Raw genomic sequence first — 55,743 nt, 5'->3', positions numbered from 1 at the left:
CCTGGCCTTCATGCGCGCCTGCGGCATGGACAGCTCGCCGCAACTGCGCGAAACCAGTTTCTTCACCGCCCACGAAGCGCTGCTGCTGAACTACGAAGAAGCCTTCGTGCGTCGCGACAGCCTGACCAACGACTACTACGACTGCTCGGCCCACATGCTGTGGATCGGTGACCGTACACGTCAACTGGACGGTGCTCACGTCGAATTCCTGCGCGGGGTGCATAACCCGATCGGGGTCAAGGTCGGCCCGAGCATGAACCCTGAAGACCTGATTCGCCTGATCGATGTGCTCAACCCGGACAACGACCCGGGTCGCCTGAACCTGATTGCGCGGATGGGCGCGAACAAGGTCGGCGATCACCTGCCGCAGCTGATTCGCGCGGTGCAGCGCGAAGGCAAGCAAGTGCTTTGGAGCTCCGACCCGATGCACGGCAACACCATCAAGGCCAGCAGCGGCTACAAGACCCGCGACTTCGCGCAGATCCTTGGCGAGGTGAAGCAGTTCTTCCAGGTTCACGAAGCGGAAGGCAGTTATGCCGGCGGCATCCACATCGAAATGACCGGGCAGAACGTCACCGAATGCATCGGCGGCGCGCGGCCGATTACCGAAGATGGGTTGTCGGATCGTTATCACACCCATTGCGACCCGCGGATGAATGCCGATCAGTCGCTGGAACTGGCGTTTTTGATTGCAGAGACCCTGAAGCAAGTCCGGCGTTAAATCCGGTTGAGCCCTTTGCGGGGATCCGACTTGCCCGCAAAGGCGCCATTTCAATCACCGCCACTTTGAACCAACGCCCCCCGCAACCTCGCCGCACTCGCCCGCGGGCAATTCAGCTGAAGCCGCTCAAGCCCCAACCAGTCCGCCATCCGCCGCAGATTGACCGCCAACGCCAGCATCCCTTCATCATCCAGCCCCGGCTCTTCCTCATGCACGGCATGCACCGCCAACCGGCCCGACGCTCGTTCGGCTCGCAAGTCGACCCGCGCAGCAATCCGCTCATTGTGCAAAAACGGCAAGACGTAATAGCCGTAGACGCGTTTATGCTGCGGCGTATAAATCTCCAGCCGATAACGGAAATCGAACAATCGCTCGGTACGGCTGCGCTCCCAAATCAGCGAATCGAATGGTGAAAGCAGCGCACTGGCCTCGACCTTACGCGGCACTTTCGGCTCAGCCAGGCAATAAGCCGGTTGCCGCCAGCCTTCAACTCCACAGACCAGCAGCTTTCCGCCCTCGACCAGTTCCGCCAGACGCGGCCGGCTGTCTGCCGGGCTCAAGCGAAAATAGTCCCGCAGGTCCTTTTCCGTGCCGACGCCCAACGCCGTGGCCGCATGCAGCAATAACCCGCGCTGGGCTTCGGCTTCACTGAGCAAGGGCTGCTGCAGAAGCGCCGAAGGAATCACCCGTTCCGGCAAATCATAAAGCCGTTCGAACCCGCGCCGGCTGGCCACGGTCACTTCACCGGCGGCGAACAACCATTCAAGCGCATGCTTTTCAGCGCTCCAGTCCCACCACGGCCCTGCCCGTTCCTGACGGGTCGACAGGCTGCCCGCCCCCAGCGCACCGAGCTCCTGGACCGACGCTAAAACACGGCGAATCGTGTCCTGCTGCTCACGACCGAAACGCGCCAGTTGCTGGTAGATATCTTCGCCACGGGAAGCGCGCTGCATGCGCCAGCGCATCAAGGGGTACATCGACAACGGTAATAACGAAGCTTCGTGGCCCCAATACTCGAACAACGTGCGCCGACGGCCCTGACTCCAGGCAGCCTGATCGAGCAAGTCGGTTGAATAATTGCCAAGACGGGAAAACAAGGGAAGGTAGTGCGAACGCACCAATGCATTGACCGAATCGATCTGCAGAATGCCGAGCCGTTCGATCAGCCGGTTGAGCTGAACCGGCTTGGTCGCCGCCGGCGGCTGGCGCCCGTTGAACCCTTGGGCAGCCAGCGCCAGACGCCGAGCCTGTTTGAGGGAAAAGGACAGTGTGGCGGGCATGAGCATCTCCTTGTCTGCTCGCAACCTACCTCACCCGAAAGTGGTTTGTGTAGCGATGGCATCATCATTTGTGCATCGGATCATCCCAGAACGGTCTTACTGCCTCATGCTCCACATCTGCGCGGCTCACGCCGATATCCTTCAGTGCTTCGTCGCTCAAGCTCGCCAGTAATTCACGTTCACGGTGAAGTTCGTACCAGCGACTAAACTTGTGCAGCAGATCGGATACCGCGTGGATTGAGAATTTTTGTTCCGTTACATGCTCGTTGTGACCTTTCATCGTGTAGCCCTCCTTTAGGGATGGATCCAGTCTCGCCGCAGCGCTAAGATCAATCCAACGAATGTTTCTGATGGCATACATCTCGGAGATTGATGAATGTCCGCCTACCCCAGTATCGACACCGATGTACTGCGCACCTTCGTCGCGATCGCTGATCAGGGCGGCTTTACCCGCGCCGGGGAAATGGTCAACCGCACCCAGTCGGCGGTGAGCATGCAGATGAAACGTCTGGAAGAAGACGTGTTGCAGCGCCAGCTGTTCGAACGCGACGGGCGCCAGGTCAAGCTGACCGCCGAAGGCCAGGTGCTGCTCGGCTATGCGCGGCGCATCCTCAAACTCCACAGCGAAGTCTTCAATACCCTGCGCGAGCCGCACATGGTCGGCACGGTGCGCATCGGCACGCCCGACGATTACGTGATGCGCTTTCTGCCGGGCATCCTGTCGCGCTTCGCGCAGTTCTACCCGCTGATCCAGATTGAGGTTCATTGCGAATCGACCCGGCAACTGTTGCAGCGCCAGGACCTGGACCTGTCCATCGTCACCCGCGAGCCGGGTAACGAGATCGGCCAGTTGTTGCGCAAGGAGCGTTTTGTCTGGGCCGAGGCCCAATGCTTCAACGCCCACGAGCAGACGCCGCTGCCGCTGGCGATGTTCAATAGCGATTGTTTCTGCCGTGCCTGGGCGTGTAATGCGCTGGAAGCCATGGGTCGCGATTATCGCATTGCCTACAACAGCTCCAGCCTGTCGGCATTGATGGCAGTGGTCAGCGCGGGGCTTGCGATCACCGCGCAACTGGAAAGCCTGATCACGCCAGACATGCGCATCCTTGGCGCCGACGAAGACCTGCCGCTGTTGCCGGAAGCCAGCATCATGCTGATCCGCAACCTGAACAACCCTTCACCGATCACCGAATGCCTGGCCGAGCACATCGTCGAAGGCTTCAAACTTTAAAGGCGAGCATCACCGCGCAGCACACCAGAAACCCACAGAACAGCCCGCGCAACAGCCGCTCCGGCAGTGCGTGGGCGATTCTCACGCCCCAACTGATGCTCATCAATCCACCGACCGCCAAGGGAATACCGATCGCCCAGTGCACCTGATGGTGCACCGCATAAGTCGCCAACGTGACGCCCGTGCTCGGCAATGCCAGCGCCAGCGACAAGCCCTGGGCAACCACTTGGCTGGTACCGAACAGACTGGTCAACACCGGCGTGGCCACCACCGCCCCACCCACGCCAAACAACCCGCCCATGGTCCCGGAAGCCGCGCCGAGCACACCCAGCCACGGCCATGAATAATGCATCTGTGAAGACGCCGGCGCAGTGGCGGTGAACATTCGCATCAGGTTGTAGGCCGACAGCGCGACCAGGAACGCGACAAACCCCACGCGCATGGTTTGCGCATCGATGCCCACCGCCCAGATCGAACCGATCCAGGCGAAGCAGAATCCCATCGAAGCCAATGGCAGCGCATGACGCAATTCGATGCGATTGCGCTGGTGATAACGCCATAGCGCCAGCATCACGTTCGGCACCACCATCACCAGCGCCGTGCCTTGGGCGACCTGCTGATCGAGACCGCACCACACGCCCAGCAGCGGAATCGCCACCAACCCGCCACCAATGCCGAAGAGCCCGCCGAGGGTGCCCATGGCGGCGCCAAAAACCAGGTACATCACGAACTCAATCACAGGCGGTTTCCTCTTGTCAGGCCGCTCATCCTACGCAGTCGGCTCTGGCAGGGAAACGCATAGCAACGCACAATGGCTATGCCAAATTCGCACAAGCGTTGACGAAGCCATGAACCCCAATCAATTGACCGAACAACTCGGACTGTTTCTGGATGTGCTGGAGACCGGCAGTTTTTCCGCTGCATCCCGCCGTCATCCCCTGACGCCATCGGCGGTGGCGCGACGTATCGATAGCCTGGAAAGCGCCGTCGGCAGTCAGCTGTTCATTCGCAGCACCCACGCGGTGCGGGCTACCCCGGCAGGCTTGGCCTTTGCCGAGCGCGCGCGGCGGATCGTCGCGGAACTGCGGCTGGCGCGGGCGGAAGCGGTGTCCCTGAGCAATGCGCCGGAAGGCTTGATTCGGGTCGATGCGCCGGCAGCGTTCGGACGACGCCATCTGGCACCGGTGATTGCCGACTTCCTGACCCTTTACCCTGGTCTCGACGTGCAATTGCACCTGATCGACAGCTTTGTCGACATGCAGGGTTCGAACCTGGGCAAGGTCGACCTGGTGCTGCGCGCCGGGCAAATGGCCGATACCCGGCTGGTGGCCACGCCGCTGGCGAGCATGGTGCGCATCGCCTGCGCCAGCCCCGATTACCTGCAACGCCGTGGCGTGCCGACCGAGCCGGCGCAATTGGTCGATCACGACGGCCTGGATTGGGACGGCCTGGCTCCGCCGTTCGCCTGGCGCTTCGAGCGGGATGGGCAGATGCATTTGCACCGGCCTGCGCGAATCCGCATGAGCGCCAACAACGCCGAGGCGCTGGTCTGCGGCGCACTGGCCGGGCTGGGTGTCGCGCATCTGCCGACCTGGCTGGCCAGTGAATATTTATTGCGCGGCGAACTGCTGCCGCTGTTCTGCGAACAAGGTCTGCCAAAACCGGAAAGCACCGGTATTTATGCGTTACGCCTGGAGCAGCAGCCCAGTTCGCGTAGCCGCTTGCTGCTGGAATACCTGAAGACCCGTTTCAGCCCCATTCCACCGTGGGATCTGGCGCTGCAAACCAACCTGGACCGCCACTAGTCCATAATTATCTGGCGCATTAAAGATTCGCCCGCTAGATTCATGACGATCACTGATCAAGGCTTTGAAATGAACACCGAGCGCGACACCCCGGACAACTGCGATAACCTGCTGCTGGATAATCAGGTCTGCTTCGCCCTGCATTCCACTTCATTGCTGATGACCAAGGTTTACAAGCCGCTGTTGCAAGCGCTGGGCCTGACGTATCCGCAGTACCTGGCAATGATGGTGTTGTGGGAAAAGGACGGATTGACGGTCGGCGAAATCAGCAGCCGACTGCTGACCGATCCCGGCTCCCTCACCCCGCTGCTCAAACGCCTGGAAGCCGAAGGCCTGCTGAGCCGCACCCGCAGCCGCGAAGACGAACGGGTAGTGATTGTCGAACTCACCGAGCAAGGCCATGCGCTGCGAGACAAAGCGCGCGATATTCCGCAGTGCATCCTCGGCGCCAGCGGGCAGACGCTGGAGCAGTTGAAGAAGCTGCAAGCGGATCTCCAGGAGCTGCGCAGCCACCTGCAAGACAGCCTTTAGACCGCGTTATCGTTCTTCGCGGGCAAGTCGGATCGCCCGCGAAGGCGCCCTCCCCCGTCGCAAAAAAATTCACTTCGCATAAATCCCGCACGAAAGCCTCTATCTCAAGCATCTCCCGCCTGATCGAATCTCCAGGTGATGGGCAGGGTCAGTTTTTTTCAAAAATTTATCTTGCGCGCTAAATATTAGCGAGCTACATTCACTTCGCATTTACTTAGTGCGCAAACATTTAGCGCGAAACACCCAATCCGAAACGAGGCTCACACCATGCAAACTCTCTACACCGCAATCGCAACCTCCACCGGCGGCCGTGACGGTCGTTCGATCTCCAGCGACAACGTCCTCGACGTCAAACTCGCGACCCCGAAAGAACTCGGTGGCGCCGGCGGTGCGGCAACCAACCCTGAACAACTGTTCGCCGCCGGCTATTCCGCCTGCTTCATCGGCGCGCTGAAATTCGTCGCCAGCCAGACCAAACGCAAAATCCCCGACGACGCCTCGATCACCGCCCATGTCGGCATCGGCCAGATCCCTGGTGGTTTCGGCCTGGACATCGACCTGCACATCAGCCTGCCGGGCCTTGAACAAGCCGATGCACAAAGCCTGGTCGACGCCGCCCATCAGGTCTGCCCGTACTCCAACGCCACGCGTGGCAACGTCGATGTGCGCCTGCACGTTGCCGTTTAATCACTGATCTTGATCATTCGCCCACAAAAAAGCCCGACTCAATGGTCGGGCTTTTTCATTCCTCAAGCGGTGCTTATTTAGCACGGCCTTTGTAGGAACCGCCTTCGCGGGTATCGATCTCGATCATGTCGCCGATTTCGATGAAGTCAGCAACCGACAGCTCGGTACCGTTCTTCAGTTTGGCAGGCTTCATCACCTTGCCGGAAGTATCACCGCGAGCGGAGCCTTCGGTGTAGTCAACCTGACGCACGATAGTGGTCGGCAGTTCTACGGAAACCAGACGCTCTTCGAAGAAGATCGCTTCGCAAACATCGGTCATGCCTTCTTCAACGAAAGGCAGAACGGCTTCGATGTCTTCAGCGTTCAGCTCGTACATGGTGTAGTCAGTGGTGTCCATGAACGTGTAGGAGTCGCCGCTGATGAAGGACAGGGTCGCTTCTTTGCGGTCGAGGATCACGTCGTCCAGTTTGTCGTCGGCGCTGTAAACGGTCTCGGTCTTGTAACCGGTCAACAGGTTTTTCAGCTTGGTCTTCATGATCGCGCTGTTACGACCCGACTTGGTGAATTCAGCTTTCTGAACCAGCCAAGGATCGTTGTCGATACGGATCACCATACCGGGTTTCAGTTCTTTACCAGTTTTCATTGCGAATATCCGAATTTGGATGGGATTTACAAAAATCTAGGCCGCGTATCATATCCAATTTAGGTAAAACTGTACCAGCGCTGCGGCAAGATCTGCCTGCAAGGCTTGTTCCAGACACCACGCCTCGGCATGTTTTTCCAGTTCCGGCCAATGTTTGCGGGTTGATTTCCAGTACTCGCCCATTGTCTCACCTGCATTCCATGCCCGCCATAGACCGCTGATCGCCTCGCCAGCAGGTTTGGACAGGCCTTGGGTGTACAGGGTCAGGAAGGCGTCGAGCTTGTCCAGGTGGATATCTTCGTCCTGCCGATAGATGTGCCAGAGCATTGGCCGGCCTGCCCATTGCGCGCGAACAAAGGAATCTTCGCCGCGCACGGCGTTGAAATCGCAGCTCCACAGCAGCAGGTCATATTGATCCTGCCGGACGAACGGCAGCACTTGCACGGTCAGGGCATCGCGCACATGCACCGCGCCGACCGTCAGCCCGTCCACTGCGAGCCAGCGTTCGACGTCGCCGAGAATCCGCCCCTCGGGCACCAACAGATGAGTGGGCGTCGAGTCGGCAGCCATGGCATCGAGCCAACTGGCCAGCCCGTTATTCTCGTAGGCGAACAGCGAGATCAGCTGTGCGTTCGGGGCGCGTTCAACCCCCAGGCCTTGCAGGAACTCTCGCTGAGCCTCGGGACTTTGCTGAAACTGCCGACGCCGCTCGAGCAATCCCCTCTCACGCAGCAAGCCACCGGTGCCCTTGCGAAAACCCGGGAAGAAAAAGAACTTCTGCACGTTCTTGTACTTCACCGACGGCAAGCCGTGACAACCGACGACCCAGTCTTCGGCGCTCAGATAATCGAGGTTCATCCACAGCGGCGGCTTTTCCCGCTCGGCCATGGCCTCCATATAAGCACTCGGCAACTGGCAGGCGAACGCGGCGATAACGACATCCGCGGCTTCGGTGGGTTGCCAGTGCGCTGACCATTGCCGCACCTCGACACCCTGCTGCCACTGCTGCGTAGCGTGGATGTCGATTTCTGGACACAACCGCTCGAAGGCCCGCAGGTCATCGACCCACAAGCGCACCGTCACTGAATGTTCGGCCACCAGTTGGCGGGCCAGACGCCAGGTCACACCAATGTCGCCGAAATTGTCGACCACGGTGCAAAAAATATCCCAGCGGGTTTTCATTTCAGGCATTCCAGGTTCCCGTTGGCAAAAGCGCCGATTGTCCGCATAAATTACCCCGTGCAGAAGAGCCGACGACGATTAATCTTCGTGCGACAATCGCCACTCGCCCGCGACCACCCGCCAGGAGGCAGTCATGCCCTACCGTCCCCACCCGCGCCGCTCCATGCCGATCCAGCTCAATGCGCTGCAACTGACCGGCAGCATCGCCCTCGGTTTGTGGCTGGGATTTATCGCGATCGCACTGACTTGCTGGCTCGCCTGGCGCCTGTTGTTCAACGAGCAATTGGCACCCTTGGCCCAGGCGGTGGAGCAACTGGCCAAGCCGCCGGTGCTTGAACAACCCGCTGCGCAAAACCCGATGTTCGAACAGTACGAGGAACACCTGCGCAGGAACGATCAGCAGCAAATGGTGGAACAGGCCAGAAGCAGCAAACACAATCTGGCCAATCCAAAATGTCAGTTCTGGCTGCAACAGGACCAGACCGCGCCGAGCGAAAAAAGCCGCGCCAACGTCCTGCAATTCTGCGATTGATCATGAAGCTCTCTATGCACAAGCCGACCGTCCACCAACTGATTATCGACAAGCTGCGGATCGATCTCGACATCGCCGAGCGTGCCGCGCAAACCGCTTACGAAACCGCGACCCACGAAGAAAACATAGCCGAAAACAAGTACGACACCCTGGGGCTGGAGGCGTCTTATCTGGCGGCCGGGCAGGCCAGGCGAGTGGAAGAAATCAGGCTGTCATTGACCCTTTGCCAGAACCTGACACTGCGGCCTTATGACGAGCGGCGCGGCATCGAGGTCGGCGCCCTGCTCGGCCTGGAAGACGAAAAGGGTCGCGAACAATGGCTGTTCCTGGCCCCCGACGCAGCCGGATTGAAGATTGATCTGGTGGGGCAACTGATTACCGTCATCACCCCTCGTTCGCCGCTGGGTAAAAGCCTGCTGGGCAAGTTCGAAGGGGATGAAGTGGAGATTCTGGTGGCGGGCGCTCGGCAACAGTTTGCTGTCACCGAGGTGGTCTAGCGTCTGTTGACGCTTAATGGACCGGCAGTTCGACGCCGTCGAACAGCTCTTCCAGTTCCTGTTTGTTGTGGCACTGAATGGCCTTGGCCATCACTTCGCGGGTCAGGTGCGGAGCGAACTTCTCGATGAAGTCGCACATGAAGCCACGCAGGAAAGTGCCGCGACGGAAACCGATTTTGGTAATACTGGATTCGAACAACTCGCTGGCATCGAGCACCACCAGGTCGCTATCGAGCTTGGTATCGACCGCCATTTTCGCCACGATGCCCACACCCAGCCCCAGGCGAACGTACGTCTTGATCACGTCGGCGTCAGCGGCGGTGAACACCACTTTCGGTGTCAGGCCACGGTGGCTGAAGGCTTCGTCGAGTTTCGAACGGCCGGTGAAGCCGAATACGTACGTCACGATCGGGTATTCGGCCAGGGCTTCGAGGGTCAGCTTCGACAGCTTGGTCAGCGGGTGGCCCTGAGGCACGACCACGCAGCGGTTCCAGCGATAGCACGGCATCATCACCAGATCACCGAACAGCTCCAGGGCTTCGGTGGCGATGGCGAAATCGACGGTGCCGTCCGCAGCCATCTCGGCGATCTGCATCGGCGAACCCTGGTGCATGTGCAGGGCAACGTCCGGGTATTGCTTGATGAAATTGCTGATCACCGGTGGCAATGCATAACGCGCCTGGGTGTGGGTGGTGGCGATCGACAGGGTGCCTTTTTTCTCGTTGGAGAATTCCTGGGCGATCTGTTTGATGCTTTCAACTTTGCGCAGGATCTCACCGGCAGTGGTGATGATGCGCTCGCCAGCCGGGGTAACGCGGGTCAGATGCTTGCCGCTGCGGGCGAAAACCTCGACCCCCAATTCGTCTTCCAGCAGACGAATCTGTTTGCTGATGCCCGGTTGCGAGGTGTAGAGGCTTTGGGCTGTAGCAGAAACGTTGAGGTCGTGGTGCGCCACTTCCCAGATGTAGCGCAATTGTTGAAGCTTCATATGAATCCCTCAAAGCAGGTAGACGCCACGGGCATCAGCGACGGTATATAACTATATTAATGGTTAGACCAATAAATCTAGAACTTTTTTGTCAAAATGCCATTATTCGTGTTCTAGCGATCCTCTTTGCGGCGACGCTCTACCAGCGGCACCAAATAGACCGGCACCCTGGCCAGTTGCAACACGCGCGCAGCGGTTCGACCCAACGGCGTTTCCGCGCCAGCACCATGGCTGTGACTCCCTACGATCAGTAAATCGACAGAGAGTTTCTGCGCCTGGTCGAGAATCACCTGCGACGGATCGCCCTGCAGCACCCGCACAGCCTGAATCCGCTGCAAATCCTGCTCTCCTTCATCCCCCAGCTCTTCGCGAAAGTTGTCGAGCACCCGTTGCTGAATATTGGCGATCACATTGTTCAGACCTTGACTGTGAAATTCGTTCAAGGCCTTCTCGTCGAGATAGCTTTGCAACACGGATTCGGCAAACAGCCCCATGGGCTCTACCGCGTGCACCACATACAAGTCGGCATTGAATGTTCGAGCCAGTTCCAAGGCATGCTGCATCACCAATGGTGCGTACAGACCCAAGTCAGTGGCATACAGCATCGAACGAATCATATGACCTCCTCAAATGCCAACATGGCGGAGATTGATTCAGCTTAGCAGTGCCGTGGCGAGTGCGGCGCCCGGCGCAACGTATTGAACCGCCGGGCTTTAAACCGACGGCTCGTTACTGATGCCATGGGGCACGTGCCCGGTGGCGACCACTTCGCGGGCCAGTTCGCAATGGCCTGCCTGATCGTCGAAAAATACGTCGGCGGCAAAGGCTTCGAGAAAAGCTGATTTGGTCAAGCCGCCAAGAAACAGCGATTCGTCCAGACGAATGTCCCATTCGCGCAAGGTACGGATCACCCGTTCATGGGCCGGCGCCGATCGCGCGGTCACCAGCGCGGTACGGATCGGACAGGCATCATCCGGAAACTCGCGCTGCAACAGATTGAGCGCCGCGAGGAAACCTTTGAACGGCCCGCCACGCAAAGGCTCGCGGGCCGCCTCACGCTCGCTGGCCTGAAACGCCGCCAGGCCTCCCGACTGATAGACCCGCTCCGACTCGTCGGAAAACAGCACCGCGTCACCGTCGAAGGCAATGCGCAATTCATCGCTGGCGGCGCGACTGGCACCGCCCGATAGAATAGTCGCTGCGGCGAATCCGGCCTCCAGCGCATTGCGCACATCTTCGGCATGGGTCGAGAGAAACAGGTCGCAACCAAAAGCCTTGAGGTACGGATAAGGACTGCGCCCGCCGACGAACGCCGCACGCGAGATCGACAGGCCATAGTGATGAATCGAGTTGAAAACCCGCAGGCCGGTGTCGGCGCTGTTACGCGACACAAGGATCACCTCGACCCGGGCACGGCCGAGACAGGTATTCAGGTTCAGGAGTTTTTCCACCAACGGGAATGCATCGCCGGGCTCGAGAATTTCGTCTTCGTGTTCGATCTGGTACTGCCGATAAGCCTCGACGCCGCTCGACAGATAGACCTTGTGGCTCTCGCTCAAGTCGAACAGCGCTCGCGAAGAAATCGCCAGCACCAGTTTGTCGTCTATGACATTTGCCATGCCCTTCCCCCTTCTTGACCGACTCAGTGGTTACGTCGGTCGATAAAACTCAAGCTGCGATACAAGGCCTCGATTCGCGGCAACTCACATCCCGCCGCCTTCGCCGCTGCCAGTGGCCGAGTGTAGATGGCGTCCAGTTCCAGCGGCCGCTTGTGCAGAAAATCGTGATGCATGCTCGGCCAGTAGTCGGGCATTTTCTCGGTCATCATGAACAGATAATCGGCGTAACCCGGCGGCATGTCATGACCGCAAGCCTTGGCCCCCTGAACCACTTCGGCCATCAAGGCCTGAATCAGCGCGCGGCTGTCGGCATCCGCCATCAACGGTGTGGTGCTGGCCCCGAGCAGCACCGACAGACCGTTGTAGGGAATATTCCAGACCAGTTTCTGCCAGCGCGCCTGCTGCAGATTCGGCATGGCCTGGGCGTCGATACCGGCCGTGCGGAACAATCCGGCGCCCTCCTCGACGATGTTCATGCGTACCTGGGCATCGGCGGCGGGGCCACTGTGGTAGCCGACATTCACCGCCCCCAGCGCTTGATGGGTGATGACCCCGGGGCCGGCGCGATGGACGCAGATCAGACAAAGCCCGCCCAGCAGGTGCAGCGAATCGGGGAGCAACTCGCGCAGATGGTCTTCGACGTCCAGGCCATTTTGCAGCAACAGCACTTTGGCATCAGGTGCCGCGGCTTGAATAATGGCCGGTGCCAGGTCCGCGTTGCTGGTGGTCTTGGCGCCCACCAGCAGCCAGTCACAGGACGGCATGTCGGCAGCCGACGAATAGGCCTGGACCGGGCTCAGGGTCAGCTGGCCCAACGACGCATGGTCAAGATGCAAGCCGCGTTCGGCCACCGCTGAAAACTCGCTGCGCAACAGAAAATGCACATCGAAGCCGGCACGCGCCAGCATCAGCCCGTAGAAACCACCGATCGCGCCGGTACCGATAATGCCGATTGTCGGCTTGGCCACTGTGCCTGTCATGGCAGCTCCTCTGCTGGTCGATTCAACGCCTGCTCCACAGCCTCGTTGAGCGCTGTGCGGGTCAGGCGCGACTGTAGCGCCCCGAAATACTCACCGTCGCGCACCACAAACAGTGCCGGCAAATGAAAGACCCGATAGCGCTCAACCACCCCGCCATTGCTTCCGGCATCGATCCAGCACAGCCGATCGACCGCCAGTTCGAGCCTGGGCAACTGCTCGCGGGCAAAACGGCAACTGGCACAGCCGACGCTGGTAAATATCACCAGTGAAATGCCGCTCATTGCCAGCAACCGTTGGTCGGCGTCGAAATCGGTCAGTTCCGATTCGACCACTATACTGGGAGAAACAGTGTCAAGTGGCCGACACAGGGAGTCCGTGTTCATGAGACGTTATCTTCCTCATCCTGACGATGTGCCCGTCGAATTAACGTTGCTCAAACATGAGTGTATTTCGCGGCAAGAGCTGCACACTATCAGCCTCGGCGGCATGGCTTGCAATTACCACCGCGCGTGGCGCCACGGTACGGCGCTGGAAATACGCATGCCGACCCTGAACCCGGACTTGCGTTTCCTGGGTTATGTGGCGTGGTGCTTGCGACGCAAACGCGGCTATCTGGTGGGGATCGCCTTCGTCGACGAACAGACGCTGTTTTGCGCGCGGATGGGTGAGCAGATCTGCCAGATCGAACGTTACTGCCGTCAGCATGAACCCCAAAGCCAACAGCAGAACAATGAGACCCTGGCCCTCGAGTGGGTCCAGCAGCACGCCGACGAGTTCTCCCACGATACGGTCAGCAAGGCATTTGCGCAGCCAATGGCCGGTTAGGGTGCATTCCCCATCAGTTTCCCCGCCACGGTGGGGGAAACTGATGGGGAATGCCCATTAAACCGGTGTCTGCCCATTGTCGAGCCACGGTGTAACGCGCTAAGGTTCTGCTCCCCGACGCGCTTAATTTGCTGTGCTCCGCCGCGCGGGTTCGCTGGCGGCCGGCACCCGTGACCTGACGAGTAAACGATGGCTGATTTACCGATCAACGACCTAAACGTCGCCTCCAACGAGACCCTGATCACTCCCGATCAGCTCAAGCGTGATATCCCTCTGAGCGACGCTGCCCTGCGCACCGTCACCAAGGGCCGCGAAGTCATTCGCAACATTCTTGATGGCACCGACCACCGCCTGTTCGTCGTGATCGGGCCGTGCTCGATCCATGACATCAAGGCTGCCCACGAATACGCCGAGCGCCTGAAAGTGCTCGCGGCCGAAGTGTCCGATACCCTGTATCTGGTCATGCGCGTGTATTTCGAGAAGCCACGCACCACCGTTGGCTGGAAAGGCTTGATCAACGATCCGTACCTGGACGACTCGTTCAAGATTCAGGATGGCCTGCACATCGGTCGTCAGTTGCTGCTGGACCTGGCCGAGATGGGCCTGCCGACCGCAACCGAAGCCCTCGACCCGATCTCCCCGCAATACTTGCAGGACCTGATCAGCTGGTCGGCGATCGGCGCACGCACCACCGAATCCCAGACGCACCGTGAAATGGCTTCCGGCCTGTCTTCGGCCGTCGGCTTCAAGAACGGCACCGATGGCGGCCTGACGGTGGCCATCAACGCCCTGCAATCGGTTTCCAGCCCGCACCGTTTCCTGGGCATCAACCAGGAAGGTGGCGTATCGATCGTCACCACCAAGGGCAACGCCTATGGTCACGTGGTACTGCGCGGTGGCAACGGCAAGCCGAACTACGATTCGGTCAGCGTCGCGCTCTGCGAGCAAGCGCTGAAAAAGGCCAACATCAAGCCGAACATCATGGTCGATTGCAGCCACGCCAACTCCAACAAGGATCCGGCCCTGCAACCGCTGGTGATGGAGAACGTCGCCAACCAGATCCTCGAAGGCAACCAGTCAATCATCGGCCTGATGGTCGAGAGCCACTTGAACTGGGGCTGCCAGGCAATCCCGAAAGACCTCGCCGACCTGCAATACGGCGTGTCGATCACCGATGCCTGTATCGATTGGACTGCCACTGAAAACACCTTGCGCAGCATGCATGCCAAGCTCAAGGACGTGTTGCCTAAACGCAATCGCAGCTGATCGCCGTTTCGCGCATAAAAAAACGCCAGGTTTGAACCTGGCGTTTTTTTATGCGTTGGTTTTGCTCACAGCTTGGCGGCATGCCGCTGATGACGCTCCATGTAGCGCTCCACGTAGGAGCACGATGGAATCACCGTGTAGCCCATTTCATCAGCATATTGCAGCGCCTGCTCGGTCAAAGCCGCCGCAATGCCGCGACCACGCAACGCGTTGGGCACAAAAGTGCGATAAATATCCAGGGTCTGTTTTCCCAGATCCATATAGGTCAGGTAGGCACGATAACCGTCCACAGTGGTCTCGAACTGATGACCAGCCTGGTCATGGTGGATGGACAACGCCTCGCTCATCACTACTCCTCGCGGGTCTTTAATTCTGACCCCTACCTTACCGATGTTTTTCCGGCGAAGGAACAACTACGCCACCCCGTGCCTGAATGGACACCGAGAGAGCCGCACCAATCTCGCGCAACCGAGCACGTATCAAATAGTAGGCACCATTGGCAAAAATGCTCAAGGGACGCTCGTCATTGTGCATCGGGTGGCGGGTGTTGCCGCGGATTACGCAGGAACGGCTCGACCGAACGGGTCAAAGCCTGAACATTGCCGGATATTGAGACTTAAGACGAGCGCCCTTTGTTTAAGTCACCTCAACATGGATAAAGATATGCGAGCGGCTGCGCAAAATTCGAACACAAGTGTAGACAAACCCATCTAGACGGACTTTGGGCAAGACCAAAAAACAGCCGCCGAGCCAGGGAACTTTTTCCCAACGGCTCGCTCAGTTCGGGCCTCGTAGCTGGATATTTTTTATACAACGCAGTTAAAAGTTGCTCGAAAAAGAATCAACGCCTACAATTTTTTTTGCTTCTTGCGCTACGTCAGTTTACTTACTACAAGTAATGGGTAGTATGTACGCCGGCTATTTCCTCACTCTGAGGAGACAGCTACTTAATAGAAAGTCCTTGAAGGGGAACACGATGAACAACGTTCTGAAATTCTCTGCTCTGGCTCTGGCCGCAGTTCTGGCTACCGGTTGCAGCAGCGTATCGAAAGAAACTGAAGCACGTCTGACTGCTACTGAAGACGCAGCAGCTCGCTCCCAAGCTCGTGCAGACGAAGCTTACCGTAAAGCTGATGAAGCTCTGGCTGCTGCTCAAAAAGCACAACAGACTGCTGACGAAGCTAACGAGCGTGCTCTGCGCATGCTGGAAAAAGCTAGCCGCAAGTAATAATCCTTCGGGATTGTTATCAAGCCGATCCATTTTTTGGGTCGGCTTTTTTATTGCCTGAGGTTTCTGCAGGCCATAAAAAACCCGCCGATGCGGCCTGCATCGGCGGGTTGCTTTAACGCGTTACTGCTGCAGGTCGATCGGCGCACTCGAGACCATCGGTGCCGACGTATTCGGCACGGCGATTTCCACCGGCAGGCCATCCTCAGCGGCGACCACGTCGCGCACTACATCCCAGTTCATGCGCAAGTTGTTGGTGATGTCCTCACGCTTGAGCATCGCATTGATCACGGCGGTGTGCTTGTCGACCACCGAAGGGTTGCCCTTGTCATCCAGCGGCGTGTGCGCTTCCAGATAAACCTTGCCGCCACTGAGGCCGAACTTGTACGGATCGTTGAGGATGCGAACCGACGTCCCTACCGGCACCATGCTGGCCATTTCCAGCACGTTGTTGTTGAACATGCGGAAGCAACCGTGGCTGGTACGCATGCCAATGCCGAACTTCTTGTTCGAACCGTGGATAAGGTACCCCGGAGTGCCCAGGGTGAATTTGAATGGCCCCAGCGGGTTATCCGGGCCGGCCGGCACTACGTTCGGCAGTGGGTCGCCATCGGCGGCGTGCTCAGCCTTGATCGACGCTGGAGGGGTCCAGGTCGGGTTCGGCGTCTTGGCGACGATGCTGGTGTGGGCAATCGGCGAACCCCAGCCTTCACGGCCGATACCCAGCGGGAAGGTGTACACCACGTTCCGGCCTTTCGGGTAGTAGTAGAGGCGGTATTCAGCCAGGTTGATGACGATGCCTTCACGCGGGCCAGGTGGCAGGATGAAGCGCGTCGGCAGGACGATTTCGGTACCGGCGCCCGGCAGCCATGGATCGACGCCAGGGTTGGCCGCGACCATTTCCAAATAGCCCAGGTCGTAGGTGGTGCCAAGGTCGGCGAAGGTGTCTTCGTATTTGGCCTTGATCACTTGCACCTGGCCGACAATGTCTTCACCGGGTGGTGGCAGGGGCAACTCCAATGCTGCAACGGGACCCGCCACGCAGAGCGCAGCAAGAGACAGGCAGCGGGTGACGGCGGGAAAGCGCGGCAACATCCGGAAAATCCTTCGCATGATCGACAAGGGTATAAAAACCCGATTGTACACCGCCGCCCGTTATTTCGGGGAGATGCAAGACCTGCGGCGAGGGGGATTACCTGTGGTGGACGCTTTCCTGTGGCAAGGGAGCTACAGCTCGAACCGCAACTCAGGCCAGATCGGCGAAGTACCGCGTTTTTGCGATTCCAGAATGGCCCGGCACAGCGAGCACAGGCGCTGGTCCTGGAAGACCGTGCGATCGACGCTCGACCAGCGTGGTTGCGCCGGCAACAGGCTGCCGCACAGGGTTCGGTCCGCCGAACCACCCAGCTCCAGCTGACGGGTCACCAGATGCACCCGCACTTCCTGGCAGGCGAACAGATCCAGCTGTTCGTCAGGCTCGATCAGTTGATAGGCAAAAAGGGACCAGGCGGGACGCGGCATCGGGGCCTCCAAATCGGGGGCGCCACCTTAGCCGAAACGCCGCCGCTAGAAAAGCGTCAAAGCAGCGGTTTCAGTGTCGGCCAGACATTTTCCAGCAACTTGCCCTGAGCCCCCGCCGCCGGGTGCAGGCCGTCGGATTGCATCAGGTCTGGATGACCGCCCACGCCGTCGAGAAAAAACGGCACCAGCGGGATTTTTTTCTCGTCGGCCACCTTGGTGAAAGCCTCGGCAAATGCCTGGGTGTAACGCGCACCGTAGTTGGGCGGCAACTGCATGCCCAGCAGCAGTACCTTGGCACCACTGGCGCGGGAGCTGTCGATCATCGATGCAAGATTTTGTTGCAATTGTGTTGGCAGCATTCCGCGCAGTCCGTCATTGCCCCCCAACTCGAGGATAACCAGCTCAGGCTTATGCTCTGCAAGCAGCGCCGGCAGGCGTGCCCGGCCTCCGGCACTGGTGTCGCCACTGATGGATGCATTGACCACCTTATCGTCGAAACCTTCGTGCTTGAGCCGTTGCTCGAGCAATGACACCCACCCCAACCGGGTATCCAGGCCGAAACCGGCGCTGATACTATCGCCAACGATCAGGACTGTACCCGCCGCTGCGTTCTGGGCCATGCACATCAAGGCCAGGCCAGCACTCAAAAACCACACACGCATCGGATTCTCCATGGGCGCAAGCATTCTCACCGCGAAGAACCTCAGCAAAGTGGTTCCCAGCGCGGAAGGTGAACTGACTATCCTGCACGAACTCAGCCTGGAACTGAACAAGGGCGATAGCCTGGCCATTGTCGGCGCCTCCGGTTCCGGCAAATCCACCCTCCTCGGTCTGCTTGCCGGCCTCGACCTGCCGAGCAGCGGCGAAGTCACTCTCGCCGGCCAAGGCCTGAGCAATCTCGACGAAGACCAGCGCGCGCGCATTCGCGCCGAGCACGTGGGGTTTGTCTTCCAATCCTTTCAACTGCTCGACAGCCTCAACGCCCTGGAAAACGTCATGCTGCCACTGGAACTCGATGGCCGCAAAGACGCCCGTGAGCGCGCCACCGAGCTGTTGCAACGGGTCGGCCTGGGTCAACGCCTGACCCACTCGCCGCGCCAGCTCTCCGGTGGCGAACAGCAGCGTGTGGCGATTGCCCGTGCCTTCGCCGCCGAGCCCGATGTGTTGTTCGCCGATGAGCCCACCGGCAACCTCGACAGCCACACTGGCGAGCGCATCAGCGATCTGCTATTCGAACTCAACAAGGAACGCGGCACCACCCTGGTGCTGGTAACTCATGACGAACGCCTGGCACATCGCTGCCGGCGCCTGATCCGCCTTGAAGCCGGCCTGCTGGTCGCCCCTCTGGAGCCTTGATGGCACGCCTGCCGCTGTTGCGCCTGTTCAGTCTCGCCATTCGCCAACTGCTGCGCGATGCCCGCGCCGGTGAGTTGCGCGTGTTGTTCTTCGCCTTGCTGGTGGCCGTGGCGGCGAGTACCGCCATCGGATACTTCGGCGCCCGCCTGAACGGCGCCATGATGCTGCGCGCCACCGAGTTTCTCGGCGCCGACCTGTTGCTGGAAGGCAGTTCGCCGGCGCGGCCGGAACAGATCAACAGTGGCATCGAGCTGGGCCTTGAACATGCTCAGGTGGTGGAATTTTCCAGTGTCATTGCCACCGACAACGGTATTCAGCTGTCCAGCATCAAAGCCGCCGATGACGTCTACCCGTTGCGCGGCGAACTGAAAAGCGCCCCCGCGCCGTTCGCGCAGGAAGCACCCGGTGGCGGTCCGAAACCCGGCGAAGCCTGGGTTGAAGCGCGACTGCTGACTGCACTGGACTTGAAGATCGGCGACAGCATCGATGTCGGCATGAAAACCCTGAAACTGGCGCGGGTGCTGACCTACGAACCGGATCGCGCCGGTAACTTCTACAGCCTGACGCCACGGGTGCTGATCAATCTCAGCGACCTCGAGGCGACCGGCGTGGTGCAACCCGGCAGCCGGGTCAGTTACCGCGAACTCTGGCGCGGCAACGCCCAGGCGCTGGAAACCTATCGTCAATTGATCAAGCCAGGCCTGGCCGCCAACCAGCGCATCCAGGATGCCCGCGATGGCAATCGGCAGATCGGCGGTGCCTTGGGCAAGGCCGAACGTTACTTGAACATGGCCAGCCTGGTAGCGGTGCTGCTGTCCGGCGTGGCGGTGGCGTTGTCGGCGACACGCTTCGCCACCCGCCGATTCGATGCCAGTGCATTGCTGCGCTGTCTGGGCCTGTCCCGCCGGGAAACCATGGTGCTGTTCAGTCTGCAACTGACAGTTCTCGGACTGCTCGCCAGCATCAGCGGCGCCCTGCTTGGGTGGCTGGCGCAGCTCGGGCTGTTTGCGCTGCTGCATGATTTACTGCCGACTGACGTTCCACCGGGAGGCCTGTTGCCGGCCATTGCGGGGATCGGCACCGGGCTGGTCGCGCTGGCCGGTTTCGCCCTGCCGCCGTTGGCCGCTTTGGGGCGAGTCCCACCGCTGCGGGTATTGCGCCGGGACTTGCTACCGATTCCCTCCAGCACCTGGATGGTCTATGGCGCGGCGTTGGGCGCCCTCGGCCTGATCATGTGGCGTTTGAGCCTGGACCTGGTGCTGACTTTCGCCCTGCTCGGCGGCGGCGTGATCGCGGCACTGGTGCTTGGCGGTTTGCTCTTGCTGCTGCTCAAGAGCCTGCGCCGGATGCTGGCCCGCGCCTCATTGCCATGGCGTCTGGGGTTGGGCCAACTGTTGCGCCATCCACTGGCGGCGGCGGGTCAATCCCTGGCCTTCGGCTTGATTCTGCTGTCGATGGCGTTGATCGCTTTGCTGCGTGGCGAGCTGCTCGACACCTGGCAAAACCAGTTGCCGAAAAATGCCCCGAACTATTTCGCCCTGAACATTCTGCCGGCGGACAAACAAGCCTTCAGCGATCGGTTGATGGAGCTGTCAGCACAATCGGCACCGCTGTACCCGGTGGTGCCGGGACGGCTGATCAGCATCAATGGCAAACCGGTGCAGGAGATCGTCAGCAAGGACTCGGCCGGTGACCGGGCCATTCAACGCGACCTGAGCCTGACCTGGGCGGCGGACCTGCCGGCGGGCAACAAGCTCACCGCCGGCAACTGGTGGGATCAGCAACCGGCGGATGAACTACCCGGTGTTTCGGTGGAAGGCAAAGTTGCCGAAAGCCTCAAGCTCAAGCTCGGCGATCACATGGTGTTTAGCGTTGGCGGGGTCAATCGGGAGGCGAAAGTCACCAGCCTGCGGGAGATCAACTGGGACAACTTCCAGCCGAACTTTTTCATGATCTTCCAGCCCGGCACCTTGAAGGATTTGCCGGCGACCTACCTGACCAGTTTCTATCTGGCACCCGGTCACGACCAGCAGATCGTCGACCTGTCCCGCAGTTTTCCAGCGGTGACCATCCTGCAAGTCGAAGCGTTGCTGGAGCAGTTACGCAGCATTCTCGCGCAAGTGACCCTGGCAGTGGAGTACGTGCTGTTGTTCGTGTTGGCGGCGGGGATGGCGGTATTGTTCTCCGGCTTGCAGGCCACCCTCGATGAACGTATTCGCCAAGGCGCGTTGCTGCGAGCGCTGGGCGCCGAACGGCAGTTGCTGGTCAGGGCCCGGCGAATCGAGTTCGGTTTGCTCGGCGCGGTCAGCGGGCTGTTGGCGGCATTGGGCTCGGAACTGGTGAGCCTGGTGCTCTACCGCTACGCCTTCGATCTGCCCTGGCATCCGCATCCATGGCTGCTGGTCATGCCGCTGATCGGCGCGGCGCTGATCGGCGGTGCCGGTGTGTTCGGCACGCGCCGCGCCTTGAACGCCAGCCCGCTGACAGTCTTGCGCGAGGGTTGATAAACTCAAGTACGCTTGTTTAAAAACCCGATTCAAGAACTCAACCACAAGAAGTCGCCATGAGCCGTTATCGCCCTCCCCGCACCGCCGGCACCGCGCTGATCACCCCCGAAGGTGAAGCGCGGATGCGCGCCGAGTTTCATGAGCTCTGGCATGTGCGCCGACCGCAAGTGACGCAATCGGTCAGCGAGGCGGCAGCCCAGGGCGATCGCTCGGAAAACGCCGAATACACCTACGGCAAAAAGATGCTGCGCGAGATCGATAGCCGTGTGCGCTTTCTCACCAAACGGTTGGAAGCGCTCAAGGTGGTCAGTGAAAAGCCCAGCGATCCGAACAAGGTCTACTTTGGCGCCTGGGTCACGATCGAAGACGAGGACGGCAAAGAGTCGCGCTATCGCATCGTCGGCCCGGATGAGCTGGACCTGAAGCTAGGCCTGATCAGCATCGACTCACCGCTGGCCCGCGCCTTGATCGGCAAGGCACTGGACGCCGAAGTGCGAGTGCAGACACCAACCGGTGAGCAGTGCGTGTATATCGTGGCAATCGACTATTTTTGAGCCACGGTGCTCTAAGCCGTAGAACCCTGAGCCTCAGCAGCGGGCAATCAGCCCTTGGCGCGCGACGCGGGTCAGTTGCCTGATCACTTCAGGCGCGTCCTCGGCGCTGGGTGCCTGAATCACCGCCAGATCGAAACTGTCTGTCGCGAAGCGCTCCAGCGACTCGCCATCTTCGACAAACTGGATCAGGAATGCTGCCGGACCGCCGGTGCGACGTGGCCAGCCATCGAGGTAACGCAACAGCGTCGGCTGATGTTTACCGCCAAGCAGGATTTTTGGATTGCGCTGGGTGAGATGTGCCGTAATCGGCGCGGGGCGTACAACGGGGTTCAATGCATTCATTGTGTCGTGTCTCTGCCTCAAAAGTCTGCATGGCAGGTGAGAGGCAACACCGAACCAGCGCTTTAGCGGTATTTCGAAGCCTGTTTCAAGCTTCTATCGGCAACTGAATGAGTCACCTGGCGCCCCGCAAGTAGCTGTTTAAATCGGCGCATGAGCAGCATCCTAGAGAAGCTGACCGGACAGTGTCAAGAATCGCCAGCAACAAAAAAAGGCCCGCACAGTGCATCACACTGCGCGGGCCTTTTTGTCGAGTCAGAGCGGTCAGTCGGAGATGGCGCGGTCGACCGAGAGCTTGCCTGCGCCTTCGATCAGCACTGCGAGGCTGCCACCGAGCAAGGCCAGGGCGAATTCATAACCGTTGTTGGCCATGAACAGACCGTTGCTGATGTGCACCGAGAAAATCGCAACCAGCGAGAGGAAGGTCAGCCCCAACGCCGCCGGACGCGCCAGCAGGCCGATGATCAGCGCCAGACCGCCGAAGAATTCAGTACCACCAGCCAGGATTGCCATCAGGTGACCGGGCGCCAATCCAATGCTTTCCATGTACTGCGCGGTGCCGGCAATGCCGTAGCCGCCGAATGCCCCGAAGAGTTTCTGTGAGCCGTGGGCCGCGAAGATGATGCCGACGAAAATCCGCAGAATCGTCAGGCCGTAGCCAGCGCGGGTAGACAGTACCTTGTTGATCAGTGTGCTCATGCTGTGTCATCCATTGTGAGAGTGTGTTGGTTGGTCGCCATATTAATCGGTTTATCTCATGTTAAAAGCGCAAAAAACGCACCATAACAATCAGATTAGTCGATCATTTACGTAAGGCAACTTTCTGCCCCTGAGGCTCCAACGATTCCCGCTCCCGATCGAACGCCAGGTAATACTTGTTCACGCTATTAACATAGCTGACAGCCCCCATTCCCACCTGCTCCATGGCGATGCGCTCAACCTGGAAAAACCACTGATTAGGATTCAGGCCGCGCCGCCGAGCCTCGGCCCGCATGCCCTGGACCCGCTCCGGTCCCATGTTGTAGGCCGCCAGCACGAACGCCATCCGTTCGCGCTCGTTGAGTTTGGGGCTGGCAAAGAATTTGCGGCGGATCATCGCCAGGTACTTGGCGCTGGCCTGCACATTGGCATCGAGATTCTGAATGTCACTGACGCCAACCCGTTGGGCGGCCGAAGGTGTTATTTGCATCAGGCCGGTGGGGCCACCGCCATTTCTGGCGGAGGGTTGCAACGCCGATTCCTTGAAGGCCAGCGCTGCCAGGTTCAGCCAGTCCATGTCCTGGGCTTGAGCGTGTTTTTGCAGCACCGGTCGAAGTTTTTCCAGGCGCTGACGATCGGCCTTGGCCAAGGGATAGTGCACTTGATACAGGCGCCGGTAGATCCGCAGGAACGCCGCATCCTGGTCCGACGGTTGCTTGTAGGTGGTCAGGAAACGGTCGATGCTCGCCCGCAACATCGAGGCGTCGCGACGTACGAACCAGTATTCCTCGCCCGGCTCATTAATGAGCACCTGTCGATCGAAGCGCAACTTGGGCAGGATCTTGCCCCAGCGCTCGGCGATCGGTTGCTCGACGATGGTCAGATGGAAGATCCCGCCCTGGACCATTTCCAGTACGTCCTCGACGGCCAGGCTTGGGTCGACCCACTCGATCTTCACCGGGGGCAGTTTGTGCAGCGCGAGCTTCTGATTGATCTGGCTGACCGCATCCCCGGCAGCACTGCCGGTAGGCAGCGCGAGGGTTTTACCCGAGAGTTGTTCAAGGTGGGTGTAACGCCGTTCGCCTTTGATCCCCACCAGCAGTAACGGCACGTCGCTGGCAATCGGCTCACTGGTGCTGACCGCGTGCCCCGATTGCGGATCAAGCAATTCCCCCGGCGCGACCAGATCGCCCTCCCCGCGCTGCAACGCTCCGAGCAGTTGATCCTTGGCTTTGGGAATGATCTTGAGGGTGATTTCCTGGCCGTCACGGGCGTGGCCATTAAGGTATTGCTCGAAAGCCCGCAGGCGGTGGTATTCGACGCCGATGGCCTGGCCCTGGACTTCGCCGGAGCTGTTGCGGCTCTGGTTGACCAGCACCCGCAGCACACGGCTACTGCGAATCTCCGCCAGGTCGCGGACCTTGGCTGCCGGTACGGCTTGCAACGGCCCGGCCAGACGCGCAACCGCCGGCATCGGCAGCAGCAACGAACAACACAGCAGTAACAAAACCGAGGGACGTGTCATCCACTCTCCGGAAAGAATACTGGCCAACCTCATGAGTGATTTCATGACATCGGGCAACAGAAACAGAGCGCTTGAAGCGCTGATAAAGTGCGAGAGAGTGGCACAGTGATGGCAAATCTACCAACCCCGACCTGCCTCGCGGCCTCAACAGACAGTTTTAACTCGTTGTAGTTCTTGGTTTTTCTTATAAATCTACAGCTCTGATATGCTTTCCGGCCTTTGGTCCGAGGTAGCACCATGCAACTCATCGATATCGGCGTCAACCTGACCAACCCCAGTTTTGCCGACAAACACCAGGCTGTACTCGACCGAGCCTACGCTGCCGGGGTCTGCCAACTGGTGCTTACCGGGACCAGCGTCGAGGGCAGCGAACAGGCGCTGGAACTGTGCCGGCAACTGGACGAAAGCGCTCAACGACTGTTCGCTACCGCCGGCATTCACCCGCATTCAGCCAGCGACTGGAACGCCGACAGCGCCCAGCGTCTGCGCAGTTTGCTCAAGGAGCCGAACGTAGTGGCCGTGGGTGAATGCGGCCTCGATTTCAATCGTGATTTCTCGCCCCGCCCGCAACAGGAAAAAGTCCTCGAAGAACATCTGGCAATGGCGGTCGAACTGCAACTGCCGGTGTTCCTGCATGAGCGCGACGCCAGTCAACGACTGCTGGAGATCCTGCACGATTACCGCGACCGGTTGCCGGCTGCCGTGGTGCACTGCTTCACCGGAGAAAAGAAGGCGCTGTTCAGCTATCTCGATCTGGATTTGCACATCGGCATCACTGGCTGGATCTGCGACGAACGCCGGGGCACGCACCTGCATCCGTTGGTCAAGGAGATTAAACGCGGGCGCTTGATGCTGGAGAGCGACGCGCCGTATCTGCTGCCCCGCAGCTTGCGCCCCAAGCCGAAGAACGGTCGCAACGAGCCGGCGTATCTGACTGAAGTGTTGCGTGAAGTGGCGTTGCATCGCGGGGAAAGCATGGAAGATCTCGCCGCCCACAGCACCGCCAGCGCCCGGGCGTTTTTCGGGTTGCCCTCGATCCCCCAGTAACCACTTGAGAACCGTGGCGGTCATTGACCCATATCAAGATTCGACGCACTGAGTAGCGGCACAATAATGGCACCTTGCCAAAACTGTTTCCGCTATCAGAGAAGACCTCCATGGGTGCCTGGCTTAGCAATATCTCGCTGAAATACAAATTCTGGGCAGTCAACGCCGTCGCCTTTGTCACCACCCTGTTGCTGGTGCTGTACGCCGTGCAGCTCGAACAACAGGCCCGCAGTCACGCCGCGCAAGTATCGGCCCAGGCCCAGGCACGATTGCTCAATGCCTGGCCTGCCGGGCAGCCGCTGCCCAAGGCCGACAACCTGCTGACCTTCAATCGTGGGCAGGCGCCTTTACTGAACGGGCAACCACTTCTGGAACTGACCGATACCCTCGGTTGGGTCCAGATCAATGCCATGCCGCTGTTCGGGGAAAATCCGTTGATGGGTGCCGAGGTGTTCGCTCGTCCCGACGGTCAACAGGTCGCGGTCGTTGCCTACAGCCCGAGCCTGAGCCAGGTGTTCGGCGAGCGCTTCACTCACTACGCGGTAGCGGTGTTCATCCTGATGCTGGCGATGCTCGGCGCGTCGCAACTGTTGATCCGCTTCCTGCTCAGCCAGCTCAACACCTTGAAAGACGTGATGCTCCACGTCGAGAAAAGCGGTGACCTGTCGGCCCGTGTGCCCCTGGCCTGCAAGGACGAAGTCGGGCAGATGGCCAACGCCTTCAATGCCATGCAGGCCGGCTACCAGCGGGTGGTCAACACTGTCGCCAGCACCGCCCGGCAACTGGACGTCGGCGCCGCGCGACTGGCCGCGAGCATGAATGAAGTGCGTCACGGCATGCTCGGCCAGCAAAGCGAAACCGATCAGGCCGCCACGGCGATCAACGAAATGACCGCCACGGTCCATCACATTGCCCAACATGCCGGCGCCACCCGCGACCTCTCGCAAACCGCCGATACCCTGGCTGGCAGCGGTCAGGAAGTGGTGACTCGGGTGCAAAAATCGATTGGCGGATTGTCCACCGGCGTGCAGCAAACCGCCGAGATGATTCAGCGCCTGGCCGAGGACAGCCAGAAGATCAACGGCGTGGTCAACGTGATTCACAGCATCGCTGAACAAACCAACCTGCTGGCCCTGAACGCGGCCATCGAAGCGGCCCGGGCCGGTGAAATGGGCCGAGGGTTTGCGGTAGTCGCCGATGAAGTGCGCAACCTGGCCAAACGGGTCCAGACGTCCACCGACGAGATCACCACCATGGTTTCAGCGCTGCAGGCCGGGACTCGGGACGCGGTGGATTTCATGCAGGAAAGTTCGTACAAGGCGGACGACTGCATGCAACAGGCCCAGGAAGCCAGTGTGGCCCTGGCTGAAATCACCGGTGCGGTGGCGCAAATGCGTGAAAGCAATACGCAGATCGCGGTGGCGGCCGAGCAGCAGAGTCATGTGGCGGAGGAGATGAATCGGGCCGTGGTGAGCATTCGCGACGTGACCGAGAACACCGTGAAGCAGACCGTGAACTCGGCGATTACCAGCAATGAATTGGCGATGTTGGCCGGGGAATTGAGCAAGGCCATCGGGCAGCTCAAGCTTTAAGGGCCCGCGAAGGCGGTCAACATGAATATCGACCATGACCCCTATCGCGCCGATAGCCAGCCTTGATTCGCCGACGGCTTTCGCCCGACCTATTCTTTGTTCATGAGCCTCAACGAACCAAGGATAAGCATCATGGGCAAACGTCATCCCAACCTTCCCGCCTGGCAATGGCGCCTGTACCCGCACAATCACCAGCACCCGACCAATCTGGTGTTGCACCTGATTGCCGTGCCGCTGTTCATCGTGGCGTTTTTGCTGATGGTGTCGGGGGTGTTCAGCCTGGATCTGGCGAGCTTCGCAATTGGCGTCATCGGCCTGATTGCCGCCCTGGGCCTGCAGCGTCACGGTCATAGCCTGGAGGCGCAAGCCTCCGAGCCGTTCAGTGATCGCAAAGACGCAGTATCACGCTTGCTGGTCGAGCAGTTCCTGACCTTCCCCCGGTTTTTCTTCAGTGGCGGCTGGTGGCGCGCCTGGCGCGAACGCCACCGTCGCCATCGCTGATCAGGCGAAAATCGTGACGGTCTGCCGACTCATGGCGATCAACTGACCGTCTTCGCTCCAGAGATTGGCGGCGGCGTGCCCGTAGCCGTCAGCGGCATGTTCGATGTCCACCAGATACTTGCACCAGTCCAGCGTACTCAACGCCAGCAACGGCTGGACGAATTCGATGGTCCAGGTGAGCGTGCTGCCTGCCGCCGGTTTCTTCAGATGCGACAACAAGGACGGCGGCCAGGCGTCGACCAGCGCCAGGATATGGGCTTCGCTGACCGACTCGCCCTCCCCATCCCCGCGCAAGCGTACCCAACCACCCATGTCCCGCGATTTGTTACCGGTAAACGGCATGCCACCGATACTCCAGCGCATGGCCAGGTAGCGCATGAATTCCGGGGTCACGCCCTTGATGTACGGCAGTTCCTGACAGTCGTCCCAATGCTTCATCTCAGGAGCCGGGTTGGCCGCGACCACCACTTCGGAGGTTCGCGAAGCGCCGAAGCTGCCCTGGACCAGCGTCACCACCTGCCCCTTCTGCATCGCCCGGCCCAGCACCTGGCTGACGGCTTTGCCTTCGCGCAATACGTCGACTTCAAAACTGACCGGTACATCGGGCTCGACCGGGCCGACAAAGGTGATTGCCAGCGAGCGCACCGGACGATCCGCCGGGACTTTTGCGCGCATGGCTTCGTATTGCAAGGCAGCTATCAGACCACCAAAACTCGCCCGCCCCTGGCCCCACTCAGGTGGAATAGACACTTCCTGAGGCTGGCTGCGAACAGCGTCGAGCAGATCGGAAAAGCGCATGGGAACCTCAGAGACTGGAAAATGGATGGAGCGATCTTAACCAGCCCGCAAGGCCGGCACAGCGCTTATTCCGGCCAAAATTACTGACAGATGGGCCGTGCTCGGCTGGAACCCACATTGGATTCGTGGGGATTCGTGGTGGTTTCAGGATTTGAAACAGGCTCTGCTGAGTTTGTCGAGAACACGGTCGGCGCGCTCTTCGGCCTGGGCCATGGTGGTTTTCCAGACTTCGACACATGGCTGCAAATCAGGCTCTTCCTTGGCCCGGGCCAGCCATTGCCAGCTGTCGTGCCAATCCCCCAAGGCAGCCTGAGCCGACTTCAGCCTGGGCATGGCCGCTTCCGGCAAACGATCCAGTTCGGGATAAGCTTCGATGCCATAACGCGCACGCTTGATCAGCAGGCGCAGACGATGGCGGTCATGGGCGGGATCGTGCAGGGCCTGGTCGAGTTTCTTCCATTGTTTGGCCAGGCGTTTTTCGATGCGCTGGCGCAAGCCCTTGAGCAAACCCTGGCGTTGGGAGGCCCGCAGGAACCGCGGAAAGGCGTCGAGGATCATCAACAACTGGGTCAGCTCCGGGCTCATCGCCACGGCGGGATAAGCCTCAGCCATCCGCGCCATGCGCCGGTGCGCGGCCTCGGGTTGATTGTGCTGGAGCAAGTACGCTGCCAGCACTTCACGATCACGCAACGGTGTGGTCAGTTGGCCGACCCGGGACGACGCTGCTTCCAGTTGTTCTACCCCGGGCAAACCGCGCAAGGGTCGCAGCAGGCTGCGCAATCTGCGCACGGTGGTGCGCAGATCGTGCAGCGCTTCGGGATCGGTGCGGGCACTCAAGCGAGCCTGACAGGCCAGCAAACGGACTTCCAGGCCCAGTACTTGAGCCACCAACCGATCAACCACGGCAGACATCGCGTACTCCCTGAATCGAATTACCCTGAGTACGCTCCATCATGCCTCAACGGCCGGCGCGGGACTCACGAATGTAGAAACGTGCCTTCTCGGCCTTTCTGGTACAACCCTCGTACGCTTCGAATTGTTGCTGGGTCTTGGCACCAGTCAGCAACGACAGCGCCTTGGAGTAGCTGACAGTCCCGGCGAAACCCTCGGCCTTGGCCAGATCCAGTTCGTGCCAGGCAGCGTCGATCTGGCTACCGCAGCTGTCACGGTAAGCGGTTTTACCGGCACAACCGGCAAGCGCCAACGCAATCAAAGGCACACAAATCCAGGCTTTCATCACTCACACCTCAAAGATAGTAGACAGTCGTGCAGGTAAGACCGCTCTGGCGCGTGAAAAGTGCCTTGGACCCGCAGTGGAAACTATAGCGCTCGCGAGGATACCTACTCGCCTTCGTTGAGTGTCAAAAAACGACGCCAGCTCCCGTCGAACGACCATAGCGATTGAAGCGTGCCCCTCGATGGGTGCATTGTTGAACCTTGTCAGAGAGGTCGATTCATGAAAAAGCGTGTCGCACTGGTGTTGGGCTCGGGCGGTGCCCGGGGCTACGCCCATATCGGCGTCATTGAAGAGATCGAACGGCGTGGCTACGACATTGCCTGCATCGCCGGTTGCTCCATGGGCGCGGTGGTTGGCGGGATCTATGCCGCCGGCAAACTCGATGATTATCGCGACTGGATCGAGAGCCTGGATTACCTCGACGTGTTGCGTCTGGTGGATGTCAGCTTCCGCCTGGGCGCGATTCGCGGGGAGAAGGTCTTCGGGCAGATCCGCAAGATCGTCGGCGAGATCAATATCGAAGACCTGCGCATCCCCTACACAGCCGTGGCCACGGACCTCACAAACCAGCAGGAAATCTGGTTCCAGGAAGGTTGCCTGCACCAGGCCATGCGTGCGTCGGCGGCGATCCCCAGCCTGTTCACCCCCGTGATGCAGGGCAACCGCATGCTGGTGGACGGCGGCATCCTCAATCCGTTGCCGATCGTGCCGGTGGTGTCGAGCCATTGCGACCTGATCATCGCGGTCAACCTCAACTCCACCAACCAGCGTCACTATCAACTGCCGGTGATCCAGCGCCCGGCGGCATTCAAGACTCGCTTCGACAGCCTGATCAGCTCGCTGGGCTCGAAATTGCCTTTCCGCCGCAAACAGGCGGAGCAATTGCTGCTTCTCGAAAAGGAAGCGCTGATGGCAGATGCGGCCGAGATCAACCCGTGGATCGAATCCGCCCAGCCCGAAGCCCAGCAACCGGCGGCGGCCCCGGAAAGCGACGGCGCACCGAAATCCGCCACCGGGTCGTTCATCATCGACAACGTCGGGCCGGCGTCTTTGCTGGACCTGATCAACCAGAGTTTCGAGGTAATGCAGACCTCATTGGCGCAGTACAAGATTGCCGGGTATCCACCGGATATCCTGATCAACGTGCCCAAGCGGGTGTGCCGTTTTTTCGAGTTCTACAAGGCGCCGGAGTTGATCGCGCTGGGGCGGGAGATTGCCCGGGATACGCTGGATCGGTATGAGAGTGAGCGCAATGAAGATTGGCGGTAAAGCATACTGACGATCGTTCCCACGCAGAGCATGGGAGCGATCAACAGAACTAAAGGCTGACTTCACTCAACAACCGATACCCCACCCCCGCCTCGGTGACGATGAACCGCGGCTGAGTCGGATCATCCGCCAGTTTCTGCCGCAAATGCCCGACTACGATCCGCAGATAGTGGCTGTCCTCGGTGTGGGTCGGGCCCCAGATGTCCTTGAGCAATTGCTGCTGGGTGATCACCCGCCCCGGATGCCGCGCCAGTTGCGCCAGCACCGCATACTCCTTGCGCGTCAGCGCCACTTCGGCGCCGTCCAATAGCACCCGGCGATAAGCCAGGTCGACAGTGAGCGGACCGAAATTGAGCGCCGCTTCCTGGGCCTCACCCGTTGGCGCCTGACGCAGCAAGGCGCGCACCCTGGCGAGAAACTCCTGGATGCCGAACGGCTTGGTCACGTAGTCGTTGGCGCCGCCATCCAGCGCCTGGACTTTCTGTCCTTCACTCGCGCGCACCGAGAGCACCAGTACCGGCACCGTCGACCACTCGCGAAACTCGCGCAATACCTGCTGGCCGTCCATGTCCGGCAGGCCGAGGTCGAGCACCAGCAGGTCGGGTTTGTTCAATGCGGCCTGGGCCAGGCCTTCCGAGCCGGTGCCGGCCTCCAGCACTTTGTAGCCTTGGGAGGCGAGGCTGATGCGCAGGAATTTACGGATCTGCGGTTCGTCGTCAATGACCAAAATGGTCGCGGTCTGGCTCATGAATTCACATCAACACAAAGAGGTGGCAAGAGAGTAGCGCAGGCGGGATCAGGCTTCACTGTCCAATCCCGGCTGAGTCTGCAACGGCAAGTGCAGCGTGATGCAGGTGCCGCGCCCTTCGATGCCGTCGGCGACGCTGATCCGCCCGCCATGGGCACCGACCATACCCTGACAGATTGCCAGCCCCAACCCCGTCCCCTGCCCGCCACGATCGCCACGAGCAGCGGTGTAGAACATGTCGAAAACCTTCGCCCGTTCCTCTTCCGGAATCCCCGGCCCCTCATCGCTCACCGAAAAAAACAGCTCGCTGTCAGTGGCGCCGGCGCGCAATTCAAGACGTCCGTGGGGCGGTGAGAAACGCGCGGCGTTTTCCAGCACATTGACCAGTGCTTGCTCGATCAACGCGGCATGCACATAGAGCAGCGGCAGTTCGGCCGGCACTTCGGTCACGACGTGCAACGACGCCAGCACCGCGCGCAGACGATTGAGTGCACTGCCGACGATGTCTGCCGGCGATACCCAGTCCCGCGCCAGCTTCAGGGCGCCGTGACCGAGGCGAGTCATGTCCAGCAGGTTTTGGATGTAGCGATCCAGCCGTTCGGCTTCATCGCGGGTGCCTTCGAGCAGTTCGCGACGGTCCGCAAGCGGAATCGCCTCGCCCAGCGCCAACAGGCTATCGATGCTGCCGCGCATGGAGGTCAACGGCGTGCGCAAATCGTGGGACACCGACGCCAGCAGCGCGCTGCGCAACTGTTCGGTTTCGCCATGCAAGCGCGCGGCCTCAAGATCATCGGCCAGTTGCGCCCGGGCCAACGCCTGGGCCAACGGTTGGCTCAGCGCGGTCAGCAAGCGCCGACGCTGGCCACTCAGGGTCTGGCCTTCTTTGGCACACACGCCGAGCAATGCCAGCGGCCCGTCGTCCACCGACAATGGCCACCACCACCAACGTCCGAACGGTAAGGTGCCGGTGCCCGCGCCTGCCGGTTGATCGTGTTGCCAGGCCCAATCAGCGGCGGCGCGCTCGGCCTCGGAAAACTCCAGCGGCCCACCGGTTTCGACTTTCCAGCCGCTCTGGCCATCGCGATTGAGCAGGCACAGTTTCAGGTCGCTCCAGCCGTTGAGATGCTGGGCCGCGGCGCTGACCACGGCCTGACGGTCGGTGGCGGCGGTGAGTTTGCGCGACAGGTCGAGCAGTTCGCTGGTCTCCTCCTGAGTGTCGCGCAAGGCTTCCAGTTGCCGCCGTTGCCGCGCGGCAAGGTTACCGGTCAGGGCCGCCATCAGCAGGAAGAACAGCAAGGTCAGCACGTCTTCTTCGCGCTGGATGGCAAATGAGAATTTCGGTGGAATGAACAGAAAGTCATAAGTCAGAAACGACAGCGCCGCACAGGCCAGCGCCGGGCCAAGACTGCTGCGCACCGCCACCAGCAACACCGCCGCAAGGAACACCAACGAAATGTTGGGCAGCGGCAAGACGCTCGACACCGCCCAGGCCAGGGCACTGGCGAGCACCGTCGCCACCAGCGCCAAGGCGTAATCGAACCACACCAGCGACTGCACCGAACGCTGACGTGGCTGATGCTGTTCGTGATCGCTGTCGAGCACGTTGATTTCCAGCCCGCGAGCATCGCGCAGCAAGCGCGACGCCAGACCGCCGCCGAACAAGCGTCGACGCAAACGCTGGCGTGACTGGCCCACCAGTACCAGGCTGGCGCGACGTTCAGCGGCGTGCTGAATCAGGGTTTTCGCCACCTCACCGGCGCGCAGCAACACCACTTCGCCACCGAGGCGTTCGGCCAGTTGCTGGGCGCTTTGCAGGCGCAGGCGCGACTGTTCGTCACGAACCCGGCCGTTGTCCACATGCACCAGGCTCCACGGCAGATGCCGCCGCTGGGCGACGCGACTGGCGTGACGCACCAGACGCTCGGCCTGCGCATCGCCATCGACGCCCACCAGCAAGCGACCACGCACCGCTGGCGCCGCTTGCCCCAACTGACGATACCCCTGAGCCAGATCGTTATCGACCTGAGCGGCGGCGGTTTGCATCGCCAGTTCGCGCAGGGCGGTGAGGTTGGTCTGGGTGAAGAACGCATCGATGGCCGCCCGCGCCTGCTCCGGCACGTAGACTTTGCCGTCGCGCAGACGCTCCAGCAACTCGCGCGGCGGCAGGTCGATCAGCAGCAGTTCGTAGGCTTCTTGCAACACCCAGTCCGGCAGGGTTTCACGCACCTGTACGCCGGTGATACCGCGCACCTGATCGTTGAGGCTTTCCAGATGCTGGACGTTGACCGTGGTGAACACGTCGATGCCGGCAGCCAGCAATTCCTGGATGTCTTGCCAGCGTTTGGTGTGACGGCTGCCGGGGGCATTGGTGTGGGCCAGTTCGTCGACCAGCACCAGTTTCGGTTTGGCGGCGAGCAAGCCATCGAGGTCCATTTCTTCGAGCATCACGCCACGGTATTCCGAGCGCACCAACGGCTGCTGCGGTAAACCGGCGAGGAGTGCTTCGGTTTCGGCGCGGCCATGGGTTTCGACCACCCCGGCCAGGACTTTCACGCCCTGGCGCAGTTGAGTGTGGGCGGCCTGGAGCATGGCGTAGGTCTTGCCGACCCCCGGAGCGGCGCCCAGGAACACCTTGAGCCGGCCGCGGCCATCGCGGGGCAGGTCTGCTAACAGCGCGTCGGCGCGGCCGGAGTCACTCATCTGTCATTGCCTTGTTCACTTTGTTGATCGTTCCCACGCTCTGCGTGGGAATGCAGCCAGGGACGCTCCGCGTCCCAGTCGAAGCGGACGCAGAGCGTCCATAGATGCATTCCCACGCAGAGCGAGGGAACGATCCTTCCAACCTTCCAACCTTTACAACTTTTCCAGCGCCGCATTCAACTCAAACACATTCACCACCGGCGGCCCCACCAACGGCCGCTCGATGTGCGCATCCAGCAGTTGTTCAAGCGTAGACACCGGCAGATTGCGCGCTGCCGCGACACGCGCCAGTTGATAGGTAATCGACTCTGGTGGCAAGTGCGGATCGAGGCCGCTGCCGGAGGTGGTCAGCATGGCCAACGGCACCGGTCCCTGCCCGGCCACCTGCAGCTTATTGGCCTCCTCGATCACCCGAGTGGCCAGCGCCGGATTACTCGGCGAAAGGTTGCTGGCGCTGCTCGACACAGTGGCAAAGGCACCGGCCGATGGCCGTGGGTGGAACCAGGCGTCGCCGACAAAATCCTGGGCAATCAGCGACGAGCCACGGACCTTGCCGTCGGCGTCGCGCACCAGGCTGCCATTGGCCTGGTCCGGGAAGACAACCTGGGCAACGCCGGTCACCACCAAGGGGTAGGCGACGCCGGTGATCAGGGTCATCAGCACCAGCAGGCTCAGGGCCGGACGTATCAGTGTGGACATTTCAAAATCCTCGATTCGAAGAATACTCATCACTTAGAAGGCACACACATCACCTGTGGCGAGGGAGCTTGCTCCCGCTCGGCTGCGCAGCAGTCGTAAACCCGGTGAATGCGGTGCCCTGAATCAACATTGGGCCTGAGGTGGGGCCGCTTCGCAGCCCAGCGGGAGCAAGCTCCCTCGCCACAAAAGCCCCTGCCTCAAGAGCAGCCGCTAAACCAGATGCAACGCCGTCAACAGCATGTCGATCGCCTTGATGCCCACGAACGGCACCAGAATCCCGCCCAGTCCATAGATCAGCAGATTGCGTCGCAACAACGCCGCCGCACTCGCCGCCTGCACCCGCACACCGCGCAGCGCCAGTGGAATCAGCACCACAATGATCAGGGCGTTGAACACGATCGCCGACAGAATCGCGCTCTGCGGACTGCTCAGGTGCATGACGTTGAGCACACCCAATTGCGGGTAGATCGAGGCGAACAGCGCCGGCAGGATCGCGAAGTATTTGGCCACGTCGTTGGCGATGGAAAAGGTGGTCAGCGCACCACGGGTCACCAACAATTCCTTGCCGATCTGCACCACGTCCAACAGCTTGGTCGGGTCGCTGTCGAGGTCGACCATGTTCGCCGCCTCCCGCGCCGCCTGCGTGCCATCGTTCATCGCCATGCCCACGTCCGCCTGAGCCAGGGCCGGGGCGTCGTTGGCGCCGTCGCCGCACATGGCAACCAGCCGACCGTCGTTCTGCTCATGGCGAATGCGCGCCAGTTTCTTCTCCGGCGTGGCTTCGGCCAGTACGTCATCCACACCGGCTTCGGCAGCAATCGCGGCGGCGGTCAGCGGGTTGTCGCCGGTAACCATGACCGTGCGAATCCCCAGCTTGCGCAGTTCGGCAAAACGCTCGCGGATGCCGGGTTTGACCACGTCCTTCAGATGAATCACACCGAGCAATTTGCCGTCGGCGCACACCAGCAGAGGCGTACCACCGCTCTGGGCGATCGTGTCGATTTCCCGGGACAGGGCGGGAGCCAGATCAGCGCGTTTCAGACCGACGAAATTCAGCAGCGAATCCACCGCGCCCTTGCGATAGACCCGGCCCTGATAGTCGACACCGGACAGGCGGGTTTCAGCGCTGAACGGCACGGCGGTCAGTACTGCGGGGGACGGTTCGGGGTGCGAGTGAAGACCGCGCAGGTACTCGACGATGGATTTACCTTCAGCGGTGTCATCGGCCAGAGAGGCGAACAACGCGCCTTCGGCCAGTTCCTTGGCGCTGACGCCTGGTGCGGCATAAACCGCGCTGCAGCGACGGTTGCCGAAGGTGATGGTGCCGGTCTTGTCCAGCAGCAGGACGTGCACGTCCCCCGCCGCTTCCACGGCACGACCGGATTTGGCGATCACGTTCAGGCGCACCAGACGGTCCATCCCGGCGATACCGATGGCCGACAGCAAACCACCAATGGTGGTCGGAATCAGCGTGACCAACAACGCCACCAGGAACACCAGCGGCAGGTTGCCGTTGGCGAAGTGGGCGAACGGTTGCAGGGTCACCACCACCAGCAGGAAGATCAGGGTCAGGCCGATCAGCAGGATATCCAGCGCGACTTCGTTCGGGGTTTTCTGGCGTTTGGCACCTTCGACCAGCGCGATCATGCGGTCCAGGGTCGACTCGCCGGGGTTGGCGGTGATTCGCACCAGCAGCCAGTCCGACACCAGTCGAGTGTTGCCGGTGACGGCCGAACGGTCGCCGCCGGACTCGCGAATCACGGGCGCCGATTCACCGGTAATCGCCGCTTCGTTGACCGCCGCGATGCCTTCGATCACCTCGCCGTCGCCGGGAATCATCTCCCCCGCTTCGACGCGCACTACGTCGCCCTTGCGCAGGCTACTGGCGGGCACTACCTGAAAGCTGCCATTGGCACTTTTGCGCCGGGCGCTCAAGCCAACACTGCCGGCCTTGAGGCTGTCGGCGCGGGCCTTGCCGCGACCTTCGGCCAACGCTTCGGCGAAGTTGGCGAACAGTACGGTGAACCACAGCCACAACGCGATTTGCGCGGCAACGAAGGTCGGCACGGCGCTGTCGGGAATGAAACACAGCACGGTGGTGAGGATGGCGGTCAGTTCCACCACCAGCATCACCGGCGCACGCTGCAATTGCCGTGGGTCGAGCTTGACGAACGCTTGCACCAGCGCCGGGCGCCAGAGGGCCGAGATCGCAGTTTTCGGTTGTTCCGGCGCTTTGGCGGCGACGGTTTTGGTAACGGGCATATTCATCATTAGATCCTCAGAAGCCCATGCTCAAGTGTTCAGCAATCGGACCCAGCGCCAGTGTCGGCAAGAAGGTCAAACCACCCACCAGCAAAATGGTCACGGTCAGCAAGGTCACGAACAGCGGGCCATGGGTGGGGAAGCTGTTCTGGCCAATCGGCGCGGTTTTCTTCATCGCCAGGCTGCCGGCCAGGGCCAGCACCGGAAGGATGTAACCGAAGCGCCCGATCAACATGCCCAGCCCCAGCATCAGGTTGTGGAACGCAGTGTTGGCACCGAAGCCGCCGAAGGCAGAGCCGTTGTTGGCACTGGCCGAGGTGTAGGCGTAAAGCAACTGACTGAAACCATGAGCACCGGGGTTGCTCACCGCCGCCACCGGGCCTGGCAGGCTGGCGGCAATCGCGCCGAGCACCAGCACGCCCACCGGCATCACCAGCAAGGTCACCACCAGCAGCTGAACTTCCCGGGCTTGCAGTTTCTTGCCGAGGTATTCCGGCGTACGGCCGATCATCAGGCCGGCGAGGAACACCGCGATCAATACGTTGAGCAACATGCCGTAGAGCCCGGCACCGACGCCGCCGAAGATCACTTCGCCGACCATCATGTTGACCATCGCGACCATGCCACTCAGCGGGTTGAGGCTGTCGTGCATGCCGTTGACCGAACCGTTGGACGCTGCGGTAGTGGTCACCGACCACAGCACGGTGGCGGTGGTGCCGAAACGCGCTTCCTTGCCTTCCAGCGGCGCGGTCTGTTCGACGGCGACGTTGGCCAGGGTCGGATTGGGTTGGTATTCAGCCCACAGCGAAGTCGCGCCGCCGATCAAAAATAGCGCCAGCATGCAGGCGATAATCGCGCGGCTCTGACGCAGGTCTTTGACGTAATGGCCGAAGGTGAACACCAGCGCCACCGGGATCAGAATGATCGAGGCGACTTCGAACAGGTTGCTCCACGCCGTCGGGTTCTCGAACGGATGCGCCGAGTTGACGCCGAAGAAGCCACCGCCGTTGGTCCCCAGTTGTTTGATCGCAATCTGGCTGGCGGCCGGGCCGAGCGGGATCACCTGATCGACGCCCTGCATCGTCACGGCATTCACATATTGCGCGAAGGTTTGCGGCACACCCTGCCACACCAGATACAGCGCCAGCAGCAAGCACAGAGGCAGCAGGCCGTAGAGGGTGGCGCGAGTCATGTCGACCCAGAAGTTACCGAGGGTTTTGGTCGACTTGCGACCAATGCCGCGACACAGTGCAACCAGAACCGCCAGACCGGTGGCGGCGCTGACGAAGTTCTGCACGGTGAGGCCAACCATCTGGCTCAAGTAGCTCAGGGACGCTTCACCGCTATAGGCCTGCCAGTTGGTGTTGGTCATGAAGCTGACGGCAGTGTTGAACGCCAGCGTCCACTCCTGGCCCGGCAGGTTTTGCGGGTTCAGTGGCAAGTGATCCTGGAACATCAGGATCGCGAACAACAGCAAAAAGCCCGCGAGGTTGAAGGCGAGCAAGGCCAGGGTGTATTTCTGCCAACTTTGTTCGGCCTGCGGATCGACGCCGGCCACCCGATAGCAGCCACGCTCCACCGGGCCGAGAATCGGCGAAAGCCAGGTACGCTGCCCTTCCATCACCTTGTAGTAGAAGCGCCCCAGAAACGGTGCCGGAATCAGCACCACGGCGAAGAAGGCGAGGATCAGCCAATAGTCATAACTGTGCATAGCCGCTCCTAGTTCCGGTCCGCGCGCAACAGCGCAACCAACAGATAAATGAACAGCCCCACTGCCAATAGCAGTGACACTCCGTCCAGAACGCTCATGGAAGTTCTCCGTGTTACGGCGTATTGCCGCGTGTGGAGTGATTGTCGGCAGGGAGGCTGTAAAGGAGCGAGATCGAGGGGTGTGGCGGGGCATAAAGAATGTGTAAAGAGTAACGCTGTTCACTTAAGCGCGATTCTTCAGTCATGCCTACCTTTGTGGCGAGCGAGCTTGCTCGCGTTGGGCTGCGCAGCGGCCCCAAAAACCTGATAACAATCGCCGATTTTTGTGAGCGCTACGCATTCAAGCGGGAGCGAGCTCCCTCGCCACGGGTTACTCACTGACTCAAGACTCTTAGGTGAATAGCATTCATTTTCAGTTTCACCGAGCTGACCACCCCGATTCCCCATGCCGGCGGTCCCTTTGCCTACAGCCGCCGAGCCTTTGGCGAGAAAGGTGGGTTGATTGCCGGGTTGGCGACGCTGATCGAATTCGTCTTCGCGCCACCGGCGATTGCCTTGGCGATCGGCGCCTATCTGAACGTGCAGTTTCCCGCCCTGGACCCGAAACACGCAGCGGTCGGGGCGTACATCGTGTTCATGGGCGTGGTCGCCCCGGCCTTCAGTTTCAGCAACTTCGCCCTCAACGGCTGGGCCGGCTGGCGATGGGCGTGATGTTCTTTGCCGGGGGTGTCGGCGACTGGCGCACCCTGTCGAACATCAACGATCCGCTGCCGCAAGCGATGAAAGCCGTGGTTGGCGAAAGCTCCAGCTGGTTGCACATGCTGGTGTGGATCGGCCTGTTCGGCCTGGTGGCGAGTTTCCACGGGATCATCCTCGGCTACTCGCGGCAGTTCTTCGCCCTCGCCCGGGCCGGTTACTTGCCGGCATCGCTGGCCAAACTGTCGCGTTTCCAGACCCCGCACCGGGCAATCATCGCCGGTGGCGTGATCGGCATCGCGGCGATCTACAGTGACGGCTTGATCAACCTCGGCGGCATGACGCTGACGGCGGCAATGATCACCATGGCGGTATTCGGTGCGACCGTGATGTACATCATGAGCATGCTCAGCCTGTTCAAACTGCGCAAAACCGAACCTGGAACGCACTTTCCGCGCGCCTTGCTACCCGTTGCTGCCATTCATTGCGCTGGTGTTGGCGGTGGTTTGCCTGGTGGCGATGGCCTGCTTCAACACCTTGATCGGGTTGATCTTCCTCGGCTTCATGGCAGTGGGTTTCGTGTACTTCATGCTGACCGCGCAACTGCGTGCCGATGCGCCGGCGGATGCGATGTTGACCGGGCTCTAAACAGCCGCAGTGCTGCTGTCGGATCAGGCATAGAATGGAACCACTGCGAAATTCCATCGCTCAAAAGTGGTATGCAGGATCGGTTGGCAAAACCCTTGTCCACCGGTCTGCCCTTAAGGAGAACTCCTATGCCCTGGTATGCCTGGTTGATTCTGATCGTTGCCATCGGCTCGATCGTTGGCGGTTTGATGATGCTGCGTGACACCGCCAACAAGGTCGAATTGACTGAAGAGCAACGTAAGCGCGTCGCCGAACGCAACGCGGAAGCGGATGCCAAGGATGCGCAGGACCGCTGACCGAAATTGTGGTGAGGGGGCAAGCCCCCTCGCCACAAAAACCCTTCACTTTTCCCAAGCCGCCTTGGCAATGTGCAAGCCATGCAATCCCTTGTAAGCCGCACGCTCCGGCTGGCTCCAGCCTTCAAGCAACGAATCCTCCAACCGGTAAATTTCTACTCCCAGCGGGCGACAGACGCTCAACGGATCCTGCGCATCCGGCCCCCACATGGCCAGCGACAGATCGCCACCCGGGCAGGTCGATAGCGCACACAAAAGATCAATCTCGGCAAAGAACTCCAGATAGTCGCCCTTCTGCGCCGGGCAGGCTTTCATGAAATACAGGTCGTCGTGGTTCAGGCCGGTGCACTGGAAAATGTTCAACACGTCATGCACATCGAACTCGGTCAGGCCATGGGGCAATACGGCGCGAGTCAGGTTGGAGTGGCAGTGATGATGGAAGTCTTCGCCGGTAAGCATTTTGTTCACGTAAGGATCGCAGCGCGTTCCCAGCAGATCGTGCAGACGCCCGCCGTGTTCGTCGATGCCATAACCGGCCAGGCTGTCGTCGGTAATGGTCACCAGCGGCCGTAAAAATGGCAGGTTCGACCAGAGCCGGTCATGGGTGCTGACATGGGCGCCCTGCAACTGCCGGGTCCGCGCCGCCCACAAGCGCTCGCGCGGATCATGGGCATTCCAGACGTTGAAATCCCCGACTTGCGGGCCGACCGGGGTCGTGACCCTGAACACATGCCCGGCCGGCACATTCCAGGCGCGACCGGTGCGGATCGGCACTTCGAACTGCTCGATCAGCGTGCGCCCCTCTTTCTGGTCGCGGATCCGTTCATAGAAGGCTGTGTCCACCTGCAAGGCCGAGCCTTTGCTGACTTGATAGGCCGCCGGATAGTCTTTGTACATGGCACAAAATCCTCGATCAGTGATGGGAAGAAGGGGCAAGCATCTGCAACAGGAGGTGTTCGGAATCGTCGAGATAACGGCTCATGGCGTCGCCGGCCGCGCGTTTGTCGCCGTCGGCCAGCAACTCATGTATCTGCCGGTCGCGCACCAGCCAGGGCGCCTGAAAACGTGATTCATCGGGGGCTGTGCAAAACACCAGGCGCAGTTGCGCGACGACGTTGGTGAAGAACTCATCGAACAACGGACTGCGCAGCAATCCGACGATGTGTTGATGAAAGGCCAGGCTGTGGGTGCCGACGGCGCGCCAGTCCTCACGCTCCCGGGCCAGTTCGGTGGCCTCCAGGGCTTCGAGCATCCGGTCGGACTGATACTCACGCAATGGCTGGCTGGCGCTGATGGCTTGCAGTTCCAGGGTGCGCCGAACCTTGAACAGATCGCGCACATCATCGACACCCAGCCTGCGCACCATCACGCCCTTGTTGCGGACATAGCGGGTCAGCCCTTCCTGCCCGAGACGGTGCAACGCCTCGCGAATGGTGTTGCGCGAGGCGTTGTAGGCCGACACCAGATCGTTTTCCACCAGCGCCATGCCGGGCAGCAAACGACCGCCGATGATGTCAGCGCGCAATTCCAATGTGATGTGGTCGGCCAGGGACAGTCCGCTGCTCATACTCAACGCCTCGTGATTGTTCAACAATCGTCTGCGAATGAGTAATCACTATTCGTGCCATCACCTGCCTGTCGTGAACTAGTCCTCCCAGTATTTGAACAATACGCTGGCGTTCACACCGCCGAATCCGAAACCGTTGGACATCGCGTAGTCGATGTTCATTGGTCGCGCCTGACCGTGAACGATGTCCACGCCTTCGGTGGCTGGATCCGCGTTATCGAAGTTGAGCGTGGCCGGCACCACCTGATCGCGCAGTGCCAACAGGGTAAAGATCGCCTCGACTCCGCCTGCGGCGCCGAGCAGATGCCCGGTGGCGGACTTGGTCGACGTCACCGCGATCTTGTTGTCCGAGCCGAACAACGACTTGATGGCCGCCAGCTCTCCCAAATCGCCAACCGGTGTCGAGGTGGCGTGCGCGTTGAGATGCTGCACCTGTGCCGGCGAAATGCCCGCCTGCGCCAGCGCCAGCGACATCGCCCGACGCGCACCGCTGCCATCCTCCGGCCCCGCAGTCAGATGATAGGCATCGGCGCTGGTGCCGTAACCGACCAGCTCGGCCAATGGTTGAGCCCCGCGTGCCAAGGCATGTTCCAGGGATTCGATCACCAGCAGGCCCGAACCCTCGCCCATCACGAAGCCATCGCGCCCACTGTCGAACGGCCGCGAGGCGCGCTCCGGGGTATCGTTGTAGCCGCTGGACAGGGCCCGAGCCGCCGCAAATCCGGCGAGACTGACCCGATCGATCGCTGCTTCCGCGCCGCCACACACCGCAATGTCCGCCTCACCGCAACGAATCAGCCGCGCCGCGTCGCCAATCGCCTGGACCCCGGCCGCGCACGCTGTTACCGGAGCCCCCAAAGGCCCCTTGAAACCGTGCTGGATCGACACATGGCCCGCGGCGAGATTGACCAGAAACGAAGGAATGGTGAACGGCGATAACCGTCGCGGACCACGGCTGTCGGTGGTGCGCACCGCATCGGCAATCGCGCCGAAACCACCCACGCCCGAGCCGATAATAGTAGCCGTGCGCTCCTGGGCATTGGCGTCGAGCGCTTGCCAACCGGCCTGCTCCACGGCCTGACGCGCCGCTTCCATGGCGAACACAATGAAGCGGTCCATCTTCTTCTGCTCTTTGGGCGGCGTCGCCCGATCCGGGTCAAAACCCGCCTCGGCATCTTCCTCCAGAGTCGGCACCACGCCACCGACCTTGGCCGGCAGATCGGCAACCACCTCGTCCGGCAACGCCCGCACCCCGGAGCGTCCAGCCAACATACGCGCCCAAACCGCTTCGACGCCGCTCCCCAACGGACACACCAGGCCCATGCCCGTGACTACCACCCGACGATTACTCATAGCGCAAATACCTCAGTCGATTCATGGCGCCTCACTTGTAACGCGCCGCTGCCATGCTTCTGGACAGATTCGGCGCCATCGCATGACGCGCCGCCATAAAAGCTTCCCACTCGGAGACATTCGGTAACGAAGGAATGGTGATCAGTTCACCCTGATCCAGACCCGACAGCGCCGCGTCGACCATCTCTCCCGCGTCCATGATCATGTCCTCCGGAATCTGGGACGCATCAATACCTGAGCGCTCCAAAATCTCGGTGCGTGTCACTCCCGGCAATACCGCTTGCACTTGGACCCCGGTGCCTTGCAGCTCAGCGTTCAACGACTGAGTCAGGCTCAATACATAAGCCTTGCTCGCGCTGTACGTCGCATTGAACCGCTCAGGAAACAACGCCACCACCGAGGCAATATTGATGATCGAGCCGCGCCCAGCCTTGGCAAAACTGGCAGCTGCAGCCGATGCCAGACGTGTGACTGTTGTAACGTTCAGCTGGATCAGCCGTTCCAGTTGCTCCATGTCTGCGTTTGCCAACAAACCATCGGCAGCTACGCCCGCGTTGTTGAGCAACAGGCTGATACTCGAATCACTGCGAAGCCGTTGCTCCACCTTCAGCACATCATCCCGTTGTGTGAGATCTGCCTTGAGCACCTCCACCTTAATGCCATGCTCGGCGCGCAACGTGCTCGCCGCAGCTTCCAGCCGCTGCTCGTCACGAGCAACCAGCAACAAATCAAAACCACGAGCTGCCAAACGCTCAGCGTAAATTGCACCGATACCGGAGGATGCTCCGGTGACGAGGGCTGTACCTTGGGTCTGGGGAGTGTTCATGAGCGAGCTCCTGAGGATGCGATAGAGAGATGAGCGCCTGGGCGCATCGGCAAATAGGAGAATTATTATAGGCATAATCTTAAGACGATATGATAGCCGTAATTTTTCTGACTCCGATGAAAGGCACGCCACCTCGCTTTACGCCACAATGCAAAAAAGCCGGTCAATGACCGGCCTCTCAGCGTTGATCTTGAAGCTTAGTTCACTTCCAGCTTCTCGCGATTCTTATCCAGGATCGCTTTACCGATGCCTTTCACTTCCAGCAATTCGTCAACGGACGAAAATGGACCATTACTGTCACGATAAGCAACAATCGCCTTGGCCTTGGCTTCCCCGATACCGGACAGCTCACGCTGCAGGGTGGGTGCATCAGCGCCATTAAGATCGACTTTTCCTGTTTGCGCTTTAGGGGAAACTTCCTGCACCAAAGGTGCATTGCCTGTCTCAGGCTTCACCGCAGGCGCGGCTATTGCAGCAATAGAGGCGCTGGTGAGCAGGGCAAAAACCAGGGAGTAGAAATAGCCAGTACGCATAAATGAAGCTCCATGACATCGATTGAGAAAGCAGCTTTTCCGAAGCTGCCTCCCAAACTTAGGCGATGTCTGGAGCCTGTCAAAAATGTGTCAGTTACAGGATGTGAAATAATCAGGGATCGAGGCGGCGTTGCTGGTGGATTCGGTTAACGATATCGCCATCAGGGCGTAGCCGCTGACGGTTTCGCGCAGGATCTGGCGGACGCGAGCGTATTCGTCCTGATCATCGGATGTTGGGTCGCTGCCACGTTGTCGCGCTCGACCATCGGGACGTGTTTATAAGCGGCAGCGTGGTAGACGGCGTCCACACCCCAGGTTTTCATCACATCCAGAAGTTTGTCCCGGTGGCGGATGGAACCGAGAATCGGCAACAATTTGACCGAAACCGACTTACGACAAGCGCGCTGCTCCAGTTCCGAGAGGAAGCTGTATAGATTGAATTCGCTATGTTCGAACAACAGAAGCGTCGTTGGGCCAAGCGAGAAGATCTGCCGACAACGCTCTACGCCGATCGATCCGCCAGCGGGTTTGTAGACTTGCAACCAGGCAATCGAACGATCCGCGATGCTCGGATCATCATCGATAAAAGCCACGGGACGCAAGACTCGGCCCATGCGAAGTGCTGCAACCAGCTGATTGCCGGCTACGCCTGCACCGTAGATGGCGACTTTGGTGAGGCGATCATCCGGTTGGCGAACGGTACATGCTGCGCGGCGGCGAACCAGTCTCCCATGAAATATTGACGCATGCACAGGCGCAGACCGCCGATGATGACGAGGCTTAGCACCAGTAGTTAAAGACTATTGAGCGGAATAAAGGACTCCGCAATGAAAAATACTCACCGTCTATGGTTATGCCATAAGGTCTATCCGGGTGCGTTTCATTGGCACTGGATCCATGACGACAAGCCCTCTCTATGGTAACGTGCCCCGAAAAACTTAGTGTGGATGGTTGGCTAGCCATCACAGGAGCAACTATATCGCCTCCTGCGGCTTCCATCGACCTAACAAACTGATTTGTTAGTCCAGCATTCAAGGACAGTTCTCGTGCCCCTCCCCCTCGTGGTTGACCTCGACGGAACGTTGTTGCGTTCGGACCTATTAGTAGAAACCGGCATGGCATTTATCCGTCGCCATCCATTTCAGCTCTATAAAACGGTAGGTTGGCTGGCGCAAGGTAAAACTATGCTTGAGTCGCAACTGGCTTCTGCAACCGATATATATGTTAATGTTTTACTTTACAGCGCTGTTTCTGTCGTCGCGTTACTCACGTTGCTGGGCAATCAATTTGAAATTCAAAGACATGGCTCATTGGCGGTCATTTCTTCGGTAGCTGGCGACAGGGGCAGACCCTCCAACTGTTTATACGGCACAGCAAAAGCTGCCGTTTCCACATTCTGCGAGGGTTTGCGCGCAAGACTTTTCAAAGTCGGCGTTTCGGTGACTACCATCAAACTCGGTTTTGTTCAAACACCTATGACCAAGGGGCTCAACCTGCCTCCCCTGCTGATAGCACAACCTGAAAAGGTAGCACTTAGTATTGTCAAAGCGGTGCAAATAAAACCAACACGCTGTACACCCCAACATTCTGGGCACTGATAATGCTTATTATCAAACATTTACCAAATTTTATATTCAAGCGGATAAATCTATAGTCAGATTTACTGCAAGTGATAAAACTTTATACATCCAGCTTCATCGACAACAGGGCTCTTCAATGTCAGCTTTAAATACCCTAGGAAATCTGCTTCAAAGGCATTTATTACTAATTGCCCTAGCCATTGTCATTCTGTTGAACCTGTACTACCTGAAGACGTACCCTATCAACATTGCTGCCTTTGACTATCCAAATTATGCTCAGATGATTTTCTCCAGCGTATCCAATCTTATCCACGCCAGTGGATATACTTTGGCCGCACGTTTCGCACTCGATTTTGCTGGCGTACCCAACGGAATAGACATCTATAATGTTAAATGGCTGCGACACTTACAGCACATTCATTTTTACTTCCACGTGTTCGCCATCGCAATTAGCACATTCATGTGCAATAAAGTATTTGGTAAAATCTCAGCCACACTTATGTGCCTAGCGTGGGGTGGCAGTCTGTTTTTCATGGGTGGGGTCAATTCCATCGGACCGGACTGGCTACAAGGAGACTTTCTTGCCATCGCACTGCTGACTGCTCTCTGGGCGTTCGATGTAAAAAATAATGCAAAAATAATTTTGTATATACTGTCCGCAGTTATTCTTACGGTTGCCTACCTTGTAAAGTTCAACTCCTTGGTAATCGCCCCTGTCATTGCGATGTTAGTAATTTTTGACAGCAAGGACTGGACTTGGAAAATCGCGACAGCCATCGTCAGCCTATCGGCGAGCACCATAATTATATTTGTATTTGTCGAAACCTTTCACTACCCGACGACCAATTCACGGCAACTGAGTTACGATCATGCTTGGGTTCTAATTGACGCAATACCAAACGACTACATCACTCAGGAACCAAATAAGCTGGGAATCAACAGTTTGAGGTGGCGGGCCCTTGGCGCAATTTTACCACCGGAATATTTCAGGGCTGCAGCCTATCAAGATGTTGATTGGGGCGCACCAAAAGAAGTAAGAGCGCCCTACCTCGCACAATATAATTATCTGATGAACGCATCGCGCTCGGAGTTGATTGATTTCACGACCAAGCACCCACTGCCTGAAACATTTAATATTCATGTTTCGGCCATTCCCGGCTATTACTATATCGGGCTTCCGCAAACGGACGCCCTAAGTATAGCCGTGTATAAAGAATCGGTGCTGGCGATACCCGCGGCCTACATCGCGAAATTGATCAAGGGTTGGTTAGCTTTTTTCATCGAAAAACCGTTCCAACTCACACCTTTAAAATCAAATAGCTTGTATCTGATTATTGGTGACAATATTCAAGCGGATGGCAGCGTTAAACTGACCCCTCCTCCGGACGCTATACCTCAACACATGCCGTACTGGAATCCTGCCGAGAAAGCACAATACCAAGGCATGGTGTTTTTTGGTTGGATGAATTTCCTGACTCCGCCACCTTGGGTCTATGCCTTGCTGGCGTTCGTCTCATGTATCGCTATATCTAAAACACAAAACATCAGAAAAGCCTTTCAGGCAAGCTTGTTAGTATTGTCTACAGCATTACTGGTTAGTTCTTCGTTGATGCTACTGTCTGTTCGATCCAAGGAAATGCTTGCACTGTTGCCCATAGTAAGTATCTTTCTCAGTTTTGGCTTTTCTAGCTGCATCAATTACTGCCTGAAACGAAGATCCAACTTAAGCATGCTGGGCTTAAATGGAGAGCCAAAATGAAAATAATTCTTCCAGGCGGAGCAGGTTTGGTCGGGCAAAATTTGGTGGCACGTTTAAAAAGCCGCGGATACACTGACATCGTGGTGCTCGACAAACACCGAACGAACCTCGCCATATTAAAGTCTGTTCACCCAGAATTGACTATTGAGTATGCGGACCTTTCAAAAAAAGGTAGTTGGAGCGAACACTTTGTTGGCTCGGCAGTGGTCGTCATGCTACAAGCTCAAATCGGTGGCAATATCTATCAAGAATTCGTACAAAACAATGTGATTTCAACACGCCTAATACTGGACTTGATAAAAGCCAATCCGAACATGCACCTTGTTCACATTAGCTCGTCTGTACTGGAATCTAAAGCCGACGACTTCTATACGCAAACAAAGCGTGAACAAGAAGAATTGGTATTAGCCAGCAATATTTCCTGCCCGATTCTTCGACCCACCCTTATGTATGGCTGGTTTGACCGCAAGCACCTCGGCTGGCTTGCCCGCTTCATGAAAAAAACGCCAGTGTACCCAATCCCCGGCGACGGTAAGTTTATGCGCCAGCCTCTTTACGCCGGTGACTTCTCCAACATCATTATCAATTGTATCGAGCAGCAAGAAAAACAAGGTATTTTCAATATTTCCGGACATGAAAAAATTGATTACATTGATATTATCCGCGAAATAAAACGAGTGACTCACTCGAAAACAAAAATCGTAAAAATACCCTATACACTTTTTTATGCCTTGCTTTGGATGTGGGCACTCGTTGATAAAAACCCGCCCTTTACAACGCAACAGTTAGCGGCCCTGAGTACAAAAGATGAGTTTGAAGTCATCGACTGGCCTTCAATCTTTGGGGTTCCCTACACCCCCTTTGCCATCGCCATAGACGAAACATTTAATAATCCAACTTATAGCAATATTGTGCTGGAATTTTAATGATGGGACAGCGAATCGCCGTATTAGGCGCAGGACCAATGGGATTGGCAGGTCACTTCGCAAAGCGCACTGGGCAAGGCCGTTAATTATCTGGCAAGCATCTGGAGCCGGCTGGAGCGTTACGTGGAGGCAGTTTTTTTACCGATCGACTACAACAGAGCCGAGCGCGCAATAAAACTGTTTGTCATAGGGCGCAAGGCATTGCGGTTCAGCGATACGCCCAAAGGCGCCACCGCCACCGCCAGTGCTCAGATTTACAACTTGGTCGAGACCGCCAAGGTCAACGGCCAAGAGCCCTATACGTGGCAGCGCCACGTACTTGAGCGGTTGCCGCATGCATCCACGGTAGAAGACTACGAAGCGTTGTTGCCGTGGAACTGCTCACCGGAAATGCCAAGGTAAACCAAGGCCTCACCTTGCGGTGGGCGGAGTTTATGGATCTGTTACGAAGTAGCTGATCCATAAACCGGGCATTATGAAACCCTGGGGGGGGGGTAGGATCGTCAGGCGTCTGCGCTGTCGCGGCAGCCCCCTTTAGCTCTTCATAGGTGACCTGAGTGACTGTTACATCATAAATACATACACTTGCTCAAGCCCCTGAATTGAGCTTTTCACCCACAACAGGATTGAACGCCGAATAGGCATCAACACCATTCGATACAGACCTGACTTTATTTTTTGGCTTGAATTTGAGAACCCTTTTCTCTACCAAATGCCAAGAGCTGTATCCCAAAATCAGAGTAATGACCACTGTAACAACAAGATAGGTTGAATAGGCAATACCAGGGAATTTTAGCAAAACAAACTGCTGAACCGGAAAAGCATAGATATAAACACCGTAAGAGCAGTCACCCACTTTATTAACCAAACTCCCCAACCAACTTTTGGAAAGTCCATATGCCAAAACGACATACGGTAACGTAAGCCATAACAGGGCTTTCGAAAACGATAAATACGGAGCCAGAAGAAGGGTAATCATCACCATGACAGTTACGCCGGAGAGACTGAACCACCGTTCGAGCCCCCACTTCGCATAACATGCCCCAATCATGAAATAGATGCCTATTAACGGAATGTTTCTTACATCAGTACCGTGAACCACCAGCAAAGGCGCATCTCGCCAGCACCAAAAAACTACAATCAGCGCAAACAATGCTGCGGTAACTGTGTATGCAAGACGACCGCCTTTGAATAGAAGCCCAAGCGCCACCACGACCAAATACATGAAAAATTCAATAGGCAAACTCCATAGAGGACCATTGATCACATTGGCAACTCTGGAGTGCTCCAGCACGCCCGGCAAATAAAATACCGGACTTAAAATTATGTTCTTCAAGTACATAATAAATGCCAGATCCGAGAAGTACTGCTTGACTGTCAACGTCGAAAAAACCGGACCAAGAAGAAACGAAGTTAGCACCACAACAACAATCAGGGCTGGAAATATTCGCAGCGATCGTTTAACTAAAAAGCTAATGACCGAAGGATCAAAACTCCAACTTTTCGAAATCAAATAACCACTAATTATAAAAAATATTGCGATCCCGAGCCCACCATAGGAATCAATACCGATAAAAATCTCCGGAGTATTACCGTAAATATCGAATGAATGTGCATATAGAACCATCAGCGCGGCAACCAACCGTAACAAGTTCAAGTTATTATCCTTGTGCAGCATGTATTTCCGCCCTGATTTTAATTACAGATGATAAGAAATTTCTATTCTTGCAACAGCTCATTGGTCGCGCAGGGTAATACCCGGCGCTTCGTCAGGCCCTGGGCAAATGTCTTCGCTGGAGGACTGGATCACACGTATTCCCGTGCCATCATTGATGACGCGGTGAGGATGATACAACGCTACTTGGTCCTCTTGCAGCTCAATCAGCCTTTGCACCTTCCAGATGCTAACTGGAGCGCGCCGCTTTTGAAGGCGCTTGTGCTGCTCTGCCAAGACGTCGTTGCGATAAAGCGTGTCGGGGAGGTCAGGAGCGTAGGAGTTCCTGAGCCTTGGATCGCTCGTCGCCTGTCGCTTCGGATCCGGCAGGTCTCGGTATTGCGAGCTTCGAGGAGCTCACACTATCGTGGCACAGGTCGCGCCCGGCGCTGCTGAGAGACGCCGTCGTTTATTCGTATGCAATCCACGAAGTACACCTACCGCCAGATGTGCTTCCCGTTTACCGTGACAAAGACTTCGAAGCCTTGCTGCCGCGGAACTACACGCCGAAAATTCCAAGATAGCCATAGATCCCCACCTTTAAAATATGGGGTTAATGGAGCGCTTACGATACGTTCAGCTCTTGTACGGTCAGTACGATCACCTCATCCGTGATGTCGGGCGAGGTTTTGAACCATTCAGACTCCAGGCGCTTAAGCCAAAGGCAAAACCCGTTGCGCTCCCAATAAAGGATTTTCACTAGATTACGAGGGCGATTCAGAAAGACGAAAAGTACGGGGTCAAATACCTGTCAAAAATGTGTCCGCTACAGGATATGAAACAATCAGGGCTCGAGTCGAAGTTGCTGGTAGATTCAGTCAACGATATCGCCATCGGGGGATGTTGCCACTGACGGCTTCGCGTAGGACCTGTCGAGCGCGGGTGTAATCGTCCAACCGCGCCGAGCGTTCGCCTTCCTGTTGTAAACCGGAGTTGCGAGCGAATGCCACTGACCTTGCGCGGCGGGGCGGAAAGATCAAATTCAGCAATTGCGAGAAGCGGATCGGTGCCCGGAATCGACTCCAAGGCGAGCGGAGTGATCTACGGAGAGAACGGTGAAAAATGGATGATTCTCGGGGGTTACTGATGCACCTCACTCTTTGTGCGGGGATCGAATCAAGTTGACTAGGTCAGGGATCGGCTGCGTTACGACTCTGTGATCACCCTCATCACCGCATGCCCTGTCAGTCAATTTATTAGCCACTTCCCGTGAATCCATGTGTCAACCGTGGTACCATTTCGCGCAAATTAAAGCCTGACGGCCTTTTAGTAGCCTTTGCTAAGATCTCCGTTGTTTTCCTGATCTTATTTTGTTTTTGTTTGAGTCGCCAATATTCAGGAAGAGCTCTTGTGACTGTCCAAATTACATCTCCCACTATTCCGCTTATTGTCGATCTCGACGGTACCCTGCTGCGCTCCGATCTGCTGCTGGAAACAGGTATGGCTTTTGTTCGGCATAAGCCATTGAGCCTGTTTAAACCCTTTATTTGGTTGACCAAAGGCAAGGTGGCTTTAAAGGAAGGCCTCGCCCATGCCACCCATATTGACGTCAGTGTCCTGCCTTTCGATCCTGCAGTCATTGAACTAATTGAAGTCGAGCGGCGTACCGGTCGGACCGTAGTGCTGGCGACAGCCAGCCATTACAGCCTGGCCGAACGCATTGCTGAACATCTTCAATTGTTTGACCTGGTGCTAGCCTCTGACAGCAAGCGAAACCTGTCGGCCCATCGTAAACGCGATCTGTTGGTCGAGCACTATAGTGAGCAGGGCTTTGATTACGTGGGTAACTCTCATGACGACGTCCCAGTTTGGGCGGTTGCCCGGAAGGCTTATGTGGTCAATCCGGAATCCGGTGTTGAGCGTGGCGCTCGGGCACAGGGCAATGTCGAACAGGTGATTCACTCCAATCCTTCCAGGGCGAAGGACTGGTTGAAGGCGTTGCGGCTGCACCAGTGGATGAAGAATGCGCTGATTTTCGTGCCTCTAATGGCGGCGCATCAACTGACCAACCCCATGCTCCTATGGCAGGGAGTATTGGCCTTTCTGTTTTTTGGACTATGCGCCTCTAGCGTCTATCTACTTAATGACTTGTTGGATCTCGCCGATGACCGGCATCATCACTCCAAACGACATCGTCCATTTGCCGCTGGACGATTGTCGATCAAGTCCGGGCTACAGTTCTTTCCCGTATTATTGGTTGGCGCTTTTTCCGGGGCTGCATGGCTTCTGCCTTGGGAGTTTTCCGGAACCCTCATTGCATACTACATATTAACTCTCGCCTATTCGCTGTCATTGAAACGACGGATGGCTATCGATGTGATCGCCCTGGCTGCGCTTTATACCCTGCGCATCATAGCTGGCGCGGCAGCATTCGGCTTGGAACTGACATTCTGGATTTTGGCGTTTTCGATGTTCATGTTCCTGAGCCTCGCACTAGTTAAGCGCTACGCGGAGCTGCGCGAAGCAAGGCGCAAGGGCGATACCGGGAAAACCCGTGGGCGAGGCTACTATCCCGCCGACCTGGAAATGATTTCCTCGCTGGGCGCGTCTTCCGGTTATCTAGCCGTAATGGTCTTGGCTCTATACATCCATGATCAGGCTACAACCGGGCTTTATGCCCACCCACAGGTGATCTGGCTAGCCTGCCCGCTGCTCTTGTTCTGGATCACTCGAGTGTGGATGCTCACTCATCGCGGGCAAATGCATGATGACCCTGTAGTGTTCGCCATCCGCGACCGCAGCAGTCTGGTCGTTGGCGCTTTGTTTGGGCTGGTGTTCTGGGTAGCAGCATGAGTCGTCCGCTGCACTCTTGGGGATGCTATCCCTATGCCCCGCAGACTGCACACGCTTGTAGCTGGCGTAGCGAAGTCGAGTCTCTGCGCGATGCGGTGGCAGCCACGCACGGGAGCACCCTGCCGTATGGCAACGGACGTAGTTATGGAGACAGCTGCCTAGCCGCGAGCGATCAAGTGTTGCACATGCGAGCTCTTAATCGCTTCATCCAGGTTGATTGGCAGCAGGGAACCGTACAAGCAGAGGCCGGTGTAACCCTCGCCGAGATCCTGGCAATTTCCATCCCGCAGGGCTGGTTCCTGTCAGTCACACCTGGCACCCAGTTTGCCACCCTCGGCGGGGCCATCGCTAACGATGTCCATGGCAAGAACCATCACCTGCGCGGCACCTTTGGCAACCATGTGCGGCGTTTGGGTTTATTGCGCCATAATGAAGGAGTGCTGACCTGCTCTCCTACCGAGCATCCCGAATTTTACACCTCTACTATTGGAGGTTTAGGTCTGACTGGGATTATCGTGTGGGCAGAAATTCAGCTTATCCCCATTCGCACCAGCCAGATCGACAGTACCGTAGTGCGTTTCGGCAATCTGGGCGAATTCTTCAGCCTGTCCGCCGAACTCGATCACCAGCATGAATACAGTGTCGCCTGGATCGACTGCCTGGCAAAAGGCACTCAGACCGGGCGGGGCGTATTCATCGTAGGTGACCACGCACGTTATGGTTCACTGGAAGTGGACGAGCGAGCGAAGTTGAGCATGCCGCTGACACCGCCAGTGTCTCTAATCAACAACCTGTCATTGCGAGCCTTCAATGATATGTATTGGAGGGTGCATCCTGCCCAGAGCACACGCAAACGCGGTGATTACGAGCCCTTCTTTTATCCGCTGGATCGCATACTGCATTGGAACCGTATCTACGGGCGCCGAGGTTTCCAGCAATACCAGTGCGTGATACCCGACGCAGTGGCCGAGGTAGTCATGCACGAGTTGCTGGAAGCCATTGCAGACTCTGGCCAAGGCTCGTTTCTCGCCGTGCTCAAACGCTGTGGCAACATCGCCTCGCCAGGCCTGCTGTCCTTCCCTCTCCCCGGCACCTCTCTAGCCTTGGACTTTCCGCAGAAGGCTGACTTGGTGCGGCTGTTTGCAAGGCTGGATGCCATCGTTCGCGAGAGTGGTGGTCGCCTGTATCCGGCCAAGGATGCCCACATGACCGGCGGCGATTTCCGCAAAGCATACCCCGCATGGGAACGACTGGAAGCACTGCGTGATCCCTCTCTGAATTCCCACTTCTGGAAACGAGTTACTGCATGAAACGAATTCTAATTATTGGTGCAACATCGGCCATTGCCGCTGCCTGTGCACGTCTATGGGCCGAACAAGGCAGCGAATTTTTTCTCGTGGCCCGTAACCTCGAAAAACTAGAACAAACCGCAGCCGACCTGAAAGGTCGAGGCGCCAAATCAGTAACACTTCACTGCATGGATGCCACCGACTTTGTAGCACACGGCGCAATGCTCGACAGTTGCCTAGCGACCTTACAGCAAATCGATATTGCGCTCATTGCGCACGGCACATTGCCCAATCAAAAAGTCTGCGAGCAGGACGTCGGCGTAGCGCTCCAGGAATTTGCCAACAATGGTACGTCGGTGATCGCCCTGCTAACGCTGCTGGCCAACCAATTTGAAACCCAGCGTTGTGGCACCTTGGCTGTGATTTCCTCGGTAGCTGGCGACCGCGGTCGTCCGTCCAACTACTTATACGGTACCGCCAAGGCTGCGGTTTCCACCTTTTGCGAAGGTCTACGAGCACGGCTGTACAAAGTCGGTGTACATGTCATCGACATCAGGCCCGGGTTTGTCGATACACCGATGACTCAAGGTCTATCATTACCAGCTGCACTGCTGGCCAAGCCTGAGCAGGTGGCCCAACGCATTGTAAAAGGTACCGACCGAAAAGTTGACGTCCTCTACGCCC

At 58.5% G+C, this 55,743-nt stretch carries 56 protein-coding genes and 4 pseudogenes (2 of these 60 only partly in view); 26 read left to right on the top strand and 34 right to left on the bottom strand.

What is annotated here, in order from left to right; genetic code table 11:
- A protein-coding gene (locus FFH90_RS09480; RefSeq protein ID WP_138867042.1) for a class II 3-deoxy-7-phosphoheptulonate synthase crosses the window boundary here: on the top strand, positions 1-721 show its 3' portion. Its footprint begins 626 nt before the window's first position; 721 of the gene's 1,347 nt are visible here — the last part of the coding sequence; the start codon falls outside the window, past its left edge; it ends in the stop codon at positions 719-721.
- 50 nt (positions 722-771) lie between these two features.
- Here the strand turns inward: FFH90_RS09480 and FFH90_RS09475 are convergent, their stop codons facing one another.
- Both FFH90_RS09475 and FFH90_RS09470 read right to left on the bottom strand, forming a co-directional pair.
- Positions 772-2,001, bottom strand: a complete 1,230-nt coding sequence (locus tag FFH90_RS09475; RefSeq protein ID WP_138867041.1) for a winged helix-turn-helix domain-containing protein — start codon at positions 1,999-2,001, stop codon at positions 772-774.
- A 64-nt stretch (positions 2,002-2,065) separates the two neighbouring features.
- The gene (locus tag FFH90_RS09470; protein WP_018930023.1) at positions 2,066-2,281 is read right to left on the bottom strand and encodes a DUF1127 domain-containing protein; all 216 of its coding nucleotides are present in this window, start codon (positions 2,279-2,281) and stop codon (positions 2,066-2,068) included.
- A 96-nt stretch (positions 2,282-2,377) separates the two neighbouring features.
- On the opposite strand from FFH90_RS09470, the gene FFH90_RS09465 reads away from it, so the two are divergent.
- Positions 2,378-3,232, top strand: a complete 855-nt coding sequence (locus FFH90_RS09465; protein ID WP_018930024.1) for a LysR substrate-binding domain-containing protein — start codon at positions 2,378-2,380, stop codon at positions 3,230-3,232.
- Here the strand turns inward: FFH90_RS09465 and FFH90_RS09460 are convergent.
- Positions 3,222-3,956 (bottom strand): sulfite exporter TauE/SafE family protein, encoded by a 735-nt coding sequence (locus tag FFH90_RS09460; protein WP_081626569.1) that lies wholly within the window; start codon positions 3,954-3,956, stop codon positions 3,222-3,224. The two genes, FFH90_RS09465 and FFH90_RS09460, sit on opposite strands and share 11 nt — an antisense overlap.
- A 124-nt stretch (positions 3,957-4,080) precedes the next feature.
- On the opposite strand from FFH90_RS09460, the gene FFH90_RS09455 reads away from it, so the two are divergent.
- The 3 genes from FFH90_RS09455 (at position 4,081) to FFH90_RS09445 (ending at position 6,255) form a co-directional block, all read left to right on the top strand.
- The gene (locus FFH90_RS09455) at positions 4,081-5,037 is read left to right on the top strand and encodes a LysR family transcriptional regulator (protein WP_086944663.1); all 957 of its coding nucleotides are present in this window, start codon (positions 4,081-4,083) and stop codon (positions 5,035-5,037) included.
- Positions 5,038-5,106: 69 nt separating this feature from the next.
- A complete protein-coding gene (locus tag FFH90_RS09450; RefSeq protein WP_026286713.1) occupies positions 5,107-5,568 on the top strand; it encodes a MarR family winged helix-turn-helix transcriptional regulator in 462 nt (153 codons plus the stop codon).
- A 267-nt stretch (positions 5,569-5,835) separates the two neighbouring features.
- Positions 5,836-6,255: an organic hydroperoxide resistance protein gene (locus FFH90_RS09445; protein ID WP_018930027.1), complete on the top strand. Its 420-nt coding sequence runs from the start codon at positions 5,836-5,838 to the stop codon at positions 6,253-6,255.
- 73 nt (positions 6,256-6,328) lie between these two features.
- On the opposite strand, the gene FFH90_RS09440 is transcribed toward FFH90_RS09445, so the two are convergent.
- The gene (locus FFH90_RS09440; protein ID WP_007940000.1) at positions 6,329-6,898 is read right to left on the bottom strand and encodes an elongation factor P; all 570 of its coding nucleotides are present in this window, start codon (positions 6,896-6,898) and stop codon (positions 6,329-6,331) included.
- Between the two features lie 48 nt (positions 6,899-6,946).
- Positions 6,947-8,089 carry an elongation factor P maturation arginine rhamnosyltransferase EarP gene (gene earP / locus FFH90_RS09435; RefSeq protein WP_138867040.1) on the bottom strand — a complete coding sequence of 381 codons (1,143 nt, stop codon included), beginning with the start codon at positions 8,087-8,089 and terminating at the stop codon, positions 6,947-6,949.
- A 124-nt stretch (positions 8,090-8,213) separates the two neighbouring features.
- Between earP and FFH90_RS09430 the strand changes: the two genes are divergently transcribed.
- Together FFH90_RS09430 and FFH90_RS09425 are read left to right on the top strand one after the other, a co-directional pair.
- On the top strand, positions 8,214-8,612 hold the full coding sequence (locus tag FFH90_RS09430; protein ID WP_138867039.1) for a hypothetical protein: 399 nt from the start codon (positions 8,214-8,216) through the stop codon (positions 8,610-8,612).
- Positions 8,613-8,626: 14 nt separating this feature from the next.
- Complete coding sequence (locus FFH90_RS09425; RefSeq protein WP_018929794.1) at positions 8,627-9,109, top strand: GreA/GreB family elongation factor; 483 nt, start codon at positions 8,627-8,629, stop codon at positions 9,107-9,109.
- Between the two features lie 13 nt (positions 9,110-9,122).
- On the opposite strand, the gene cysB is transcribed toward FFH90_RS09425, so the two are convergent.
- The 5 genes from cysB to FFH90_RS09400 form a co-directional block, all read right to left on the bottom strand.
- The gene (gene cysB / locus FFH90_RS09420; protein WP_007899921.1) at positions 9,123-10,097 is read right to left on the bottom strand and encodes an HTH-type transcriptional regulator CysB; all 975 of its coding nucleotides are present in this window, start codon (positions 10,095-10,097) and stop codon (positions 9,123-9,125) included.
- Positions 10,098-10,210: 113 nt separating this feature from the next.
- The gene (locus FFH90_RS09415) at positions 10,211-10,714 is read right to left on the bottom strand and encodes a universal stress protein (RefSeq protein WP_007939995.1); all 504 of its coding nucleotides are present in this window, start codon (positions 10,712-10,714) and stop codon (positions 10,211-10,213) included.
- A 96-nt stretch (positions 10,715-10,810) separates the two neighbouring features.
- The gene (locus FFH90_RS09410) at positions 10,811-11,716 is read right to left on the bottom strand and encodes a 5'-nucleotidase (RefSeq protein WP_138867038.1); all 906 of its coding nucleotides are present in this window, start codon (positions 11,714-11,716) and stop codon (positions 10,811-10,813) included.
- Positions 11,717-11,739: 23 nt separating this feature from the next.
- Positions 11,740-12,696 (bottom strand): putative 2-dehydropantoate 2-reductase, encoded by a 957-nt coding sequence (locus tag FFH90_RS09405; RefSeq protein ID WP_138867037.1) that lies wholly within the window; start codon positions 12,694-12,696, stop codon positions 11,740-11,742.
- Positions 12,693-13,079, bottom strand: coding sequence for a co-chaperone YbbN (locus tag FFH90_RS09400; protein WP_026286693.1), 387 nt, complete (start codon positions 13,077-13,079; stop codon positions 12,693-12,695). Before FFH90_RS09400 ends, FFH90_RS09405 begins: the two co-directional genes overlap by 4 nt.
- On the opposite strand from FFH90_RS09400, the gene FFH90_RS09395 reads away from it, so the two are divergent.
- Complete coding sequence (locus FFH90_RS09395) at positions 13,078-13,521, top strand: PilZ domain-containing protein (protein WP_081625788.1); 444 nt, start codon at positions 13,078-13,080, stop codon at positions 13,519-13,521. The genes FFH90_RS09400 and FFH90_RS09395 overlap by 2 nt on opposite strands.
- A gap of 189 nt (positions 13,522-13,710) precedes the next feature.
- Positions 13,711-14,787 carry a 3-deoxy-7-phosphoheptulonate synthase gene (locus FFH90_RS09390; RefSeq protein ID WP_018929799.1) on the top strand — a complete coding sequence of 359 codons (1,077 nt, stop codon included), beginning with the start codon at positions 13,711-13,713 and terminating at the stop codon, positions 14,785-14,787.
- A 65-nt stretch (positions 14,788-14,852) separates the two neighbouring features.
- On the opposite strand, the gene FFH90_RS09385 is transcribed toward FFH90_RS09390, so the two are convergent.
- The gene (locus FFH90_RS09385) at positions 14,853-15,134 is read right to left on the bottom strand and encodes a GNAT family N-acetyltransferase (RefSeq protein WP_007939987.1); all 282 of its coding nucleotides are present in this window, start codon (positions 15,132-15,134) and stop codon (positions 14,853-14,855) included.
- A 629-nt stretch (positions 15,135-15,763) separates the two neighbouring features.
- On the opposite strand from FFH90_RS09385, the gene oprI reads away from it, so the two are divergent.
- On the top strand, positions 15,764-16,015 hold the full coding sequence (oprI, locus tag FFH90_RS09380) for an outer membrane lipoprotei OprI (protein WP_003172710.1): 252 nt from the start codon (positions 15,764-15,766) through the stop codon (positions 16,013-16,015).
- A gap of 123 nt (positions 16,016-16,138) precedes the next feature.
- On the opposite strand, the gene FFH90_RS09375 is transcribed toward oprI, so the two are convergent.
- From FFH90_RS09375 to FFH90_RS09365, 3 genes are all read right to left on the bottom strand, one after another.
- Positions 16,139-17,110, bottom strand: a complete 972-nt coding sequence (locus tag FFH90_RS09375) for a L,D-transpeptidase family protein (RefSeq protein WP_018929800.1) — start codon at positions 17,108-17,110, stop codon at positions 16,139-16,141.
- 132 nt (positions 17,111-17,242) lie between these two features.
- Positions 17,243-17,536 carry a hypothetical protein gene (locus FFH90_RS09370; protein ID WP_007899882.1) on the bottom strand — a complete coding sequence of 98 codons (294 nt, stop codon included), beginning with the start codon at positions 17,534-17,536 and terminating at the stop codon, positions 17,243-17,245.
- Positions 17,537-17,592: 56 nt separating this feature from the next.
- Positions 17,593-18,198: an arylesterase gene (locus FFH90_RS09365; protein WP_018929801.1), complete on the bottom strand. Its 606-nt coding sequence runs from the start codon at positions 18,196-18,198 to the stop codon at positions 17,593-17,595.
- A 10-nt stretch (positions 18,199-18,208) separates the two neighbouring features.
- Here FFH90_RS09365 and FFH90_RS09360 point away from each other — a divergent pair, with 10 nt between their 5' ends.
- From FFH90_RS09360 to greB, 3 genes are read left to right on the top strand one after another with little or no spacing between them, the layout of a single operon-like run.
- On the top strand, positions 18,209-18,892 hold the full coding sequence (locus FFH90_RS09360; RefSeq protein WP_007939984.1) for an ABC transporter ATP-binding protein: 684 nt from the start codon (positions 18,209-18,211) through the stop codon (positions 18,890-18,892).
- A complete protein-coding gene (locus FFH90_RS09355) occupies positions 18,892-21,396 on the top strand; it encodes an ABC transporter permease (protein WP_064616715.1) in 2,505 nt (834 codons plus the stop codon). The genes FFH90_RS09360 and FFH90_RS09355 overlap by 1 nt, the downstream gene beginning before the upstream one ends.
- Before the next feature lie 59 nt (positions 21,397-21,455).
- On the top strand, positions 21,456-21,953 hold the full coding sequence (gene greB / locus FFH90_RS09350) for a transcription elongation factor GreB (protein WP_018929803.1): 498 nt from the start codon (positions 21,456-21,458) through the stop codon (positions 21,951-21,953).
- A gap of 33 nt (positions 21,954-21,986) precedes the next feature.
- Here greB and FFH90_RS09345 read toward each other — a convergent pair whose 3' ends face one another.
- The 3 genes from FFH90_RS09345 to FFH90_RS09335 all read right to left on the bottom strand — a co-directional run bounded on the left by FFH90_RS09345 (position 21,987) and on the right by FFH90_RS09335 (position 24,516).
- Positions 21,987-22,295: a hypothetical protein gene (locus FFH90_RS09345; protein ID WP_007939981.1), complete on the bottom strand. Its 309-nt coding sequence runs from the start codon at positions 22,293-22,295 to the stop codon at positions 21,987-21,989.
- Positions 22,296-22,556: 261 nt separating this feature from the next.
- A complete protein-coding gene (locus FFH90_RS09340) occupies positions 22,557-22,991 on the bottom strand; it encodes a DoxX family protein (protein WP_086944660.1) in 435 nt (144 codons plus the stop codon).
- 103 nt (positions 22,992-23,094) lie between these two features.
- Entirely contained in the window at positions 23,095-24,516 is a 1,422-nt protein-coding gene (locus FFH90_RS09335; protein ID WP_138867036.1) for a transglycosylase SLT domain-containing protein, read from the bottom strand.
- A gap of 237 nt (positions 24,517-24,753) precedes the next feature.
- On the opposite strand from FFH90_RS09335, the gene FFH90_RS09330 reads away from it, so the two are divergent.
- The 3 genes from FFH90_RS09330 (at position 24,754) to FFH90_RS09320 (ending at position 27,656) form a co-directional block, all read left to right on the top strand.
- Complete coding sequence (locus FFH90_RS09330) at positions 24,754-25,563, top strand: TatD family hydrolase (RefSeq protein ID WP_138867035.1); 810 nt, start codon at positions 24,754-24,756, stop codon at positions 25,561-25,563.
- A 110-nt stretch (positions 25,564-25,673) separates the two neighbouring features.
- Positions 25,674-27,155, top strand: coding sequence for a methyl-accepting chemotaxis protein (locus FFH90_RS09325; RefSeq protein ID WP_064616710.1), 1,482 nt, complete (start codon positions 25,674-25,676; stop codon positions 27,153-27,155).
- 132 nt (positions 27,156-27,287) lie between these two features.
- Positions 27,288-27,656, top strand: coding sequence for an Mpo1-like protein (locus tag FFH90_RS09320; protein WP_019582554.1), 369 nt, complete (start codon positions 27,288-27,290; stop codon positions 27,654-27,656).
- On the opposite strand, the gene FFH90_RS09315 is transcribed toward FFH90_RS09320, so the two are convergent.
- From FFH90_RS09315 to FFH90_RS09305, 3 genes are all read right to left on the bottom strand, one after another.
- Positions 27,657-28,454 (bottom strand): acyl-CoA thioesterase II, encoded by a 798-nt coding sequence (locus FFH90_RS09315; protein ID WP_018929809.1) that lies wholly within the window; start codon positions 28,452-28,454, stop codon positions 27,657-27,659.
- 144 nt (positions 28,455-28,598) lie between these two features.
- Complete coding sequence (locus FFH90_RS09310; protein ID WP_064616708.1) at positions 28,599-29,366, bottom strand: CHAD domain-containing protein; 768 nt, start codon at positions 29,364-29,366, stop codon at positions 28,599-28,601.
- A 46-nt stretch (positions 29,367-29,412) separates the two neighbouring features.
- Entirely contained in the window at positions 29,413-29,691 is a 279-nt protein-coding gene (locus FFH90_RS09305; protein ID WP_111454876.1) for a hypothetical protein, read from the bottom strand.
- Positions 29,692-29,910: 219 nt separating this feature from the next.
- Here FFH90_RS09305 and FFH90_RS09300 point away from each other — a divergent pair, with 219 nt between their 5' ends.
- Entirely contained in the window at positions 29,911-30,960 is a 1,050-nt protein-coding gene (locus tag FFH90_RS09300) for a patatin-like phospholipase family protein (RefSeq protein ID WP_138867034.1), read from the top strand.
- A 49-nt stretch (positions 30,961-31,009) separates the two neighbouring features.
- On the opposite strand, the gene FFH90_RS09295 is transcribed toward FFH90_RS09300, so the two are convergent.
- The 6 genes from FFH90_RS09295 to kdpF form a co-directional block, all read right to left on the bottom strand.
- Positions 31,010-31,708, bottom strand: a complete 699-nt coding sequence (locus FFH90_RS09295) for a response regulator (protein ID WP_086944657.1) — start codon at positions 31,706-31,708, stop codon at positions 31,010-31,012.
- A gap of 48 nt (positions 31,709-31,756) precedes the next feature.
- Positions 31,757-34,408: a sensor histidine kinase KdpD gene (locus tag FFH90_RS09290; protein WP_064616702.1), complete on the bottom strand. Its 2,652-nt coding sequence runs from the start codon at positions 34,406-34,408 to the stop codon at positions 31,757-31,759.
- A gap of 153 nt (positions 34,409-34,561) precedes the next feature.
- Positions 34,562-35,107 (bottom strand): potassium-transporting ATPase subunit KdpC, encoded by a 546-nt coding sequence (kdpC, locus tag FFH90_RS09285; RefSeq protein WP_138867033.1) that lies wholly within the window; start codon positions 35,105-35,107, stop codon positions 34,562-34,564.
- 210 nt (positions 35,108-35,317) lie between these two features.
- Complete coding sequence (gene kdpB, locus FFH90_RS09280) at positions 35,318-37,375, bottom strand: potassium-transporting ATPase subunit KdpB (protein ID WP_138867032.1); 2,058 nt, start codon at positions 37,373-37,375, stop codon at positions 35,318-35,320.
- A 10-nt stretch (positions 37,376-37,385) separates the two neighbouring features.
- Positions 37,386-39,080: a potassium-transporting ATPase subunit KdpA gene (kdpA, locus tag FFH90_RS09275; RefSeq protein ID WP_138867031.1), complete on the bottom strand. Its 1,695-nt coding sequence runs from the start codon at positions 39,078-39,080 to the stop codon at positions 37,386-37,388.
- An 8-nt stretch (positions 39,081-39,088) separates the two neighbouring features.
- Entirely contained in the window at positions 39,089-39,178 is a 90-nt protein-coding gene (gene kdpF, locus FFH90_RS09270; RefSeq protein ID WP_007899818.1) for a K(+)-transporting ATPase subunit F, read from the bottom strand.
- A gap of 306 nt (positions 39,179-39,484) precedes the next feature.
- Between kdpF and FFH90_RS09265 the strand changes: the two are divergent.
- Positions 39,485-40,423: pseudogene (locus FFH90_RS09265) on the top strand (amino acid permease); the annotation flags it as partial.
- A gap of 128 nt (positions 40,424-40,551) precedes the next feature.
- On the top strand, positions 40,552-40,719 hold the full coding sequence (locus FFH90_RS09260) for a DUF2897 family protein (protein WP_008006000.1): 168 nt from the start codon (positions 40,552-40,554) through the stop codon (positions 40,717-40,719).
- 45 nt (positions 40,720-40,764) lie between these two features.
- Here the strand turns inward: FFH90_RS09260 and FFH90_RS09255 are convergent, their stop codons facing one another.
- The 6 genes and pseudogenes from FFH90_RS09255 to FFH90_RS09230 all read right to left on the bottom strand — a co-directional run.
- Complete coding sequence (locus FFH90_RS09255) at positions 40,765-41,616, bottom strand: DUF1989 domain-containing protein (protein ID WP_064616696.1); 852 nt, start codon at positions 41,614-41,616, stop codon at positions 40,765-40,767.
- Between the two features lie 16 nt (positions 41,617-41,632).
- Positions 41,633-42,286, bottom strand: coding sequence for a GntR family transcriptional regulator (locus tag FFH90_RS09250; protein WP_138867029.1), 654 nt, complete (start codon positions 42,284-42,286; stop codon positions 41,633-41,635).
- 78 nt (positions 42,287-42,364) lie between these two features.
- A complete protein-coding gene (fabF, locus tag FFH90_RS09245; RefSeq protein ID WP_138867028.1) occupies positions 42,365-43,639 on the bottom strand; it encodes a beta-ketoacyl-ACP synthase II in 1,275 nt (424 codons plus the stop codon).
- 31 nt (positions 43,640-43,670) lie between these two features.
- A complete protein-coding gene (locus tag FFH90_RS09240; RefSeq protein WP_064616690.1) occupies positions 43,671-44,465 on the bottom strand; it encodes an SDR family oxidoreductase in 795 nt (264 codons plus the stop codon).
- Between the two features lie 197 nt (positions 44,466-44,662).
- Positions 44,663-44,998 carry a helix-hairpin-helix domain-containing protein gene (locus tag FFH90_RS09235; protein ID WP_064616688.1) on the bottom strand — a complete coding sequence of 112 codons (336 nt, stop codon included), beginning with the start codon at positions 44,996-44,998 and terminating at the stop codon, positions 44,663-44,665.
- A 197-nt stretch (positions 44,999-45,195) separates the two neighbouring features.
- Positions 45,196-45,808, bottom strand: a pseudogene (locus FFH90_RS09230) (polysaccharide biosynthesis protein); the annotation flags it as partial.
- Between the two features lie 236 nt (positions 45,809-46,044).
- Between FFH90_RS09230 and FFH90_RS30640 the strand changes: the two are divergent.
- The 4 genes and pseudogenes from FFH90_RS30640 to FFH90_RS09210 form a co-directional block, all read left to right on the top strand.
- Complete coding sequence (locus tag FFH90_RS30640; RefSeq protein WP_371924416.1) at positions 46,045-46,596, top strand: SDR family NAD(P)-dependent oxidoreductase; 552 nt, start codon at positions 46,045-46,047, stop codon at positions 46,594-46,596.
- A gap of 118 nt (positions 46,597-46,714) precedes the next feature.
- Positions 46,715-48,337 (top strand): hypothetical protein, encoded by a 1,623-nt coding sequence (locus tag FFH90_RS09220; RefSeq protein WP_111454880.1) that lies wholly within the window; start codon positions 46,715-46,717, stop codon positions 48,335-48,337.
- Positions 48,334-49,263, top strand: coding sequence for an NAD(P)-dependent oxidoreductase (locus FFH90_RS09215; RefSeq protein WP_138867027.1), 930 nt, complete (start codon positions 48,334-48,336; stop codon positions 49,261-49,263). The genes FFH90_RS09220 and FFH90_RS09215 overlap by 4 nt, the downstream gene beginning before the upstream one ends.
- 48 nt (positions 49,264-49,311) lie before the next feature.
- A pseudogene (locus tag FFH90_RS09210) lies at positions 49,312-49,665 on the top strand (transposase domain-containing protein); the annotation flags it as partial.
- 187 nt (positions 49,666-49,852) lie between these two features.
- Here FFH90_RS09210 and FFH90_RS09205 read toward each other — a convergent pair.
- Together FFH90_RS09205 and tnpB are read right to left on the bottom strand one after the other, a co-directional pair.
- Positions 49,853-50,941 carry an acyltransferase gene (locus FFH90_RS09205; protein ID WP_086944648.1) on the bottom strand — a complete coding sequence of 363 codons (1,089 nt, stop codon included), beginning with the start codon at positions 50,939-50,941 and terminating at the stop codon, positions 49,853-49,855.
- 601 nt (positions 50,942-51,542) lie between these two features.
- Positions 51,543-51,713: pseudogene (gene tnpB / locus FFH90_RS09200) on the bottom strand (IS66 family insertion sequence element accessory protein TnpB); the annotation flags it as partial.
- 614 nt (positions 51,714-52,327) lie between these two features.
- On the opposite strand from tnpB, the gene FFH90_RS09195 reads away from it, so the two are divergent.
- The 3 genes in view from FFH90_RS09195 to FFH90_RS09185 are tightly spaced (each overlapping or abutting the next) and all read left to right on the top strand, a layout consistent with a single transcriptional unit that may run on beyond the window.
- Positions 52,328-53,770: a UbiA family prenyltransferase gene (locus tag FFH90_RS09195; protein WP_256663677.1), complete on the top strand. Its 1,443-nt coding sequence runs from the start codon at positions 52,328-52,330 to the stop codon at positions 53,768-53,770.
- Positions 53,767-55,080, top strand: coding sequence for an FAD-binding oxidoreductase (locus FFH90_RS09190; protein WP_111454882.1), 1,314 nt, complete (start codon positions 53,767-53,769; stop codon positions 55,078-55,080). The genes FFH90_RS09195 and FFH90_RS09190 overlap by 4 nt, the downstream gene beginning before the upstream one ends.
- Positions 55,077-55,743, top strand: the 5' portion of a protein-coding gene (locus FFH90_RS09185) for an SDR family oxidoreductase (RefSeq protein WP_086944646.1). The gene runs 74 nt beyond the window's last position; the window shows 667 of its 741 coding nt (coding positions 1-667); the start codon lies at positions 55,077-55,079; its stop codon lies off the right edge, out of view. Before FFH90_RS09190 ends, FFH90_RS09185 begins: the two co-directional genes overlap by 4 nt.

Source organism: Pseudomonas sp. ATCC 43928, assembly GCF_005938665.2.
Taxonomy (GTDB): Bacteria; Pseudomonadota; Gammaproteobacteria; order Pseudomonadales; family Pseudomonadaceae; genus Aquipseudomonas.
This window is presented reverse-complemented; position numbering and strand designations above follow the sequence as displayed.

Coding starts and splice junctions, on each gene's coding strand:
- FFH90_RS09475 (WP_138867041.1), bottom strand. CDS start 2,001: ATGCCCGCCACACTGTCCTTTTCCCTCAAACAGGCTCGGCGTCTGGCG.
- FFH90_RS09470 (WP_018930023.1), bottom strand. CDS start 2,281: ATGAAAGGTCACAACGAGCATGTAACGGAACAAAAATTCTCAATCCAC.
- FFH90_RS09465 (WP_018930024.1), top strand. CDS start 2,378: ATGTCCGCCTACCCCAGTATCGACACCGATGTACTGCGCACCTTCGTC.
- FFH90_RS09460 (WP_081626569.1), bottom strand. CDS start 3,956: ATGTACCTGGTTTTTGGCGCCGCCATGGGCACCCTCGGCGGGCTCTTC.
- FFH90_RS09455 (WP_086944663.1), top strand. CDS start 4,081: ATGAACCCCAATCAATTGACCGAACAACTCGGACTGTTTCTGGATGTG.
- FFH90_RS09450 (WP_026286713.1), top strand. CDS start 5,107: ATGAACACCGAGCGCGACACCCCGGACAACTGCGATAACCTGCTGCTG.
- FFH90_RS09445 (WP_018930027.1), top strand. CDS start 5,836: ATGCAAACTCTCTACACCGCAATCGCAACCTCCACCGGCGGCCGTGAC.
- FFH90_RS09440 (WP_007940000.1), bottom strand. CDS start 6,898: ATGAAAACTGGTAAAGAACTGAAACCCGGTATGGTGATCCGTATCGAC.
- earP (WP_138867040.1), bottom strand. CDS start 8,089: ATGCCTGAAATGAAAACCCGCTGGGATATTTTTTGCACCGTGGTCGAC.
- FFH90_RS09430 (WP_138867039.1), top strand. CDS start 8,214: ATGCCCTACCGTCCCCACCCGCGCCGCTCCATGCCGATCCAGCTCAAT.
- FFH90_RS09425 (WP_018929794.1), top strand. CDS start 8,627: ATGCACAAGCCGACCGTCCACCAACTGATTATCGACAAGCTGCGGATC.
- cysB (WP_007899921.1), bottom strand. CDS start 10,097: ATGAAGCTTCAACAATTGCGCTACATCTGGGAAGTGGCGCACCACGAC.
- FFH90_RS09415 (WP_007939995.1), bottom strand. CDS start 10,714: ATGATTCGTTCGATGCTGTATGCCACTGACTTGGGTCTGTACGCACCA.
- FFH90_RS09410 (WP_138867038.1), bottom strand. CDS start 11,716: ATGGCAAATGTCATAGACGACAAACTGGTGCTGGCGATTTCTTCGCGA.
- FFH90_RS09405 (WP_138867037.1), bottom strand. CDS start 12,696: ATGACAGGCACAGTGGCCAAGCCGACAATCGGCATTATCGGTACCGGC.
- FFH90_RS09395 (WP_081625788.1), top strand. CDS start 13,078: ATGAGACGTTATCTTCCTCATCCTGACGATGTGCCCGTCGAATTAACG.
- FFH90_RS09400 (WP_026286693.1), bottom strand. CDS start 13,079: ATGAACACGGACTCCCTGTGTCGGCCACTTGACACTGTTTCTCCCAGT.
- FFH90_RS09390 (WP_018929799.1), top strand. CDS start 13,711: ATGGCTGATTTACCGATCAACGACCTAAACGTCGCCTCCAACGAGACC.
- FFH90_RS09385 (WP_007939987.1), bottom strand. CDS start 15,134: ATGAGCGAGGCGTTGTCCATCCACCATGACCAGGCTGGTCATCAGTTC.
- oprI (WP_003172710.1), top strand. CDS start 15,764: ATGAACAACGTTCTGAAATTCTCTGCTCTGGCTCTGGCCGCAGTTCTG.
- FFH90_RS09375 (WP_018929800.1), bottom strand. CDS start 17,110: ATGTTGCCGCGCTTTCCCGCCGTCACCCGCTGCCTGTCTCTTGCTGCG.
- FFH90_RS09370 (WP_007899882.1), bottom strand. CDS start 17,536: ATGCCGCGTCCCGCCTGGTCCCTTTTTGCCTATCAACTGATCGAGCCT.
- FFH90_RS09365 (WP_018929801.1), bottom strand. CDS start 18,198: ATGCGTGTGTGGTTTTTGAGTGCTGGCCTGGCCTTGATGTGCATGGCC.
- FFH90_RS09360 (WP_007939984.1), top strand. CDS start 18,209: ATGGGCGCAAGCATTCTCACCGCGAAGAACCTCAGCAAAGTGGTTCCC.
- FFH90_RS09355 (WP_064616715.1), top strand. CDS start 18,892: ATGGCACGCCTGCCGCTGTTGCGCCTGTTCAGTCTCGCCATTCGCCAA.
- greB (WP_018929803.1), top strand. CDS start 21,456: ATGAGCCGTTATCGCCCTCCCCGCACCGCCGGCACCGCGCTGATCACC.
- FFH90_RS09345 (WP_007939981.1), bottom strand. CDS start 22,295: ATGAATGCATTGAACCCCGTTGTACGCCCCGCGCCGATTACGGCACAT.
- FFH90_RS09340 (WP_086944660.1), bottom strand. CDS start 22,991: ATGAGCACACTGATCAACAAGGTACTGTCTACCCGCGCTGGCTACGGC.
- FFH90_RS09335 (WP_138867036.1), bottom strand. CDS start 24,516: ATGACACGTCCCTCGGTTTTGTTACTGCTGTGTTGTTCGTTGCTGCTG.
- FFH90_RS09330 (WP_138867035.1), top strand. CDS start 24,754: ATGCAACTCATCGATATCGGCGTCAACCTGACCAACCCCAGTTTTGCC.
- FFH90_RS09325 (WP_064616710.1), top strand. CDS start 25,674: ATGGGTGCCTGGCTTAGCAATATCTCGCTGAAATACAAATTCTGGGCA.
- FFH90_RS09320 (WP_019582554.1), top strand. CDS start 27,288: ATGGGCAAACGTCATCCCAACCTTCCCGCCTGGCAATGGCGCCTGTAC.
- FFH90_RS09315 (WP_018929809.1), bottom strand. CDS start 28,454: ATGCGCTTTTCCGATCTGCTCGACGCTGTTCGCAGCCAGCCTCAGGAA.
- FFH90_RS09310 (WP_064616708.1), bottom strand. CDS start 29,366: ATGTCTGCCGTGGTTGATCGGTTGGTGGCTCAAGTACTGGGCCTGGAA.
- FFH90_RS09305 (WP_111454876.1), bottom strand. CDS start 29,691: ATGAAAGCCTGGATTTGTGTGCCTTTGATTGCGTTGGCGCTTGCCGGT.
- FFH90_RS09300 (WP_138867034.1), top strand. CDS start 29,911: ATGAAAAAGCGTGTCGCACTGGTGTTGGGCTCGGGCGGTGCCCGGGGC.
- FFH90_RS09295 (WP_086944657.1), bottom strand. CDS start 31,708: ATGAGCCAGACCGCGACCATTTTGGTCATTGACGACGAACCGCAGATC.
- FFH90_RS09290 (WP_064616702.1), bottom strand. CDS start 34,408: ATGAGTGACTCCGGCCGCGCCGACGCGCTGTTAGCAGACCTGCCCCGC.
- kdpC (WP_138867033.1), bottom strand. CDS start 35,107: ATGTCCACACTGATACGTCCGGCCCTGAGCCTGCTGGTGCTGATGACC.
- kdpB (WP_138867032.1), bottom strand. CDS start 37,375: ATGAATATGCCCGTTACCAAAACCGTCGCCGCCAAAGCGCCGGAACAA.
- kdpA (WP_138867031.1), bottom strand. CDS start 39,080: ATGCACAGTTATGACTATTGGCTGATCCTCGCCTTCTTCGCCGTGGTG.
- kdpF (WP_007899818.1), bottom strand. CDS start 39,178: ATGAGCGTTCTGGACGGAGTGTCACTGCTATTGGCAGTGGGGCTGTTC.
- FFH90_RS09260 (WP_008006000.1), top strand. CDS start 40,552: ATGCCCTGGTATGCCTGGTTGATTCTGATCGTTGCCATCGGCTCGATC.
- FFH90_RS09255 (WP_064616696.1), bottom strand. CDS start 41,616: ATGTACAAAGACTATCCGGCGGCCTATCAAGTCAGCAAAGGCTCGGCC.
- FFH90_RS09250 (WP_138867029.1), bottom strand. CDS start 42,286: ATGAGCAGCGGACTGTCCCTGGCCGACCACATCACATTGGAATTGCGC.
- fabF (WP_138867028.1), bottom strand. CDS start 43,639: ATGAGTAATCGTCGGGTGGTAGTCACGGGCATGGGCCTGGTGTGTCCG.
- FFH90_RS09240 (WP_064616690.1), bottom strand. CDS start 44,465: ATGAACACTCCCCAGACCCAAGGTACAGCCCTCGTCACCGGAGCATCC.
- FFH90_RS09235 (WP_064616688.1), bottom strand. CDS start 44,998: ATGCGTACTGGCTATTTCTACTCCCTGGTTTTTGCCCTGCTCACCAGC.
- FFH90_RS09220 (WP_111454880.1), top strand. CDS start 46,715: ATGTCAGCTTTAAATACCCTAGGAAATCTGCTTCAAAGGCATTTATTA.
- FFH90_RS09215 (WP_138867027.1), top strand. CDS start 48,334: ATGAAAATAATTCTTCCAGGCGGAGCAGGTTTGGTCGGGCAAAATTTG.
- FFH90_RS09205 (WP_086944648.1), bottom strand. CDS start 50,941: ATGCTGCACAAGGATAATAACTTGAACTTGTTACGGTTGGTTGCCGCG.
- FFH90_RS09190 (WP_111454882.1), top strand. CDS start 53,767: ATGAGTCGTCCGCTGCACTCTTGGGGATGCTATCCCTATGCCCCGCAG.